Genomic DNA, 49566 nt, shown 5'->3' on the forward strand with positions numbered 1-49566 from the left:
GTGTCAGTCACTGGTATGTTTCTGACCCACCGCATTCGCGAGCAAGCCCGCTCCCACACAAGCCTTCTTACACAGAGGGGCCGGTGTCAGACGCCAAACTGCTCGCGGTACGCACGTACCGCCGGCAAATGCTGCTTGAGCTGCGGATCATCTTCCAGGAACTGCAACACCTGGTTCAACGACACGATGCTCACCACCGGAATGCCGAAATCACGCTCTACTTCCTGGATCGCCGACAATTCACCGTTGCCGCGCTCCTGGCGGTTCAGCGCGATCAGCACACCAGCCGCCTTGGCGCCATCCTGGGAAGCGATGATCTGCATCACTTCACGGATAGCCGTGCCAGCGGTGATCACGTCATCGATGATCAGCACATCGCCAGTCAGCGGCGCGCCCACGAGGCTACCGCCCTCACCATGAGCCTTGGCCTCTTTACGGTTGAAGCACCACGGCAGATCCTGCCCATGGTGTTCGGCCAACGCCACGGCCGTCGCGGCCGCCAGGGGAATGCCCTTGTAGGCCGGGCCGAACAGCACGTCGAAGGAAATGCCGCTTTCAACGATGGCCGCCGCATAGAAACGACCCAGTTGGGCCAGGGCCGAACCCGAGTTGAACAAGCCTGCATTGAAGAAGTACGGGCTGGTGCGCCCGGACTTGAGAGTGAACTCACCGAAGCGCAAAACGCCGCGATCGATGGCAAAACGAATGAAATCGCGTTGATACGCCTGCATGAAAAAAGCCTCAGATACCACGGATTTAGCTAATTAGGTGGACGGCGTGTATCATACACGCACGCGATTTTTGGGGCCATTTATGCGGATCATCAGTGTGAACGTTAATGGTATTCAGGCTGCAGTCGAGCGTGGTTTGCTCAGTTGGCTGCAAGCCCAGAATGCCGACGTCATCTGCCTGCAGGATACCCGCGCCTCCGCCTTTGAACTGGACGACCCAGCCTTCCAACTGGATGGCTACTTCCTTTATGCCTGCGATGCCGAAGTGCCCACCCAAGGTGGCGTGGCTTTGTATTCGCGGTTGCAACCCAAGGCGGTCATCAGCGGCCTCGGCTTCGAGACAGCCGACCGCTACGGGCGCTACCTGCAAGCCGATTTCGACAAGGTCAGCATCGCGACCTTGCTGCTCCCTTCGGGGCAGAACGGCGATGAAGACTTGAATCAGAAGTTCAAGCTAATGGACGATTTCGCCCGTTACCTGGATAAACAGCGACGCAAACGTCGCGAGTACATTTATTGTGGCTCGCTGTACGTGGCGCAACAGAAGCTGGATATCAAGAACTGGCGCGACAGCCAGCAATCCCCGGGCTTCCTGGCGCCGGAACGGGCCTGGATGGACGAGATTGTCGGCAACATGGGCTATGTGGATGCCCTGCGTGAAGTCAGCCGCGAAGGCGACCAGTACAGCTGGTGGCCGGACAACGAACAGGCCGAGATGCTCAACCTGGGTTGGCGTTTCGACTACCAGTTGCTGACCCCAGGTCTGCGCCGGTTCGTTCGCAGCGCTCGCTTGCCGCGCCAGCCGCGCTTCTCGCAGCACGCGCCGCTGATCGTGGACTACGACTGGACACTGACCATCTAAGGTCTTTTTCCAGGCACAAAAAAACCGACATCGCTGTCGGTTTTTTTGTGGGCGCTCATTATTTGACCAGTCGCCAGGTAAAGGGATAGCGATAGGCAACCCCCTTGTTGGCCTTGATGCCACCGATGATGGTCAGCACCAGGGTCGCGATCACCAGGGCGATCATCAGGAAAAACCCGATCACCGCAAAGGCCAGCACCATGCAAACAATCCAGGCGATGGCCACGGTGATCTGGAAGTTCAAGGCCTCTTTGCCCTGATCATCAATGAACGCGTCCTTTTCTTTCTTGAGCTGCCACAGGATCAGCGGCCCGATAACGCTGCCGAAGGGGAAGACAAACCCCAGAAACGCCGCAAAATGACACAACATCGCACCCTGGCGCGCCTCATAGGACGGTGAAGGCGCAGGCATTTGGCTGTCACTCATGGCGTTTCTCCTTGAAGCCGGTTCAGTCGGCCAGCGCGGCGTTCTGCAGTTCGAAGATCTCGGTCATGCCCTTCTGGGCCAGGGCCAGCATGGCGTTCAGCTCGGCAGGCTGGAAGGGCGCGCCTTCGGCGGTGCCCTGCACTTCGATGAAACCACCGGTGCTGGTCATCACCACGTTCAGGTCGGTCTCGGCGGCCGAGTCCTCCAGATAGTCCAGGTCCAGCACAGGCTCGCCCTGGTACATGCCCACCGATACGGCGGCGATCATTTGCTTGAGCGGGTCACCGCCTTTGAGCCCGCCACGCTTCTTGATCACTTTCAGCGCGTCAACCAGGGCCACCATGGCGCCGGTAATGGACGCGGTACGCGTACCGCCGTCGGCCTGGATCACGTCGCAGTCGACGTACAGGGTTACGTCGCCCAGCTTGGACATGTCCAGCGCGGCGCGCAGGGAACGACCGATCAAGCGCTGGATTTCCAGGGTGCGCCCGCCTTGCTTGCCACGGCTGGCTTCACGCTGGTTACGCTCGCCGGTGGCGCGCGGCAGCATGCCGTACTCGGCGGTCAACCAACCCTGGCCCTGGCCTTTAAGGAAACGCGGCACGCCGTTTTCGACGCTGACGGTGCAGATAACCTTGGTATCGCCAAACTCGACCAGTACAGAACCCTCGGCGTGTTTGGTGTAGTTGCGGGTGATGCGGATCGAGCGGAGCTGATCGGCAACGCGACCACTTGGACGTTTCATAGGGGATACCTGTACTGAGGACGAAAAACTGCCGAGCATTATAGAGCCGTGAGCCGATTCGGGGCACTTCTAAAAATCCGGTTACGAATGGCCAGCCTATCGCCCATTGTTTGGGCGCGTTCGCCCCACTGCGCTACAATCCTGCGCCTTCTTAACCATCAGCCCGTGTTTGCGGGACTGCAACGCGAGGTACCTCCATGGTGCACAGCATGACCGCCTTCGCCCGCGTCGAAAAAGCCGGCGCCCAAGGCACCCTGAGCTGGGAACTGCGCTCGGTCAACAGCCGCTACCTGGAACCGCACCTGCGCCTGCCGGAATCCTTCCGCGACCTCGAAGGTGCCGTACGTGAAGCGCTGCGCCAGGGTATCTCCCGTGGCAAGCTGGAATGCACCCTGCGCTTTACCGAGGAAACCACCGGCAAGGCCTTGCAGATTGACCGCGACCGCGCCGCGCAACTGGTCGCCGCCGCCGAGACCATCGCCGGCCTGATCAAGCAACCCGCCGCGCTGAACCCCCTGGAAGTGCTGGCCTGGCCCGGTGTGCTGGTGGCCGATGCCACTGACCCGCAAGCCCTCAACGCGGAAGCCCTCGCCCTGTTCAACCAGGGTTTGAAGGAGCTCAAGGCCGGCCGCGAGCGCGAAGGCGCCGAACTGGCTCGCTTGATCAACGAGCGCCTGACCTCCATCGAGGAAGATGTGGTCACCCTGCGTGAACTGGTGCCGCAAATGCTCGCCACCCAGCGCCAGAAGGTCCTCGACCGTTTCACCGATATGAAGGCCGACCTCGACCCGACGCGCCTGGAACAGGAAATGGTCCTGCTCGCGCAAAAGAGCGACGTCGCCGAAGAACTCGACCGCCTGAGCACCCACATCCTCGAAGTGCGCCGCGTGCTCAAGTCCGGCGGTGCCGCTGGTCGGCGCCTGGACTTCCTGATGCAGGAACTCAACCGCGAAGCCAATACACTGGGCTCCAAGGCGTTCGACCCGCGCAGCACCCAGGCGGCGGTCAACCTCAAGGTGTTGATCGAGCAGATGCGCGAACAAGTACAGAATATTGAGTAAGGCAACTTCCATGACCCACAGCACCGGCACCCTTTACATCATTTCCGCCCCCTCGGGCGCGGGCAAGAGCAGCCTGGTCAAGGCCCTGACCGACGCTGATGACCAGATTCGCATCTCGGTCTCCCACACCACCCGCGTCATGCGCCCGGGTGAGGTGAACGGCGTGCACTACCACTTCGTCGAGCGCACCGAGTTCGTCAAGATGATCGAACACGGCGACTTCCTGGAGCGCGCCGAAGTGTTCGGCAACCTCTATGGCACCTCGCAAAGCCACCTGCAGCAGACCCTGGACGAAGGCCACGACCTGATCCTGGAAATCGACTGGCAGGGCGCCGAGCAAGTGCGCCAGCTGATGCCCAAGGCGCGTTCGATCTTCATCCTGCCGCCCTCGCTGGAGGCGTTGCACCAGCGCCTGACCAACCGTGGCCAGGACAGCGACGAGATCATCGAAGGCCGCATGCGTGAAGCCGTCAGCGAAATGAGCCACTACGTCGACTACGACTACCTGATCATCAACGACGATTTTTCCCACGCGCTGGATGATTTGAAGGCGATTTTCCGCACCAATCAGCTCCAGCAAAAGCGTCAGCAACAGCGTTTTGGCAAATTGCTCGCCGAACTGCTGGGTTGATTGGCTCTTCCCAAAACCGCTGCAAGGGCTTTACATTGGCACTTGTAGCGGTTTTGCGAGGGCCTGCGAAAAATCAGCGCTTCCCTAAACGCTGGTGATTTTTTAAACTGTTTAGTCCGCTCGCCCAACCGGGCAGCGCGCATCTTGCATTCGCTCCGAGGAATACCATGGCCCGCGTAACCGTTGAAGACTGCCTAGAACACGTGGATAACCGCTTTGAGCTGGTCATGCTCTCTACCAAGCGTGCCCGTCAACTGGCCACTGGCGGCAAAGAGCCCCTGGTCCAGTGGGAAAACGACAAGCCTACCGTTGTCGCCCTGCGCGAAATCGCTGAAGGCCTGATGAGCTACGAGTTCATCGCCGAACAGGAAATCGTCCACGAAGACCCTGTCTTCGCAGCGTTCGAGGACGAGTCCAACGAGGCCGTCTAAGCCTATGCCTGGTCGACGTAGCACGGCGCGGGGTCACAGCCATCGGCAGGAGTTAACACTTTGCCGAGCATAGACGCCCTCGCCGATCGCTTATCGGCCTACCTCGGCCCAGACCAGGTCAACCTGGTCCGCCGAGCGTATTTCTACGCCGAACAAGCCCACGACGGCCAACGCCGCCGCAGCGGCGAGGCGTATGTCACCCATCCGCTTGCGGTGGCAAATATTCTTGCCGACATGCACATGGACCATCAGAGCCTGATGGCCGCGATGCTGCATGACGTGATCGAAGACACCGGCATCGCCAAGGAAGCGCTCAGCGCACAATTTGGCGAAACCGTGGCCGAACTGGTCGACGGGGTCAGCAAACTGACCCAGATGAACTTCGAGACCAAGGCCGAGGCCCAGGCCGAAAACTTCCAGAAGATGGCCATGGCCATGGCCCGGGATATCCGGGTGATCCTGGTCAAGCTGGCCGACCGGCTGCACAACATGCGCACGCTGGAAGTGCTGTCCGGCGAAAAACGCCGGCGCATCGCCAAGGAAACCCTGGAAATCTACGCGCCCATCGCCAACCGGCTGGGCATGCACGCCATTCGTATCGAGTTCGAAGACCTCGGCTTCAAGGCCATGCACCCGATGCGTTCGGCGCGCATCTACCAGGCGGTCAAGCGCGCCCGGGGCAACCGCAAGGAAATCGTCAACAAGATCGAAGAGTCCCTGAGCCATTGCCTGGCAATCGACGAGATCGAAGGCGAAGTCAGCGGCCGGCAGAAGCACATCTACGGCATCTACAAGAAAATGCGCGGCAAGCGTCGGGCCTTCAACGAGATCATGGACGTGTATGCGTTCCGGATCATCGTCGACAAGGTCGACACCTGCTACCGCGTGCTGGGTGCTGTACATAATTTGTACAAACCCTTGCCGGGCCGCTTCAAGGACTACATCGCCATTCCCAAGGCCAACGGCTATCAGTCGCTGCATACCACGCTGTTCGGAATGCACGGCGTGCCGATCGAGATCCAGATCCGCACCCGGGAAATGGAAGAGATGGCCAACAACGGCATCGCTGCCCATTGGCTGTACAAGTCCAGCGGCGACGAGCAGCCCAAAGGCACCCATGCCCGCGCCCGCCAATGGGTCAAGGGCGTGCTGGAAATGCAGCAACGTGCTGGCAACTCCCTCGAATTTATCGAAAGCGTGAAGATCGACCTGTTCCCGGACGAGGTCTACGTGTTCACGCCCAAAGGCCGGATCATGGAGCTGCCCAAAGGCTCCACGGCGGTCGACTTTGCCTACGCCGTGCACACCGACGTGGGCAATAGCTGCATCGCCTGTCGGATCAATCGTCGTCTCGCGCCGCTGTCCGAACCGCTGCAAAGCGGTTCCACGGTGGAGATCGTCAGCGCACCCGGCGCACGCCCGAACCCGGCGTGGCTCAACTTCGTGGTCACCGGCAAAGCGCGCACCCACATTCGTCACGCCCTGAAACTGCAGCGTCGCTCCGAGTCCATCAGCCTCGGCGAACGCCTGCTGAATAAAGTCCTCAACGGTTTCGACAGCGCCCTGGACAAGATCCCGGCCGAGCGCGTGCAAGCGATGCTCCACGAATACCGCCAGGACACCATCGAAGACCTGCTGGAAGATATCGGCCTGGGCAACCGCATGGCCTACGTGGTCGCCCGCCGCCTGCTGGGCGAAGGCGAACAGTTGCCAAGCCCCGAAGGCCCGCTGGCGATTCGCGGCACCGAGGGCCTGGTGCTGAGCTACGCCAAGTGCTGCACGCCGATTCCGGGCGACCCGATTGTCGGCCACTTGTCCGCCGGCAAAGGCATGGTCGTGCACCTGGACAACTGCCGCAATATCACCGAAATCCGCCACAACCCGGAAAAATGCATCCAGCTTTCCTGGGCCAAGGATGTCACCGGCGAATTCAACGTCGAGCTGCGCGTGGAGCTGGAACACCAGCGCGGCCTGATCGCCTTGCTGGCCAGCAGCGTCAACGCGGCTGACGGCAATATCGAGAAAATCAGCATGGACGAACGCGATGGTCGCATCAGCGTGGTCCAGTTGGTGGTCAGCGTGCACGACCGCGTGCACCTGGCCCGCGTGATCAAGAAGCTGCGCGCCTTGACTGGTGTGATCCGCATCACCCGAATGCGTGCATAACCGATCCATTACAAGGAGTCATTCATGTCCAAGACTGTTATCACCAGCGACAAGGCCCCGGCCGCCATCGGCACTTACTCCCAGGCGATCAAGGCGGGCAACACCGTCTACATGTCCGGCCAGATCCCGCTGGACCCGAAGACCATGGAACTGGTGGAAGGCTTCGAAGCGCAGACCGTACAGGTCTTCGAGAACCTCAAGTCCGTGGCCGAAGCCGCTGGCGGTTCGTTCAAGGACATCGTCAAGCTGAACATCTTCCTCACCGACCTGAGCCACTTCGCCAAGGTCAACGAGATCATGGGCAAGTACTTCGAACAGCCGTACCCAGCCCGCGCCGCCATCGGCGTGGCTGCCCTGCCAAAGGGTGCGCAGGTTGAGATGGACGCGATTCTGGTCATCGAGTAAAACACCCGGCGCAGTCCTCCACGGGCTGCGCCGACCCTGTTTCAGAAGGATTTCGTAATGCGCAAAGCGCTTGTAGCCTCATCGTTGCTCACCCTGCTGCTCGGCGGCTGCGCCAGCAACCCCGCGGACCTGGATGTGAGCGGCACCTGGATCAACCAGGTTGCCATCGATGCGGCTGCCAAGGGCGGCCCTTTGCGTGAAGCCTTGCAGAGCTTTGGCCCGAACCTCGAATGGGAGGTCAACACCAAGGCTTCGCAGGCGCGCTACTACAACGGTTTTGAAGTAGCGGAAGGCAAGTTGCTGGGCGAACAATCCGGCGCCTGGAGCGTGGATTTCTACGGCAGCTCCGCCACCGAACTCAAGCGCAAAGGCCAACAGCTGCTGCAAGTGGCCAACGACAACGAGCCCGAGCAACTGTTTGCGCGCCCCAAAGAGCCAGCACCGGAAGGCGCGCCACTGGGCGCCAACTTCGAGCGCGCACTTTATGCGGCCTATATGGGCGGCGACTGGAAGATCATCGACGGCTTCGGCAGCGGCGCCACCGTGCAGTTCCAGGCCAACGGCAAAGTCGCAGGCTTACCCAATGTCGATCAGTACTCGCTGTGCCTGGCGGGTGATTGCGCGTCCATGAGTGGCGGCTATGACAGCATCTGGCTGCAGTTGAATGGCCAGGGCAATCCTTGGATTTTTGTGCGCAAGGGTAAGCAGTTGGAGATCTTCCAGGCGATCAATACTGCGCAGGCGGATGAAGTGCCGCAATTCACCCCCGGCCCTCGTCAGTGGTTGCTTGAAAAGCAATAACCTGCCTCATGACGATCCAAATGCGGGAGGGGCGGTGCGACGATTCGACTTGCCCCCGATAGCAGAGTGTCAGTCACAGTTATTTGACTGATGCACCGCTATCGGGGGGCAAGCCCCCTCCCACAGTTTTACTGCATTCAACCTCGTAGAATTGCAGCGTAGCCTTCGCGGTAACTCGGATAGGTCGGCACCCAGCCCAACGCCTTAGCCCGCGCATTACTGCACTGCTTGCTCCCGGCCCGCCGCACGCTGGCGTCATCCGCCCATTCAGTCACACCCAGATACCCCCGCAACCAATCCACCACCTCAGCCAACGGCGCCGGCGCATCGTCGACGCCGATGTAGACCTTGTCCAACTTGCCGCCCTGCTCCACATGCCGCAGCAAAAACGCCAGCAACCCCGCCGCGTCATCCACGTGAATGCGGTTGCCATATAAAGGTGGGTCGATTGCCACACGGTAGCCCTGGCGAACCTGAGTCAGCAGCCACTCGCGACCAGGGCCGTAAATACCGGTGAGACGCACGATGCTCGCCGGAATGCCGCTATCGAGTGCCACTTGCTCGGCCTCCAGCATCACCTGCCCGGAATAACCTTTCGCTTGAGTTTCCGACGTTTCGTCGACCCACTCGCCATTCTGCTGCCCGTACACACTGCTGCTGGACACAAAAATCAGATGCTTGGGCTCCTGGCCGTAATCGCCCAGCCACTCCAGAACATGTTTCAGCCCTTGTACGTAAGCAGCGCGATACCCGGCCTCGTCGTGGTCGGTCGCGGCCGCGCAATACACCAGGTAATCCACCCCGCCGATCGGCCAGGTGTCGGGGCAATCCTTGTTGAACAGGTCGCCGGCAATGCCGATGACGCCCTCGGGAAGGCGCGAAATATCACGCCTCAGGCCGTGAACCTCCCATTCCGAGGCGAGCAACTGGCTAGCCAACCGACTACCCACATCGCCACAACCGGCAATCACAACAGAAGGCGCAGACATCACAAAACTCCGTACTGAAAGGTCAAGATTAGCCGTCGCAGCAGACCAGCGGCCAGAAAAAGCACAAATAAAGTTACTGTATTACTTCTGTTAACAAGAATTACTTGCAATAATAACCGCCCATTTGTCCTCGGCCCTCCCAGGGTCTGGAAGGACGATCACTCTTTTTTCCTCTCAGGTCCGGCCAGCATGACACGTAATACAACCCCCGCTTCGCCAACCACATCCCGCGCCTGGCGCGCGATTGCCGCACTGCTGTTCAGCGTCCTGCTGGCACCGACCGCCGCATTCGCGGATGCCACAGCGCCAGCCACCCCGCCGGCAGCCGAACAAAGCACCGCAGCCCCGGCAGCGCCAGCCGCTACCGACCCGGCCCTGGCTGCCGACCCGGCCTCCGCTGACGAAACCGGCGTAGTCCTGGAAGAAGACAACACCCTGGGCATGGCCCACGACCTGTCGCCATGGGGCATGTACCAGAACGCTGACGTGGTGGTGAAAGCCGTGATGATCGGCCTGGCCATCGCCTCGATCATCACCTGGACCATCTGGATCGCCAAAGGCTTCGAGCTGCTGGGCGCCAAGCGTCGCCTGCGCACCGAAATAGTCCACCTGAAAAAGGCCACCACCCTCAAGGAAGCGAGCGAAACCGCAACCAAGAAGGGCACCCTGGCCAATACCCTGGTGCACGACGCCCTGGAAGAAATGCGCCTGTCGGCCAACACCCGCGAAAAAGAAGGCATCAAGGAACGTGTGGCGTTCCGCCTGGAGCGCCTGGTTGCAGCCTGCGGCCGTAATATGAGCAGCGGCACCGGCGTACTGGCAACCATCGGTTCCACCGCACCGTTCGTCGGCCTGTTCGGTACCGTGTGGGGCATCATGAACAGCTTCATCGGCATCGCCAAAACCCAGACCACCAACCTCGCCGTCGTTGCCCCAGGCATCGCCGAAGCCCTGCTGGCAACCGCCCTGGGCCTGGTTGCCGCGATTCCTGCGGTGGTGATCTACAACGTCTTCGCCCGTTCGATTGCCGGCTACAAGGCCCAGGTATCGGATGCCTCGGCAGAAGTGTTGCTGCTGGTGAGCCGCGACCTCGATCACCTGCCTACCGAGCGCAGCTCGCAACCGCACATGGTGAAAGTGGGGTAATCGGCCATGGGCCTGCATTTGAATCAAGGCGACGACGAACTCGTCGAGAACCACGAAATCAACGTCACGCCGTTTATCGACGTGATGCTGGTGCTGCTGATCATCTTCATGGTGGCCGCACCGTTGGCAACCGTGGACATCAAGGTCGACCTGCCCGCCTCCAGCGCCAAGCCGGCGCCGCGGCCAGAGAAACCGGTGTTCCTCAGCGTCAAGGCGGACCAGCGTCTGTTCCTGGGCGAAGAAGAAGTCAAATCCGAAACCCTGGGCCAGGTGCTGGACGCCAAGACCCAAGGCAAGAAAGACACGACGATCTTCTTCCAGGCCGACAAGGGCGTGGACTACGGCGACCTGATGAGTGTGATGGATGCCCTGCGGGCAGCCGGCTACCTCAAGGTCGGCCTGGTCGGACTTGAGACGGCAGCCAAGAAATGATCACGACGCGCCACAAACTGACGCGTTATGGCACCAGCCTCGCCGTCGTGCTGGGCGTGCATGCCGTCGCGATCGCTATCGCGCTCCATTGGTCAGCGCCGCACACGGTGCAGTTGCCACCGGCCGCCATGGTCATTGACCTGGCGCCGATGCCAGCGCCACCGCCGCCGGCTCCGCCCAAGGTGATCACGCCGCCGCAACCACCGACGCCGGTCGAAGAGCTGCCCCTGCCGAAACTGGCCGAGGCACCCAAGCCGACGATCCAGGTGCCCAAGCCGGTCAAGCCAAAGCCCAAGCCTCAGCCGCCCAAGCCGGTGGAGAAGAAGATCGAGCCGCCCAAGGAGAAACCTTCCGAGGACCCGCCGAGCGACGCTCCACCGACCAACGCACCGGCTGAAAAGTCAGCCCAGCCCGTACCCGGCCCATCGCCACAGCAGATCGCGGCCAAGGCATCCTGGGAAGGCACGCTGCTGGCGCACTTGCAGAAGTACAAGAAGTACCCGCCGGGCGCCCAGGCTCGTGGCAAGGAAGGCCTGAACCGCCTGCGGTTCGTGGTCGATGCAGACGGTAATGTGCTGTCCTACGAGTTGGTGGGCCGCTCCGGCAACGCCGACCTGGACCGCGCCACCCTGGACATGATCCGTCGTGCCCAGCCGCTGCCCAAGCCGCCGGCCGACATGCTCAAGGGCGGCAGCATCGAGATCGTTGCACCGTTTGTGTACAACATCGAGAAGCGTCGCCGCTAGAAAAATGTGGGAGGGGGCTTGCCCCCGATAGCGATGCATCAGCCAACACAACTGTTGCTGACACACCGCTATCGGGGGCAAGCCCCCTCCCACATTTGATTTCATCGCCCGAAAGATCTCGTACATTCCCCGCTCAATCCCCAACAAACTTCTGATAACGTGCGTCTATCGATTGCAGCCGGTATGCTTGGCCCGCAACCTCATGGACGCCCGCTATGACTCTTACAGAATTACGCTACATCGTTACCCTCGCCCAAGAGCAGCACTTTGGCCATGCGGCCGAGCGTTGCCACGTCAGCCAGCCGACGTTGTCGGTCGGCGTGAAGAAGCTTGAAGACGAACTCGGTGTGCTGATTTTCGAGCGCAGCAAGAGCGCCGTGCGCCTCACCCCTGTGGGCGAAGGCATCGTTGCCCAGGCCCAGAAGGTGCTGGAACAAGCGCAAAGCATTCGCGAACTGGCCCAGGCCGGCAAGAACCAGCTGACCGCCCCGCTGAAAGTCGGCGCCATCTACACCGTCGGCCCGTACCTGTTCCCGCACCTGATCCCGCAACTGCACCGCGTCGCGCCACAGATGCCGCTGTATATCGAAGAAAACTTCACCCACGTGCTGCGCGACAAACTGCGCAACGGCGAGCTGGACGCGATCATCATCGCCCTCCCGTTCAACGAGGCGGATGTGTTGACCCTGCCGCTCTACGACGAGCCGTTCTACGTGTTGATGCCTGCGTCCCACCCGTGGACGCAAAAAGACACCATCGACGCCGGCCTGCTCAACGACAAGAGCCTGTTGTTGCTGGGCGAAGGCCACTGCTTCCGCGATCAGGTGCTCGAAGCCTGCCCGACCCTGACCAAGGGCAACGACGGCGCCAAGCACACCACCGTGGAATCCAGCTCCCTGGAAACCATCCGCCACATGGTCGCGTCCGGCCTGGGCATTTCGATCCTGCCGTTGTCGGCCGTGGACAGCCATCACTACGCCCCCGGCGTGATCGAAGTACGTCCGCTGACGCCGCCGGTGCCGTTCCGTACCGTGGCCATCGCCTGGCGTGCGAGTTTCCCACGGCCCAAAGCCATTGAGATCCTCGCCGACTCGATTCGCCTGTGTTCGGTGGCCAAGCCGCCCGCTGCGAGCTAAGTAGACGTATGACTGAGCTGTCACAGGTGTCGGTGACGGCACTCAAGGGTGTCGGTGAAGCCATGGCCGAGAAGTTGGCCAAGGTCGGCCTGGAGAATCTTCAGGACGTATTGTTCCACCTGCCCCTGCGCTACCAGGACCGCACCCGCGTGGTGCCCATCGGCCATTTGCGCCCTGGGCAGGACGCGGTGGTCGAAGGCACCGTCAGCGGCGCCGATGTGGTCATGGGCAAGCGCCGCAGCCTAGTGGTGCGCCTGCAAGATGGCACCGGCGGCCTGAGCCTGCGCTTCTACCATTTCAGCAATGCGCAGAAAGAAGGCCTCAAGCGTGGCACCCGCGTGCGCTGCTACGGCGAAGCACGCCCCGGTGCTTCAGGCCTGGAGATCTACCACCCGGAATACCGCGCCATCACGGGCGACGAGCCGCCGCCGGTCGATACCACCCTGACGCCGATCTACCCGCTCACCGAAGGCCTGACCCAACAGCGCCTGCGCCAGCTGTGCACCCAGACCCTGACCATGCTCGGCCCGAAAAGCCTGCCCGACTGGCTGCCGCTGGAGCTGGCCCGCGATTATCAACTGGCACCGCTGGACGATGCGATTCGCTACCTGCATCACCCACCCGCCGATGCCGATGTCGACGAACTGGCCTTGGGTCATCACTGGGCCCAACACCGCCTGGCCTTCGAAGAGCTGCTGACTCACCAACTGTCCCAACAGCGCCTGCGTGAAAGCATGCGCTCCCTGCGCGCGCCCGCGATGCCCAAGGCCACGCGGTTGCCGGCGCAGTACCTGGCCAACCTCGGCTTTGCGCCCACTGGCGCCCAGCAACGCGTGGGCAATGAAATCGCCTACGACCTCAGCCAGCAAGAACCCATGCTGCGTCTGATCCAGGGTGACGTAGGCGCCGGCAAGACCGTGGTCGCCGCCCTCGCCGCCCTGCAAGCGCTGGAAGCCGGCTACCAAGTGGCACTGATGGCGCCCACCGAGATCCTCGCCGAGCAACACTTCATCACCTTCAAGCGCTGGCTCGAGCCGCTGGGCCTGGAAGTGGCGTGGCTGGCGGGCAAGCTCAAGGGCAAGAACCGCGCCGCCGCGCTGGAGCAGATCGCTGGCGGCGCGCCGATGGTGGTCGGCACCCATGCGCTGTTCCAGGACGAAGTGCAGTTCAAGAACCTGGCCCTGGTGATCATCGACGAACAACACCGCTTCGGCGTACAACAACGCCTGGCCCTGCGCCAGAAAGGCGTGGGCGGGCGCATGAACCCGCACCAGTTGATCATGACCGCCACGCCGATCCCGCGCACCCTGGCCATGAGTGCCTACGCCGACCTCGACACCTCGATCCTCGACGAACTGCCCCCTGGACGGACCCCGGTCAATACCGTGCTGGTCACCGACACCCGCCGTGTCGAGGTGATCGAACGCGTACGCGGCGCCTGCGCCGAAGGCCGCCAGGCGTACTGGGTGTGCACGTTGATCGAAGAGTCCGAAGAGCTGACCTGCCAGGCCGCCGAGACCACCTATGAAGACCTCACCAGCGCCCTCGGCGAGCTGAAAGTCGGCCTGATTCACGGCCGCATGAAGCCCGCAGAAAAAGCCGCAGTGATGGCCGAGTTCAAGGCCGGCAACCTGCAACTGCTAGTGGCGACCACGGTGATCGAAGTTGGCGTGGACGTGCCCAACGCCAGCCTGATGATCATCGAAAACCCCGAACGCCTGGGCCTGGCCCAACTGCACCAATTGCGTGGCCGCGTTGGCCGAGGCAGTGCCGCCAGCCACTGCGTGCTGCTGTATCACCCGCCGCTGTCACAAATCGGTCGCCAGCGCCTGGGCATCATGCGCGAAACCAACGACGGTTTTGTCATTGCCGAAAAGGACCTGGAACTGCGCGGCCCCGGCGAAATGCTCGGCACGCGCCAGACCGGCTTGCTGCAATTCAAGGTCGCCGATTTGATGCGTGATGCCGACTTGCTCCCCGCCGTCCGTGATGCGGCGCAAGCGCTGCTGGAGCGCTGGCCGGAGCATGTCAGCCCGTTGCTGGATCGTTGGCTCAGGCACGGGCAGCAATACGGCCAAGTGTGACGCCTGACTCACTTAGACGACCTACAGATGTATCAAGCTGGTTATACTTCGGTGATTGTAAGAAATTGGATCAGGCCATGTCAGAAGTAGCCCTCGCCACAGCCCCACTGACCGCCCCGCCGGTTATTCGGGCTCTGCTCGCCAAGCTCGCCATCAGCTACACGGAAGTCGTCGATCAACCTGGCCTGAATCCCGCGCAAAAAGTGCAGGCCGTGTTGCTGGAAGATGCGGTAGGCGCCCTGATGGTGCTGTTCCCACAGAACCAACTGCTCGACCTCAATCGCCTCGCCGAACTCACCGGCCGCCGCCTCACGGCCGTGTCGCCGGATCGCGTAGCGCGCATGCTCGGCAAACATGACCTGAGCCTGCTGCCGGGCCTGCCGCCGCTGACCAGCTCGCCATGCCTGTACGAAGGTCGTTTGCTCGATGAGCCCAGCGTACTGGTGCACTCGGGCGAAGCCGGGCTGCTGCTGGAGATTTCCAGTGACGCCTTCAAGGGCCTGCTCAACAAAGCCAGCGCCGGTCACTTTGGCGAGCCACTGAGCAATATCCGCCCCAACCTCGACCGCCCGAATGATGACCGTGAGGAAATCACTCAGGCGATGCAGGCGTTCACCGCCCGCCGCATCCAGCAACGCCTGGAAGCGACCATCGAGATCCCGCCACTGGCCGACACCGCCCAGAAGATCATCAAGCTGCGGGTCGATCCCAACGCCACCATTGATGACATCACCGGCGTAGTGGAAACCGACCCGGCCCTGGCCGCCCAAGTGGTGAGTTGGGCCGCGTCGCCGTACTACGCCTCGCCGGGCAAGATTCGCTCCGTGGAAGACGCCATCGTCCGTGTGCTGGGCTTTGATCTGGTGATCAACCTGGCCCTCGGCCTGGCCCTGGGCAAAACCTTGAGCCTGCCCAAGGACCACCCACACCAGGCCACGCCGTACTGGCACCAGTCGATCTACACCGCCGCCGTGATCGAAGGCCTGACCCGCGCCATGCCCCGCGCCCAGCGCCCGGAAGCCGGCCTGACTTACCTCGCCGGCCTGCTGCACAACTTTGGCTACCTGTTGCTGGCGCACGTGTTCCCGCCACACTTCTCGCTGATCTGCCGTCACCTGGAGGTCAACCCGCACCTGTGCCACAGCTATGTGGAACAGCACCTGCTGGGCATCAGCCGCGAGCAGATTGGTGCGTGGTTGATGCGCTATTGGGACATGCCGGACGAGTTGTCCACGGCCCTGCGTTTCCAGCATGACCCGACCTACGACGGTCAGTACGCTGAATACCCGAACCTGGTGTGTCTGGCGGTGCGTCTGTTGCGCAGCCGCGGTATTGGCTCCGGGCCGGACGAAGCGATTCCGGATGCGCTGCTGGAGCGCCTGGGGTTGAGTCGGGACAAGGCTGAGGACGTGGTGGGCAAGGTGTTGGATGCCGAGGTGTTGCTGCGGGAATTGGCCTCTCAGTTCAGCCAGAACTGAATCTGTAGACCTTTAGATTGCTATCGGGGGCAAGCCCCCTCCCACAGTTTGATGTGCGAACACAGGCAAATGTGGGAGGGGGCTTGCCCCCGATGAATCCACCTCGGTCTACCTGAAAGCCCTACTTCTTTTTCTTCGGCTTCAAATACTTGGTCAACCCCTGGAACCAGATCACCAGCGCCGGGTTGCCCTTGATCTGGATCGATTTATCCTGAATCCCCGTCATGAATGCCAGTTGCTTGTTCTTCGCTTGCATGGTGGCGAAGCCGTACGCGGCATCCTTGAACGCAATCGCAAACGCCGGCGACGGGTGCAGGCCCGAGCGGCTAGTGATGCGCTGGTCTTTGACGATGAAATGACGGGCAACCTTGCCGTCGAGGGTCTGCAACTGGAACGCCAGGTCTTTATCGCCCAACTGTTGCTGGAAGGCAGGATTGGTGCGGCTGGCTTTGCCCATCATCAGGCCCAGCACCCAGAGGAGAAGACGAAATTTCATGCACACGGCCTCGGTGTAATTATTGAGTGGCCGCAGCAGTGTAACGATTTGCAAAAAGAACGCCACCGATCTTGCGCATTAGCGGAAGATCGGCTGGCGTTTGACGCTTATAGCGGCATGTTGCTTAAACGTTAGGGCAAGGCACCGGCGCCCAGTCCGCCAGGTTCGGATCGCGGCAGGTGCCTTCGATCTGGGTTTTACCGGCGCTGGCGACCTGCTTGCTTTCAGCTTGCTTGGCCTGCACGGTCTGGATGCTCTTCTCGGTGGTCACCGCTTCTTTCGGCACGGTTGGCAGCACGGGTTTCTTCGCCGGTTTCACGGCTTTCTTGCCTTTCGCCGGGGCCGCCACAGGGGTGGTATCGGCGGTGGCCACGGTGACCACATCGGCACGCTGCACACCCACTTGTTGCAGGTCTTTTTCGTACGCTTGGGTGTAGTTGTTCAGGTCTTCGCTGGCCTTGCCGTTGACCGCGACGATCAGGTCATTGGATTCCTTGAGGCCCGAGACGATTTCCGCCAGGCGCTTGCGGCCTTCGGTGTCGTTGACGGTCTTGGCCTTGCGGTCAGCCACCAGCTTGGTGAATGCGCTCTGGTAGCACTGCTGCGACGCCTTGGCGTAGGCGGTGCTGCGGTCGATGTCCGAGGCGCTTTTGTTGAAGTCGGTGGAGTACGACGCGATGCGCTGGTTGTCATCGCTGATCTGCTTCTGGCGCTCGGTGTAGTAACCCGCCGCGCCGCCGGCCAGGGCGCCGCCCGCTGCACCGATGGCAGCGTTGCGGCCACGTTTGTCGGAGTCGCCGGTCAGGGCGCCCAGCAGTGCACCACCGGCCGCACCGAGGGCGGCACCGGTCACCACGGATTTGGTCATGTCCGAATCAGTCGCTCGCAGGTGTTGCACCGGCTCGTAGCAGTTCGGGTAGTACTCGACCTTGGTGCTCGACGCGACCTTGGAGGCCGGCGACGTAGCGCAACCGGTCAGCACGGTGCTGAAACCAGCCGCGATCAGCAACAAGTGACGCTTGGAAACCGCCTTACGGGAAAAAAGCATAGATGTGTTCTCTTTTAAGTTTGACTTGCCCAGCACGGCCCACCGCCGCCTGAGTCCCTTCCAAGCTCGCCGTACAGCCAGCGTTCATCGCTGACCGCTCGCTGCGAGCAATTCCTTCAAGATCGTCGCCGGGTCGGCCCGCTGTTGTTTGCGGTAGTTGCCGACATGGCGGACGAACAGTGTCGCGCGCGTCACCAGGCTCTTGCCGAGCACGGGCTTGCGATCCAACTCTTCCTTGATCCGTTGAAACTGCGCCTGGATCACCGCGTCGGTGTAGCGCGTGCCGGTGGCCAGGTTGTCGATGTAAATGGCCACCGCGCCGTCGAGGGCGCTGCGACCATTGGTGATGGCCATGTCGAACAGTTGCGCGCTGGCCTCGTCCTTGTTGTCCTTGGCCTGCTGGCGACTCTTCTGCAAGTTGGCCAGGCGGATGTTGTAGTTGGCGATGGTCTCGGCCACCAACGCGGCCGACTGGATCAGGTTGCCCGCCGCCTCTTCGCGTTGCTGGGCGATCAGCGAGACGTTGCGCTTGAGCTCTTCATTGACCAACCCCAGTTCGGCTTGCAGCTTGGGGTCGACGCTGGCGGCGATGATGCTGTCCAGGCGCTTGGTCGGGTCCTGGGCGTCGTCGATGGCGTCGGTCAGCGCAGCCAGGCGGCCTTCTTTCTGCCACTGGGCGAACAGTTCCTTGTAGCGCGAACGCGGCGCCGACAGCGCACCTATCGCCACGCGAAAACCGGTGGTCTCGTTGCTTTGCTCGGTGCCATCGGCGGCGAACAACGGGTACTCGCGGCGCATGCCGGTGAACAGTGTGCCCTCGCCTTCCAGGTAATTGCCGCCCTTGGCGACGAAGCCACCGTAGGTGCCCTGGCGACGTCCGGCGTGCACCAGCTGGAAGGATTCCTGGACCATTTCCGCCGCGTTGCCGATCACGTCGAACATCCCGATCGGGTTGGGCAACCTGGTGCCGATGGGCATCAAGCGCGCCGCTTGGCCGGTGCCGCCGGCGACCTGGTTGAACACCGCGTAATCCCCCAACGGGCCATCGCTGTCGCTGCCTTCGGCACGGCGTGGGAAGAGTCGCCCTTCCAGATCCTGACGGCTCACAGCCTGACCGCCGCGCGCGGCGAACTCCCATTCCACTTCGGTGGGCAGGCGTACAAAGCCCACACCGCCATCATCTGCCGAAGAACCTCGCCCACTCACCGGCAGCAACTCGCGGTGATATTTCATCAGCCAGGCGCTGTACACCGCCGAGAAACGCTCCGCTTCAAAACGTGACAGCTTCACCTTGGGCAACCGCGCGGCCATGCCCGTCGGCACATCGCATGCCGGTGCCGGTTCGCCGCTGGCCAGCGACTGCGCCTGGGACATCACCTGGGCGTACTGGCGGGCGGTCACTTCGTACTTGCCGATGAAGTACAGCATGGGCTTGAGCGGGGTCTTGGCGTCGGTCTTCGGCATCAAGGGCGCGATGACTTTGTTCCAGTCCTTGGGCAAGTCCTTGAGGGTGAACTGGCCGTTGATAAAGTCGCGGCGGTAACCCGAGATAAACGACTGCTGATAACCCGCCTCGCCTTCGGCAAAGGGGTAGCCGAGGCTGATCTCGCGGTCATCCAGGGTGCCCTGGGCCAACACATAGACGTAGCGGAACAGCATGTTGCCGTCGCACGGCAACGGCAGGCTGACGTCACCGTCCAAGGGTTTTGGATTATCGAGCTTATCGCTCGTCTCATCCGCCCACGCCATCGAGGCCAGGCTCAGCGCCACACAGGCGCCCAGTAACTTATACATCTCTGATTCCTTCAGAAGCCTGGATCCGCGCCACTCGCCAACCACCACAACCCGCCGCCACGGCGCTGACGCCCATGACGGCAACCAGGGCCAGGCCGTAATGACGCGCCAGCAGGTGACTGGCGTATTCGCCCGGCACCTGCACGAATAATGTGTTCAACGCAGTCTCGGCCACGCCATACAGGCCGGCACTGAGTACGGCGGCAAACCCTGCGCTGTACAGCGCCTGCATCACCACAAACAGCAACAGCCCCGCGGTGGAAAACCCCAGCAGGCGCAACACCGATAATTCCCGGCGCTTACGCGCCACGGCAGCCAACGCCCCGGCGAAGATCGCCGCAAACGCCCCGGCCAACGCCAACCCGGCAATTACCCAGAACACAATCGACAGGTTGCGGCTCAACGACTGCACCTGGGCGATGGCTGACGCCTGGGTCGACACCAACAGATTCTGCCCGGCGAAAAACACCCGCAGCGGTTCCACGTCCGTGAGGCTGCGAGCGTACAGGCGAAACGCCGGGTAGATCCGCTGCTCGCTTGTTGCTTCACCGTCCCAGCCCAATGCCGCCACTGCGCGACCGTCGCGATAATCCTCCGCCGCTTCCAGCAAGCTCAGGTCGGCGAACAAACCGTCACGCGCAAAGGCCTCCAGCGGCAACACCGCCAGCACCTGCACCCGCGTGCGCTGAGCCTCGACGCGCCCCGCCACTTGCCGGGCAAAACTGATCTCCAACCCATCACCCGGCCGGGCCGCGAGCTTTTCGGCGGCGGTGTGGCTCAGCACAATCTGGTCCAGACCTTTAGGCATCGGCAGGCCGCTTAACAACGGGTCGCTTGATGCCGTGGGCAGCATTTCCAGGGTCAGCGTGCCGACCTGCGCCGTCGCCGCAATCTGCCGTGTGCGGGGCAGCGCAAACGCCACGTCCTCGCGCTCGCCCAACTGCTCGATAAATGCGCTGCTGAATCGACCACCCCCCAGCGGAATAATTTCACGGGTGGCGGGGTCGTTTTCCAAACGTTCGGTCAAACTGCCAACCAGTCCAAATTTCAGGCCGAAAAGCACCAGCAGCGGCGCAATCACCGCCACCAGCGCCAGCACCGAACAGGCCGACAGCCACGCGTCGTTGCGATAGTCCTGCCAGGCCAGCGAAGCCACCAGACCGAGGCGCATCAGCACGCCTCCCCGAGGGTGGCCGTGACGCCGCCGTCGGTGTCGCGACGGCAACTGATGCGTCGCACCTGCAAGCCACTGGCGCGGGCCAGGGGTTCGTCATGGGTGGCGATCACGCAGGCCGCTCGGCTGTCGCGCGCCTGGGCCAACAGCGCCTGCATCACACGCTCGGCATTCAACGGGTCGAGGGATGCGGTCGGCTCATCCGCCAGCACCAATTGCGGTGCGTGGGCCAGGGCGCGGGCACAACTGACGCGCTGACGCTGGCCGACAGATAACGCGGCGGGTTTCTTGGCCAACTGATCGCTGATCTCCAGTTGTTCAGCCAACCGCGCCACGCTGCCATCGTCTTTCAAACCCAGCAGTTGCCGGGACAGCGCGATATTGCCGCGCACATCGAGAAAGCCCAGCAACCCGCCGGTTTGCAGCACATAGCCCAAATGTTGGCTGCGCAACTGCGCCAACGCGGACTGCTGATCGCCGCGCCACAGCCCTGCAATGTCCTGCTGATGGAATTCAAATTGCCCGACCTGATCCGGCGCCAACACCAGTGCCAGCAGGTCAAGCAGGGTGCTCTTGCCGCAGCCACTGGGCCCGACAATCGCCAATTGCTCACCCGCACGTAGCGCCAGCGCCGGAATCACCAGGCTGTAGCGCTGGCTGCCGATGCCCCGGCTTTTGTGCACCGCGCTCAGGTTCAGCATCACGGCAGCGTCGACAACGGCACGCGGTACAACGCATCGCCCGGCTCGGCATCGCCGAAACGGACCCAGTTGGCCACATCGTTGTGGAAGGTTTCGTAGAGGCGGATTTTCGAATCCAGCTCGTCGATAAAGTCTTCCTGCTCGGCCACGCTCAACGACAACCACAAATCCTGGGTCATGTTCAGTGACTTGCTGCGGTACGGCAGGCCTTCCAGGTATTCGCCAAGGATGCCGCCGTCGGCCAGGTTGCCACCCTTGCGCAGGGCCTGCGGGTCGCGGCTCATATAGGCCGAGGCGCTGGCGATTTCCTGGAAGAAGTCCTTGGGCGAGGTCTGGGTTTTGCGCGCCGCGTCGACGATCAGTTTCAGCGACTGTTGCAAGTCGTTGAGCTGCAATTTGGTCAGCATCACGCACACCTGGAACGCCGGCAGCGCCGGGTTGGTGAGGTCGCGGTCGGCAGTCCAGGCGCTGACCAGTTGCGGCGCCTGGCTGGCGGTTTTACGCCCGAGGAAATCCATGTGCATCGCGTAGCCCACCGCGGCGGATTTGTCCGCCAGGCTCGGTGCGCTGCTCAGCAACGGCACCGGTTGTGGCGTGTTGCTGCGCACCTGATGCACGAGGTTGGCGAACACGCTACCGATCTCGTCCACGCGCTCACCCAGCTTATGCACATCACCACCTGGCACCGCCGTGTACAGGTCGCCAATCTGCGGGTTGGCGTCGGCGGTGAGGATGCGGTATTGGCTCTCGGCACCGGCATGGGTTTTCTTGCCGGCATCGGTACGCAGGTGCAAGGCGTAGATCTTGATCTGCTTGCCCAGCGCCGCCTGGCGCACTTCGGCTTCGTTCATCTGGGTGGCGGCGAACGGGTCATTCTTGCGCAGGGCCCCGGCATCGGTGACCAGCAGGATGATGCGCCCGCCGTAGCCGGACCAGTCCATGCCATCCACTGCCTGCATTACGCCGGCAAACGCATCTTCATTGAACGAATGACTCGACACGGTGGACGCCTTGACCTGCCGCGCCATGTCGAGGAAGCGTTGCGGGTCGCGGCCTTGGTCCAAGGTGATCAGGGTCTTGGACACGTACTCCAGGCCCGGCGTCTTCTTCACGCTGCTGCGAAAACCGACCATGCCAAAACTGACGCTGTCCAACTCGCCACGCTCGGCGATGCGGGTTTGCAGTTCGTGCACCACGTCGCGAATCTGGTCGATATAGGGCTGCATCGACACGGTGGTGTCCACCACCAGCACCACGGCTGTGCGGAAGGCATCAGCGTTGGCATTGATCACCGGCGTCGCAGGTTTCACCACGGCGCTGGTGCCTGGATCGATGGAGGCCACGTTGAGCAACTGCACGGGCGTGCCGTTGTCGTCGAAGCTCTCTTTGGCATCGAAGATCGGCAACAGGTAGAACTGGTTCTGCGGCACGGCGCTGGCCGTCGGTTCCAGGGCCAGGACCTGGCTGTTGTCCTCACTGTTTTTCTGCGCCTTGGCCAGTGCGCTTTTGGCAGCGGCGGGATCAGCCAGCAGTTTTTCCACCTCAGCGGACTGACGCAGGAACATCACCGGCGCCCGCCCCGAACGCTCAGTGAATTTCAGCACCAGGCTTTGCTTCCAGTCGCTGACCTGGGACGCCGGTAGCCAACCGTCGCTGCGTCCATCGGTGGCAGCGCCGACGCGCACCCAGGGGCTGCCGTCGATGTCCTTGCGCTGGTAAACGTAGAGCACCGAAAACGCCGGCAGCGCTTTGCCCGGCGCACTGCCGGCCTGCGCTGAAAGCTTGGCGCCCGGCTTGCTGAGCACGCGCTGGAACAGGGTTTTCTTGCCAGCCATCAGCAACGGGCGCTGGCCGCCATCGACTTCAGCCACTGGCGGCGGCGCAATAGGTACGACGGCGGCTGGCGGTTTGGCGTCCGGCTCATCGCTCCCGCTCAACCACCAATAACTGGCTCCGCCAATGGCCAAGGCAACCGCCACCGCAACGCCCGCCAGCGCCAACACCGGACCGCGACGTTGTTCGCTGTGTTGGCTTTGCGGCACTACCGGTTGGCGCACCGGCTGCGGTTTATCGGTGGGAATCTCGATGGACTCCGGGGTGATGCCGCCCAGGTCAAAACTCACCGGGATCGGCAACGGCCGCACCAACGTGGCTTCCGGCGAATCCATCGGCAACTCGTCCAATGCCCGCAACAGCGCCGCTGCATCCGGGTAGCGCTCGGCCGGGTCCTTGGCCAACAGCTTGCGCAGTACCTCCTGATAACGCCCGTGATGCACCGGCAGTTCCGGCAGCGGTTCGGTCAGGTGGGCCAGCGCCGTGGACAGCGCATCGGTGCCGCTGTAGGGCAGCTTGCCGACGAGGATTTCATAGAGCACCACGCCCAACGCATACAGATCAGCGCGGCCATCGATCTCCTGGCCTCGCGCCTGTTCCGGGCTCATATAGCTCGGGGTGCCCACGGCAAAACCGGCCTGGGTGAACTGAGTGCGATCGTCCAGCGACTTGGCAATGCCGAAGTCCGACAGCACCGCCGTACCATCGGCACGAAACAGAATGTTCGCCGGCTTCACGTCGCGGTGCACCAGGCCTTGGGCATGGGCATAACCCAGCGCCGAGGCAATCTGGCGGATCAGCGTCACGCCCTGCTCAGGGGTCATGCCGGCGGCGATGCGCTCCTTGAGCGTGCCGTTGGGCAGGTATTCCATGGCCATGTAATACAGCTCACCGACATTGCCGATGTCATGGATGGTCACCGTGTGCGGGTGCGACAGCCGCGCCAACGTCTTGCCCTCACGCAGGAAGCGCTCGCAGAACGTTGGGTCAGCCGCCAGCGCCGCCGCCATCACCTTCAACGCCACCTTGCGCTCCAATGAGCGCTGGGTCGCCAGGTACACGCTGGCCATGGCGCCTTCGCCGATCTCGCCTTCGATGTCATAGCCAGGGATCAGGATGTTCATGGGCAGACCTTCACGACGAGGGTGGTGATGTTGTCCGGTGCGCCCCGATTGAGCCCCAGGTGCACCAGGCTGCGCACGATTTCGTCCGGCGTGTCGTGGCTGAGTACCTCGCGGATTTCCTGGTCCTCAACGGTTTTGTTGAGGCCATCGCTGCACAGCAGGTAGCTGTCGCCGGGGGCGATCAGCAGGTCGACGGCGGACAGCTCCAACTGCGCCTCCACACCAATGGCGCGGGTGACGATGTTCGCGCGCGGGTGGTTGCGGGCGTCGGCTTCGCTGAGCAGGCCGCTGTCTTGCAGGTCTTGCACGTAGCTGTGGTCGCGGGAGATGCGTTCCAGCACGCCGTCGCGCAGGCGGTACAGGCGACTGTCGCCCGCCCACAGGCACACGCCCCGCAAGCCACGTGCGGCCAACAGCACCACGGTGCTACCCATCAGAGATACGCCGCGGTTGGCGGTTTCTTCACGCACGGCGGCGTTGATACGGATCAGGTCATTGCGCAGCGCCGCCGAATATTCCTCCAGCGAGCGCCCCACCGGCACGCTTCGCAGGCTGTCGACGATCAGGCTACTGACATAGTCCCCCGCCGCATGCCCGCCCATGCCGTCGGCCACCACCCACAGGCGGTTTTCCGGCAGGTCCAGGCACGCGTCCTCATTGACCTGGCGCACCATGCCCACATGGCTTTTGCTCGCGGATTTGTACGTCGCCCCCATCTACACCACACCTTCTTGTCCGAGCAAAAACTGCGCAAAATCGTCGGCGGCAGGCAGGCCCTGGCACCGTGACAAACCCGGCGGAATCCGTTCCGAACCCCGCCCCCACCACAGGCTGGCGCCCACACAGGCCTGTGCGGCCAGGGCATTCATTCGGCCCAAGGGCTCCGTGGCAGCCACCGCTGGCTCACTCGGCGGAACCCCCAGCGCGTCGACGCCCGCGTTAAAGCCTTCAAAGGTCGCGCCCGCGTCCAGCGTGCTGAGCAACAGCGCTTCGGCCTGTTCAAACCAGGCGTCCGGACCGCCCACCAGCGAAGCCGGATTGCTGTCGTGATCCAGCAGCGCCACCACCGCCAGCGGAAAGTAGCGCCCGACCCGATCAATGCTCGGCATCACCACCCCCACCGCCGCCTCCGGCCCGCACACACCCGGCGCCAGCACAAAGCGCCACAACGGGCTGACCAGGTACGCATTGAGCCATTCACCACCCAGGCGGTTCTGGGTGGCGAGCAAACCTGCCGCCAGCCAACTGTCCCACGGGCCGATAAAACTCTGGGGCAAGCCACGGCTGACAAAGTCCCCGCGGCTGGCCAACTTGCCGTAAAAACCCAACGTCGTCATAGCCGCTCCGGCAGGCTGAACCCGCTGAGCACGCGACTCTTGAACGGGTTGAACGCACTGTTGGCGCGCAGCTCGTAAGCGATGCTCGCGCCGTCGACCCGCAGGCGCAGGTTGAATCGGTCCGGCGAATTGCCGGCCGTCAGGTCCGATTGCTCCAGCAGGCGAAACCAGGCCCACGGCCCGTCCAGGGTCACACCGGAACGGCCACTGGCGGCAGGCGGCATGATGGATATACGCACCACACCGATGCTGCCGGGGTTCGGCCATTGCATCGCCACCGGGCGGCTGGGGCCGTGGTCGTAGCTCAGTTGCTGGCCGTCGAGGTCGAGCAGGAACTGGGTAATGGTCGGGTCCATCGATACCGGCTTGAGCTCAAAACGCACGATGGGCTGCGTGCCGCCGGCGCGGAAAAACGCGTCACGAATCGTCGCCGCCCGCTGGAAGGTTTGCAGCACACCCGGCGAGATCCCCAGTTTCTGTGCCGCGCCCGGCTGCCAGCGCCAGGTCTGCGCGGACGTGTCCACGTAAGGTTGCAGGTATTTGCGGAAGTAGTTGTCCATCACCCCGCCCACGCCGAAGAACTGGCCGAAGTCATCCAGGGTGGCGTCCCGCGCACTGCCCGGTGCCAGCGGGTAACGGCCGGCCAACGACTGGCGATACACGTTGACCACTTCACTCATCCAGGCCGCGTTCAGTTGGTTACGCACCCCGCCCATCATGCTGTTGGTGGTGGAGTTGACTACCGACTTGACCATGCCCTGCACCAGCGGCGGCTGGCGTTCGGCGTTCAGGCTGACCCGCGTGGCCGCCGCTGCCGCCTGGTTCTTCGCCTCACCGAGCAACGCATCGCCGCTGGCGCCGACCATGGCGCTGACCTGCACATACAGCGCGTTCATGTCCGACAGCAGGCCGTCGATAGCCGCCGGTTCACCTTCGTTTTTGCTGACGATGCTGTTGAGTTCGGCAAAGTGCGCGGTCACCGGATCATCCGCGGCCTGCGGCGCGTTGGCCGTCGGTTGCTCCTGGCCGAGCAGGCTGCCGAGGCGCTCCTTGAGCTTGTCGACACCGCCTTCGACCGGCACGCCTTTGGCCGCCAACTGGCGCTCTTCGGCTTGCAGATCGGTTTCCTTGGCCACCGCCACCAGCAGTTTTTTCAACGGCGAGGTCGGCCCGGAAATCACCCGCAGTACATCGGCGGCCTGGGCCACGCTGGTGATCGGCACGAAGTCGATATCCGCCAGCAAGGCATCCCATTGGCGCTGGTAATCCTGGAAGTACAGGCGGCGCACATCCCCGGCCAGGCTGACCACATTCTGTTGATCGGCCTGCTCATGGCCCAACACCCATTGCTCTTCAGCGAGGGTGCCGGTCTGGTTCAGGCTGCTCAGCAGGAACGCCTGGCGATAACCCTTGGCGGTGAAGAACCCGCTCAGCGGCTCGCCCAACGGCTTGCCGCTCTTGCGGCTGAACACCAACGCAGCGTCACGGCCAGCGGCTTCATTGAGACGGAAATCCGGGATGCCGTCGGGCAGCTTCTGGCGCTTGACCCGGTCGTACACACGCTGAGCCACCGGCAGCTGTTGCAACTGGCGGCGCAGGTCATCGATCAGTCGTGGGTCAAGGCGCGCATTCGGCGGGTGACGCTCGAACAGCGCCTGCAAGTGCCCAGCCAACGCCTGGCGCTGATCGGCCGGCAGGTCGCGGGGCAGGTTGCGGTCCCAGTCGAGGGCGATCCAGGCCTTGATGAAGTCCGGGTCGTAATGCTCGGCATCGGCGAGCATCAAGTACGCCTTGAGGCCTTCGTAGAGGAAGTCGGAGTTGCCGCCGCCGTGCAGTTGTTCTTCGATACGCGTCACCAAACGCGGCGCGAATACCGCAATCAACAACTTGCGGTAGACGCTGGCGGACTCGGCTTCGAGCATATCGCCCTGGTACAGACCAAGGCCCTCGGACCAGCTCGGCGAATCCCCCGCCAGGTTCTTCACCGCATTGAGCAACGGCAGCACAGCAAGGACTTCACGCTGCGCCGGGCTCAGGCTCTGCACGGCCTGGCCCAGCGGCGCGACCTTCTGGTCGACCTGGGCGATATACGCCTGGTTGGCGCGATAACTCACCCACCACAAGCCACTGACCACCACCACCAACGCCACGGTGGCGGCGAGCACGCCGCGTGCGATCCATTTGCGGCGACGCTCGACCTTGGGATTCACCCCGACCAAACCACGCTCGGCAAACGCCACCGCAGTGAACAGTTTTTCGATGAAGTAGCTGCGCCCGGTGCCGCTCTGGCGTGCCAGGTGCTGGCGGTCCAGGTTCATGCTCTGGGCCATGGCGCCGATCAGTCGATCAATCGGGCTGCCTTCCTGGGTGCCGCTGGTGAAGTACACGCCGCGCAGCAATACGCGCTCTTCGAAGGCATTGGGTTTGAACACACCTTCAAGGAAGCTTTGCAGGCAGTCCTTCAGCGCGCCGAACTGTTGCGGGAAGCCGTAGATCAGGTCGCGCCGCGCCGGGTCACGCTCCTGTTGCAGACGCTCCACCAAACGTTCGTTGAGGCGTTGCTCCAGCCCGGCGAATTCGCTTTGCAGGTGGGCCAGTGGACTGTCGCTGTTTTTGCCGTCGTCGAGGGCAAAGGTCATGCCCCACACCTGGGCGCGGTCTTCCTTGCTCAGGTTGTCGAAAAACTCCATAAAGCCCGGCACCAGGTCGAGCTTGGTCAGCATCAGGTAGATCGGGAAACGCACGCCCAACTGGGTGTACAGCTCCTGGATACGCAGGCGAATCGCGGCGGCGTGGGCGGCGCGTTCGGCGTCGGTGCCCAGCAGCAAATCCGAGAGGCTGATGGCAATGAACGCACCGTCGATGGGACGGCGCGAGCGTTGCTTTTTCAGCAGGTCGAGAAAGCCCAGCCACGCGGCTTTGTCCACCGTGGAGTTGCTGTCCTGGGTGGTGTAGCGGCCAGCGGTGTCGAGCAACACGGCTTGATCGGTAAACCACCAATCGCAGTTGCGCGTACCGCCGACGCCCCGCACGGCACCCGCGCCCAATTGCGCGGCCAACGGAAAGTGCAGGCCGGAATTGACCAACGCGGTGGTCTTGCCCGAACCCGGCGGGCCGATGATCACGTACCACGGCAGCTCATACAGATTGCGGCGTTCATCGCCGCCGAGCTTGGCCTTTTTCAGCAACGCCAACGCTTCGTCCATGCGCTGACGCAGGGTGGTGAGTTCTTCGGCGGTGGCCACGCTATTGGGATCGGCCGGGGTTTCGGCGGCCAGGCTGCGCATCACTTCGGCGGCTTGGCGCCGCGCCTGAATGAGGCGGAACACGCGGTAGGCGAGCCACACCGCGAACACCAGGATGATCAGCGCCCAGCGGCGCCCTTCCGGCACCAATACGTCAAGCAACGGCCCGACAAACCAGATGATCAGGCTCAGGGCGATCAGCCCCAGCACGGGGATCACCCAGCGAATCATAAAACTGAAAAACGCCTTCACTCGACGCCCTCCGCCAATACGGTGATTTCAACCCGACGATTGCGGGCGCGGCCTTCGGCTGTGCTGTTAGTGGCCACCGGCTCCGTGTCGCTGCGCCCTTCGGCGCTGAAACGATCGGCCTGGCCAGTCTTGGCTGCGAGCATTTCCAGCACCGACTTGGCCCGCGCTTCCGACAACGCCCAGTTGGACGGAAAGCGCAGGGTGGCAATCGGGCGGTTATCGCTATGCCCGGTGACGCGTACCTGGCCCTTCACCTTGCGAATGGCATCGGCGATGCGCAGCATCAGCGGCTGGTAGTCATCGACAATGCTGGAGCTGGCAGAGGCGAATAGCTCGTCGCCACGGATGGTGACCACGGAGCGGTCCACTGCATCTTCCACGGCCACGCGACCGGCCTTGATATCTTCGACGAGGAAGCCCGCCAGACGCGGGCGCTCGACCACCTTGGGCTGCGCCACCGGACGGTCAATGGCCTGCACCGGGATCTCGCCCAGGGCGTGAATGCTCTTGAACACCGGCTCCGCATCCGACGCCAGCTTGAGACGCAAGCCAAACAACAGCGCCAGCAACAGCGCCACGCCAATCGCCACGGCGATCCACGGCGGCATGAATTGCGCCAGGCGGTCCCGCGCTACGGTCACGCCGCGCCAGTGGGGCGACAACTCGCGTTCGTGTTCGCCACGGGCGCTGCGAATCGCCGCAGCGGTGCGCTCACGCAGCGCTTCCAATTGGCTGCGGCCGTCGTTCATCACACGGTAGCGGCCTTCGAACCCCAGGCACATGCACAGGTACAACAGTTCCAGCAGGTACAGGCGTTCCCGTGGACTTTGCAGGCAGTGGTCGAGCAACTGGAAGACTTTTTCGCCGCCCCAGGCTTCGTTGTGCACGGTGATCAGCAGGCTCTGCTTGCCCCAGTCACTGGTGCTGCCCCATGGCGTGCTCAGTACCGCTTCATCGAGGGCGGTGCACAGCGCGTAGCGGGCCAACAGCACCTCATTGCGCGCCACACCGGCGGCTTCGGCGCGTTCTTCGAACTGGCGCAGGTACGCCAGCAATTGCGCACGCAGGCTGGCCGGCGCCGGGTGGGCGATGGTGTTGCGCAGGCGGGTCAGCAACGCCAGCAATGGGCCGGCGGCGCTTTCCAGCGGGTTGAGGCCCTGGCCCTTGCCGGTGAGCATCGGCGCGGCCGGCATCGACAAAGGCGCAGGCTCGGCACGCGCAGGTTCCGGCGCACGGCCACCGGGGCGCGGCATGAACTGGGTGCGGTCGTCATCATTGGGGTGCATCGCGGATTATCCTCGGATCGCCCAGAAGGCCAGGTTCAAGCCCGGGAATTGCCCGGCGATATGGAAGGCAAAACCACCGGAGTTGCCCAGCTGTTGCCAGGCCTCGCTGCCACGATCCAGCTCGTAGTAGGTGGAACCGGCGTGATACGGCAGTTGGCGCGGCGCCACCGGCAGCGGCAATAGGCTGATGCCCGGCAGTTGCAGGTTGACCAGGTCGCGGATGTGCTCCACCGAGCCGACTTTGCTCTGCTGGCCGAAGCGTGCGCGCAGGGTTTCGCCGGGCACATCGGCCCGCACCACCAGGATGAAACTGGCGCTGTCGAGCAGGGTCTTGTCGGCCAGCATCGCCACGTGCACGCCGTAGGCTTTCTCCACAATCGGGATCGGCGTGGCCTTGCTGTCGATCAGCATCGACAGCGCTTCGCGCAACGCCGCCATCACCGGGGCGAAGCTCAGGGCCAGATCGTCGTGTTGGTACTGGGGGTATTCCTGCGGGCGGCGGCCCGAAGTGGAGAAGGTGGAGAACTCACCGGCCAGGCTTACCAGTTCGCTGAAAAACCGCTCCGGATGCAGCGGGCTCAATTGGCTCAGGTGCTGGATCAGCGGCTGCGCACGGTTGACCAGTTGCAGCAGCATGAAGTCGGCAATCTCCGAAGCGCCGCCAGCGCCGGATGCCACCACGCGCCCGGCCAGGGCTTCGCCACGCTGGTGCAGCAGGCCCAGCAGTTCGCTGCGAAACGCCGTCAGCGGTTTGCTCGCGGCCACGTCCAGAACGGGCGGGATGTACGTGTCGTCGAGGACCAAGGCACGGTCGGCGCGTTTTTCCTTGATGCGCACCAGGCCGATGGCGGCATAGTCGCTGACGCCGTCCTGGGCCGTCAGCAGGCGCAGGGCACGGAAGCCGACGGCCACCGGTGCACGGTTCTCGAACGGCGCGTTGTCGTCACGCACTTCGCGTACCTGGCTGACATAGCGTGCGGCTTCCAACGCTTCGCCCTCGTCCACGGTGTCGCGGGCGCCGGCACGCTTGAGCGGCAGGGCCAGGTACACCAGGCCATCGCGCAGGTTGTCGTCAATATTCAGCGGGCTGGGCGCCAGGTCATCCTGGGGGATATTGAACGGGGTGCCATCGGGCAACAGGCCGCGCGCCGAGACAATCGCCAACTTGCCCTGGGCCAGCAAGCCCTGGTCGATCAGCAATTCGGAAAAGCCCCAACTGCCGGCGGACAACGGACGGCTGCGGGCGTCGATCAGGTTTTCCAGGTAACGGTCATGCTGCTGGAAGTGCTGCGTTCCGATGAACATGCCTTCCGACCAGACCACGCGATTGTTCCAGGACATGGGGGCTCCGATTGCTTCTTAGTGGGCAGGGCTGGATGGGGGAACCACGACGTCGGCGCGCACCGCACGCACATCGAGGCTGATCTGGTATTCGGTGTATTGGCGCGGCGGTACGCTGACCACCGTGCGCCACTGGGCGCGGTCCAGCTCGCGATAGCCCACCAACAAACCGATCTGGCGGGTGGACGGGTCGAGGTCGCGCTGAATGCTCAATTGCTGGCCGGGTTGCACCACCACTTCGTCCTGGTCCAGCAGGTCCAGGCCCAGGGTGGATTGCGCACGGTCAGCCAGGGAGAAGTAATCGGAACGAGCGAAGGTGGCGGCGTTTTTCAGTTCGAAGATGCGCACCCGCACCGGCGCGGGCTGGCCGCTGGCACCGGGGTTGAGCCCGTCGATGGCGTGAAAGTGCAGCTCAATGGCGGCAGTGTCCGCATCGGCCTCGGCAGCCGCGTCGGGTTTGGCGGCATCGTTGGCACACGCCGTCAGCAGAAGCAGTGTGGCGACTGCGAGTAAAAACCTGGGAATCATCCTTCGTCCTCAATGACGTACTTGGCTATCCGTTGAATCCATGTGTTGCGGGTCAGCGCCGCTGCCGGGCGCTGTGTTCTTCGTAGGCTCGGCTGAATTCGCGGCCGAACAGGTCCTGGAAATCTTCCTGGGCCTCGCGGGAAATATTGCTGTAGAGCTCGGTGAACTGCTGCCAGTACTGGGCCTGGCGCGAGCCGTTGAAAATGCTCGACAGCCCGCCCGGCTTGCCCATGCGCTCTTCCAGCTGCGCCGGTTCGAAACGTGTGAGCAGGTGCTTGATCGCGGCCTCCACCCCAGCCATCACCGCCAACTGGTGGGCGCGCAAATCGTTGAAACTGTCGCGCACGGCGGCATCGGGCGCCATAAACGCCTGGTTGCCGTGACGTAGCAACAGCAGTAACGCTTCCTCGGCATTCGGGGCGAATTTCAACGGATTGTTTTCAGCAGGCTGGATCATCGTCTGCTGCATGCGGAACTCGCCCTTGAGGCTGGCGCGGGCGCGCAGCACGTCGATCAAGCCTTCGACCATCAGGCGGTAGCTGCGGCCGATGTTTTCCATTTGCGCTTCGGCCTGAACGGCGTCCAGGCGCAGGTGGTCAAGGCCGGCACCACGCAGGAAGGCTTGCAGGAGGTCGGGTTGCGCCTGGGCTTCAGCCACCGGCGACGGTTGCACGACCGGTGCTGGAGGGGGCGGCGGTGCGGGCACAGGGACGGCGGGTGCGTCGCCGAACAGGTCCCAGTCTTCGGGAATCACCGACGCCGACGCCACGGGTTTCTCCACCACAACCGGGGTCGGCGGACGGAAATCGTGCTGCTCAGGCGGCACATGATCGGCCACGGTCGCCGGCGGCACGGCAGTGGGGCTGAGGAAGTCGAACAGGTCCGGCAGGGTGTCCATCGACGAGGCGCCCTGGAACTGCGGCGCGATCACCGGCTGTGGCGGTGGCGGACTGGCCACGGCGCCCATCAGCGCCTCGAAGCTGTTCGGCGAATCGCCGGCAAACGCCTGGCTGTCGACGGCCTGCACGTTGAAGTCGATACGCGCCTGGATCTCGTAGTCGCCGATGCGGATCAACTCGCCATTTTGCAACAGCTCGCTATTCCCCCGGCGCATGCGAATACCGGCGTTTACCAACTCCACACCATTTGTACTGTTATCGGTTAAATAATAACGGCCATCTTTGTATTGAATAACGCAATGTTGCGAGGAGACCAGCCGCTCTGGATCAGGCAATACCCAGTCATTATCGGAACTGCGGCCAATAGCCATCGAGCCCTGATTCATGGACTTCTCGGGGCATTGCCCAGGGGTAATCTTGTGATAACTAGTGATAGTCAAACACAGCGACATCTTGCCTCCTTGCTGATACTTCGCGCGCGGTCGATTTCCGGGACGATGGTTCCAGAAAGGTCCTCGTCACGCCCTGCAATCGACCCTCTACAAACCCGTCAATGCCAGCATGATCGCTGATCTTAACCGGGCTCTATGACAAAAATCCTGTCCCGGTGCGCCGTTCGACCCACCAGTCGTGCAGGTTGTTAAATACCGCACATCTGTCACAAAGGGCGAATAGCTTACCTTGACAAGGCGTAAGTACTACACCAAAAATGCACAACTTCTCAGATACCAGTGATGGCACACTAGTGGCATCTTGCTTATATGACTGAGAAAACATGCAAAGTTCCTCGCGCAACTAATGCATGAATTGTCCGCGCTCTAGCGGGCTGATAAGGAGATCAATTTCAGTGGATGTGCCGTTGCTGCTCGCCGCCGTTTCTGCGACTTCGCCCTGTGGTGAAGACATGGAATATGACGCGGACTTTCTTCAACTTGAGCGTGCCGCCAAGGGCCAGCCCGAACGCAGCATGGGCGACTCGATCCTGCCTGCCGAGCCACCGGAATGGCGCAGCATCCAGCAGCAAAGTCTCGATTTGTTGCAGCGCAGCAAAGACCTGCGCATCACCCATTTCCTGCTGCAAAGCTCGCTTGCCCTACAGGGTGTGGCGGGACTTGCCGACGTCCTTTCGTTGATCAACGCGCTGCTGCGCGACTACTGGGCCGACCTGCATCCGCGCCTGGATGCCGACGACGATAACGACCCCACCGTGCGTATCAACGCCCTCACCGGCCTGACCTGCGACACGAACATTCGCCTGCTGCGCGAAAGCATCCTCACCCGCTCGCGCACCTTCGGCCCCGTCAGCCTGCGCGCCGCGCTCAACGCCAGCGGCCTGTTGAGTTTTCCTGACGAACAACTCGGCGCCCAGCAGCTCAACGCGGCGTTTCTCGACAGCGACCCCGAGCAATTGCAAGCCACCCGCGACGCCTTGAGCGCTGCGCGTGCCGCCTGCGAGGCCATCGAAGAACAGGTCAACGATCAAGTCGGTTCCGCCCAGGGTGTGGACCTCAGCGCCTTGAAGCAACCGCTCAAGCAGGCGCTGCAACTTCTCAATCAAGCAGTGCCCGGCAGTAGCGTTCCCGAGGTTGTCAGTGAAGACAGTGCCCCCTCGGTCGAATACGCCGCAGCACCCGCAGCACCGCGCCCGGTCGGCGATATCGCCAGCCGTGACGATGTGCTGCGCAGCCTCGACAAGATCCTTGCGTACTACACCCGGCACGAGCCTTCGAGCCCGCTGCCGGTGCTGTTGAACCGGGCGAAGAATCTGGTGCACGCCGACTTCGCGGCCATCGTGCGCAATCTGATTCCCGACGGCATGTCTCAATTTGAAAACCTGCGCGGCCCGGACGACGAGTAAACCGCCGGGCAGTCCAGTAACAACACCGTCGCTCAAGCGACCAGGAGCAGCAACGTGGCGAAGCAAAGTTCTCAGAAATTCATCGCGCGCAACCGTGCGCCTCGAGTGCAGATCGAGTACGACGTCGAGCTCTACGGCGCCGAGAAAAAGGTCCAGCTGCCCTTCGTGATGGGCGTGATGGCCGACCTCGCCGGCAAGCCCGCCGAGCCTTTGGCGCCAGTGGCTGACCGCAAGTTCCTTGAAGTGGACGTCGACAATTTCGACTCGCGCCTCAAGGCCATGCAGCCACGCGTGGCGTTCCACGTACCCAACGAGCTGACCGGCGAAGGCAACCTGAGCCTGGACATCACCTTCGAAAGCATGGACGACTTCAGCCCCGCCGCCGTGGCGCGCAAGGTCGATTCGCTGAACCAACTGCTCGAAGCCCGCACCCAACTGGCCAACCTGCTGACCTACATGGACGGCAAGACCGGCGCTGAAGAAATCATCATGAAGGCGATCAAGGACCCGGCACTGCTGCAAGCACTTGCCAGCGCGCCCAAGCCTGCAGGGGAGCAGTAATCATGACGGACAATACCGCCCGCGAAGGCGCCCAGATCCTGGGCACCCAGACCGAAGAAGCCAGCGAGTTCGCCAACCTGCTGCTGCAAGAATTCAAGCCCAAGACCGAGCGTGCCCGCGAAGCCGTGGAAACCGCCGTGCGCACCCTGGCCGAGCAGGCGTTGGCCCAGACTGACCTGGTGTCCAACGACGCGATCAAGTCGATTGAATCGATCATCGCCGCCATCGACGCCAAGCTCACCGCCCAGGTCAACCAGATCATCCATCACCAGGATTTCCAGCAGTTGGAAAGCGCCTGGCGTGGCCTGCACTACCTGGTCAACAACACCGAGAGCGATGAGCAGCTCAAGATCCGCGTGCTCAACATCTCCAAGCCGGACCTGCACAAGACCCTGAAGAAATTCAAGGGCACGGCGTGGGACCAGAGCCCGATCTTCAAGAAGATGTACGAAGAAGAATACGGCCAGTTCGGCGGCGAACCGTACGGCTGCCTGGTGGGTGACTACTACTTCGACCAGTCGCCACCGGATGTGGAACTGCTGGGCGAGCTGTCCAAAGTCTGCGCCGCCATGCACTCCCCGTTCATCGCTGCGGCCTCGCCGACCGTGATGGGCATGGGCTCGTGGCAAGAGCTGTCGAACCCGCGCGACCTGACCAAGATCTTCACCACCCCGGAATACGCCGGCTGGCGCTCGCTGCGTGAATCGGAAGATGCGCGCTACATCGGTCTGACCATGCCGCGCTTCCTGGCGCGCCTGCCGTACGGCGCCAAGACCGACCCGGTGGAAGCCTTCGCCTTCGAAGAAAACACCGACGGCGCCGACAGCTCCAAGTACACCTGGGCCAACGCCGCCTACGCGATGGCGGTGAACATCAACCGTTCGTTCAAGCACTACGGCTGGTGCTCGCGCATCCGTGGCGTGGAGTCCGGCGGTGAAGTGGAAAACCTGCCAGCCCACACCTTCCCCACCGATGACGGCGGCGTGGACATGAAGTGCCCGACCGAAATCGCCATCAGCGACCGCCGCGAAGCGGAACTGGCGAAGAACGGTTTCATGCCACTGCTGCACAAAAAGAACACCGACTTTGCCGCGTTCATTGGTGCGCAGTCGTTGCAGAAACCGGCCGAATACGATGACCCGGACGCCACCGCCAACGCCAACCTGGCCGCGCGCCTGCCGTACCTGTTCGCCACGTGCCGTTTCGCTCACTACTTGAAGTGCATCGTGCGCGACAAGATCGGTTCCTTCAAAGAGAAGGACGAGATGCAGCGCTGGTTGCAGGACTGGATCCTCAACTACGTGGACGGTGACCCGGCCCACTCCACCGAAACCACCAAGGCCCAGCATCCGTTGGCAGCGGCCGAAGTGATCGTGGAAGAAGTCGAAGGCAACCCGGGGTACTACAACTCCAAGTTCTACCTGCGCCCGCACTACCAGCTGGAAGGGCTGACCGTGTCGTTGCGTTTGGTATCGAAGCTGCCTTCGGCCAAAAGCGCATAGCTAACAGCGAACTCGCTCTACTGTGGGAGGGGGCTTGCCCCCGATGGCGGTGGTTCAGTCACTGATAGGTTGATTGACACACCGCTATCGGGGGCAAGCCCCCTCCCACAGGAAAGCAAAGCCCCCCATTGGGCTTAATCAAATTCAGTGGCCCACGCCACACAGGGAGAAATCATGGCTGTTGATATTTTCATCAAGATCGGCGACATCAAGGGCGAGTCCATGGACAAGGCCCACAAGGACGAAATCGACGTATTGAACTGGAGCTGGGGCATGGCCCAGTCCGGCAACATGCACGTGGGCGGTGGCGGCGGTGCGGGCAAGGTGAATATCCAGGACCTGTCGCTGACCAAGTACGTCGACAAGGCCTCGCCGAACCTGATGATGCACTGCGCCAGCGGCAAGCACATCGACAAGGTCAAGCTCACCGTGCGCAAGGCCGGTGGTGAAAGCCAGGTCGAGTACATGGTGATCAACCTGGAAGAAGTGCTGGTCACGTCCCTGAGCACCGGCGGTTCGGGTTCCGATGATCGCCTGACCGAGAACGTCACCCTGAACTTCGCCCAAGTGATGGTCGACTACCAGCCGCAGAAAGCCGACGGCACCAAAGACGGCGGCGCGATCAAGTTTGGCTGGAATATCCGTTCCAACACCAAGCGCTGATAGCCCCGGTGGCCGTGGCTTCGCGTCACGGCCCTTCTGTTCCTCCAACCCGTCCGTGGAGCTGCTTGGGTGGTCACTGAAATCGCTTCCCGCGACCGTCTGCAACCGTCCCTGCTGGACCGGTTGACCGATGACGATCCCACCAATCCCAAGGAAAGCGCCGACAAACGCGTGCTGTCCCTGACCCAATTGAAAGCCTCGGTGTTGCGCGACCTGGCGTGGCTGCTCAACACCACGTCGTTGCTGGATGCCGACGCGACGCTGCACACCCCGGCCGGCACTTCGGTGGTCAATTACGGCCTGCCGGCGCTGGCGGGCAACAGTGTGTCCAGCGTGGACATCAAGGCATTGGAAGCGCTGATTTACCAGGCGATCGCCACCTTTGAACCACGCATTTTGCGCCATACCCTGCGGGTCAAGGCCCGCGTTGGCCATGGCGAGATGAACCATAACGCGCTGAGTTTCGAGATCGAAGGCGACCTGTGGGCACAGCCGGTGCCGTTACGCCTGTTGCTGCAAACCGACCTGGACCTGGAGTCCGGCCACGTGCGCGTGGTGAATGCCGACCAGCGGAGACGCCCATGAACCCGCGCCTGCTGGAGCTGTACAACCAGGAACTGCACCACGTGCGCGAAAGCGCCGCCGAGTTCGCCAAGGAATACCCGAAGATCGCCAGTCGGCTGACCCTGTCCGGCATGGACTGCGCCGACCCGTATGTCGAACGTTTGCTCGAAGGATTTGCCTACCTCACCGCCCGCGTGCAGCTCAAGCTGGACGCCGAGTACCCGACCTTCACCCATAACCTGCTGGAAATCGCCTACCCCCATTACCTGGCACCCACGCCATCGATGACCGTGGTGCAATTGCAGACCGACCCGGACGAAGGTTCCCTGGCCGGCGGTTTCCCCCTGCCCCGCGACACGGTATTGCGCGCCGCATTGGGCCGTGAAACCCAGACCTGCTGCGAGTACCGCACCGCCCAGCCGGTGACGTTGTGGCCGTTGCAGGTCAGCAATGCCGAGTATTTCGGCAACCCCGCTGCGGTGTTGGGCCGCCTGGCCGCCAGCGAGCCAAAAGCCAAGGCCGGCCTGCGCCTGACCCTGCGCACCGGCGCCGAACTGCCCTTCAACAGCCTCGATCTGGACAGCCTGCCGCTGTACCTCAGCGGCGCCGATGAGCAGCCGTTCCGCCTCTACGAGCAACTGCTGGGCAATGCCTGCGCGGTGTTTGCACGCAAACCTGGAGGCGATTGGGTCGAGCGCCTGCCGCAAGAGGCCTTGCGCTCCCGTGGTTTTGACGATGCCGACGCGGCCATGCCGGTGGTGGCGCGGGCGTTCCAGGGCTATCGACTGTTGCAGGAATACTTCGCCCTGCCCCACCGCTTCCTGTTCGTCGAATTCGCCGAATTGAGCCGCGCGGTCAAGCGCTGCGACGGCCAGGAACTGGAACTGATCGTGCTGTTCGACCGTCACGAACCGAGCCTGGAAGGCAGCGTCGGCGCGGCGCAGTTTTTGCCGTTCTGCACGCCGGCGATCAACCTGTTTCCCAAACGCGTGGACCGTATCCACTTGTCTGACCGGGTCAACGAACACCATGTGATCGCCGACCGCACGCGGCCGATGGATTTCGAGATTCATTCCCTGAGCGGCCTCACCGGCCATGGCACGGGACCGGAGCAGCCGTTTTTGCCGTTCTACGCGGTGCGCGATCCATCCCGCTATGGCCGCGACCAGGCCTACTACACGGTGCGCCGTGAGCCCCGGGTGTTGTCCAGCGACCAGCGTCGCAACGGCCCGCGCTCGACCTATGTGGGCAGCGAAACCTTTGTGAGCCTGGTGGACAGTCGCCAGGCCCCCTACGGCCACGACCTGCGCCAGCTCGGCGTGACCGCGCTGTGCACCAACCGCGACCTGCCGCTGTTCATGAGCGTGGGCAACGGCAAGACCGACTTCACCCTGGCCGACAGCGCGCCGGTGTTGTCCGTGCGTTGCGTGGCCGGCCCCAGTCGCCCGCGCGCCAGCCATGCCCATGACGCCAAGGCCTGGCGCCTGATCAGCCAGCTGTCGCTGAACTACCTGTCGTTGAGCGAGCAAGGCCAGGGCGCCGGCGCCTTGCGTGAACTGCTGCGCCTGTATGGCGACAGCAATGACGCCGCCCTGCAACTGCAGATCGAAGGCCTGCGCGAGGTCAGCAGCAAAGCCGTGACCCGCCGCCTGCCGATGCCCGGCCCGATAGTGTTTGGGCGTGGTTTGGAGATCACCCTGGAGTTCGATGAAAACGCGTTTCGCGGCACCGGCGTGTTCCTGCTGGGTGCGGTGCTGGAACGTTTCCTGGCGCGCTACGTGTCGATCAACAGCTTTACCGAGACGGTGATCCGTACCACCGAACGCGGCGAGATCATGCGATGGAAAGCCAAGCCCGGACGGCGTCCGACCCTGTGAGTACCCTGGATGCGATGCATCAGGAGCCCTGGGAATACGATTTCTTCCAGGCGCTGCGGCGTATCGAGTGCGAATCGCCGGAGCTGCCGCGCCTGGGCCATTCCCTGCGCCTGGCGGACGACCCGCTGCGCCTCGGGCAACAGGCCGACTGCACCTTCGCACCAGCCACCCTGGCCTCGGCCGATCCCGGTGGTGACGGCAAACCGGCGCGGCTGGAGCAGTTCTTCTTCGGCCTCGGCGGCCCCAACGGCCCGCTGCCGCTGCATATCACCGAGTACGTGCGCGAGCGTCAGCGCAACAACGCCGACAGCACCAGCAAACAGTTTTTGGACGTGTTCCACCATCGCCTGCTCAGCCTGTTTTACCGGGCCTGGGCCGAGGCGCGGCCAACGGTCAGCCATGACCGCCCAGACGATGACTACTGGTCCGCACGCCTCGCCGCCCTGAGTGGACGCGGCATGCCGAGCCTGCTCAACCAGGGCCTGATCCCGGATACCGCAAAGCTGCACTACAGCGGCCACCTGTCAGCGCAAACCCGTTACCCGGACGGTTTGAAGGCGATCCTCGGCGAGTACTTCGGCCTGCCGGTGGAGATCGAGGAATACATCGGCCAATGGCTGGAACTGCCCGAACGCAGCCGCGTGGGCGTCAGCGCCAACCAGTTGGGCGTGGATTTTTGCCTGGGCAGCCATGTGTGGGACCGCCAGCATAAATTCCGCATCCGCCTGGGCCCGCTCAGCCTCGATGACTACATGAGCCTGCTGCCCGGCCAACCGCCGTTCAACGAACTGGTGGCGTGGGTGGCCGAGTACCTGGGCCATGAATTGGACTGGGATTTGAACCTGGTTTTGCAACAACCCGAAGTCCCGGCGCTGCAACTCAACGGCCAGTTCCGCCTGGGCTTCAACACCTGGCTCGGCCAACCCGAGCGAGACGCCAACGACCTAATCCTGGCCCGGCACTACGCCGATCACGCCACCACCTCAAGGAATCCAGAGCATGGGTGAAATCAGTCGCGCCGCACTGTTCGGCAAACTCAACAGCGTGGCCTACAAGGCCATCGAAGCCGCCACGGTGTTCTGCAAATTGCGCGGTAACCCGTATGTGGAATTGGCCCACTGGTTTCACCAGTTGCTGCAACTGCAGGACTCGGACCTGCACCGCCTCATCCGCCAGTTCAACGTAGAACCAGCGCGCCTGGCCCGCGACCTCACCGAGGCCCTGGATCGCCTGCCCCGTGGCTCGACCTCGATCACCGACCTGTCCTCCCACGTGGAAGAAGCCGTGGAGCGCGGCTGGGTGTACGGCAGCCTGATGTTCGGTGAAAGCCAGGTGCGCACCGGTTATCTGGTGCTGGGCATCTTGAAGACGCCGAGCCTGCGCCATGCGCTGCTGGGGTTGTCCTCGGAGTTCGACAAGATCAAGGCCGAAACCCTGAGCGAGCGCTTCGACGAATACGTCGGTGATTCGCCGGAAAATGCCCTGAGCGCCAGCGACGGTTTTAATGCCGGGGTTCCCGGTGAAGCCAGCGGCGCCATGGCGCCAAGCGCGATGGGTAAACAGGAAGCCCTCAAACGCTTCACCGTGGACCTGACCGAACAGGCGCGCAGCGGCAAGCTCGACCCTATCGTCGGGCGCGATGAAGAGATCCGCCAACTGGTGGATATCCTTATGCGCCGGCGCCAGAACAACCCGATCCTCACCGGCGAAGCGGGTGTGGGCAAGACCGCCGTGGTCGAAGGTTTCGCCCTGCGTATCGTCGCCGGTGACGTGCCTCCCGCACTTAAGGATGTGGAACTGCGCAGCCTCGACGTGGGCCTGCTGCAAGCCGGCGCGAGCATGAAAGGCGAGTTCGAACAGCGCCTGCGCCAAGTGATCGAAGATGTGCAGGCCTCGCCCAAGCCGATCATTTTGTTTATCGACGAAGCCCACACCCTGGTGGGTGCCGGTGGCGCTGCCGGCACCGGTGATGCCGCCAACCTGCTCAAGCCCGCGCTCGCCCGTGGCACCTTGCGTACCGTGGCCGCCACCACGTGGGCCGAGTACAAGAAACACATCGAGAAAGACCCGGCCCTGACCCGACGCTTCCAGGTGGTGCAAGTCGCCGAGCCTTCGGAAGACAAGGCGCTGCTGATGATGCGCGGCGTGGCCTCGACCATGGAGCAACACCATCAGGTGCAGATCCTCGATGAAGCCCTGGAAGCGTCGGTGAAGCTGTCGCACCGCTATATCCCGGCGCGTCAGTTGCCGGACAAATCCGTGAGCCTGCTGGACACCGCCTGCGCCCGCGTCGCCATCAGCCTGCATGCAGTGCCGGCGGAAGTGGACGACAGCCGCCGTCGCATCGAGGCGCTGGAAACCGAGTTGCAGATCATCGCCCGTGAGCATGCCATCGGCATTGCGATTGGTGCGCGGCAAACCAACACCGAGGCGCTGTTGAGCGCGGAGCGTGAGCGTCTTGCCACCTTGGAAAGCCGTTGGGCGGAAGAGAAAGCGCTGGTGGATGAACTGCTCGCCACCCGTGCGACCCTGCGCGAAACCGTTGGCGTGGTCGACAGCGGCAACGACGCATTACGCGCCCAACTGGTCGACCTGCAACAGCGCCTCAGCGCCCTGCAAGGCGAGACCCCGCTGATCCTGCCGACCGTGGATTACCAGGCCGTGGCCTCGGTGGTCGCCGATTGGACCGGCATCCCGGTGGGCCGCATGGCCCGCAACGAATTGGAGACGGTGCTCAACCTCGACCAGCACCTGAAAAAACGCATCATCGGCCAGGACCATGCCTTGCAGATGATCGCCAAGCGCATCCAGACCTCCCGCGCCGGCCTCGACAACCCGAGCAAGCCGATTGGCGTGTTCATGCTCGCCGGCACCTCCGGCGTGGGCAAGACCGAAACCGCCCTGGCCCTGGCCGAAGCCATGTACGGCGGCGAGCAGAACGTGATCACCATCAACATGAGCGAGTTCCAGGAAGCCCACACGGTGTCCACCCTCAAGGGCGCGCCACCGGGCTATATCGGCTACGGCGAAGGCGGTGTGCTGACCGAAGCGGTGCGGCGCAAACCCTACAGCGTGGTGCTGCTGGACGAGGTGGAAAAAGCCCACCCGGACGTGCACGAGATCTTCTTCCAGGTGTTCGACAAGGGCGTGATGGAAGACGGCGAAGGCCGGGTGATCGACTTCAAGAACACCCTGATCCTGCTGACCACCAACGCCGGTACCGAGCTGATTGCCCAGGTGTGCAAAGACCCGGCGAACGTGCCGCAGCCGGAAGAGATCGCCAAAGCCCTGCGCCAGCCGCTGCTGGAGATATTCCCGCCGGCGCTGTTGGGCCGTTTGGTGACCATTCCGTACTACCCGCTGAGCGACGAGATGCTCAAGGCGATCACTCGCCTGCAACTGGGCCGCATCAAGAAGCGCGTGGAAAGTACCCACAAGGTGGCGTTCGACTTTGACGACGCGGTGGTGGATTTGATCGTGTCGCGCTGCACCGAAACCGAAAGCGGTGGGCGGATGATCGATACCATTCTGACCAACAGTTTGCTGCCGGACATGAGCCGTGAGTTCCTCACGCGCATGTTGGAGGGCAAGGCGTTGGCGGGGGTGCGGATTAGCAGTCGGGATAATGAATTGCACTATGCCTTCAGCGACGCCGATTGAACTGAAGGAATGCAATTCAAATGTGGGAGGGGGCTTGCCCCCGATGAGGGTGTATCAGTTGATACATCGGGTGACTGATCCACCGCCATCGGGGGCAAGCCCCCTCCCACATTTGCTCCAGTTTCTTCAGTTAATACGCAATTTATGGGACAACCGATGCTTTTCAACCAAGCCTCACGCCTGGCCAAGATCACCAGCCCCCTCGGGCCGGATGTGCTGCTGCTCAATCAAATGGGCGGCGGTGAAGAGCTTGGGCGGCTGTTCAGCTATGAGCTGCAACTGACGTCCCTGGACGCCAACATCGACCTCAACCAATTGCTCGGCAAACCCATGAGCGTGGGCGTGCAGCTGGCGGACGGTGGCGAGCGGCACTTCCATGGCCTCGTCGCCAGTTGCAGCCAGAACATCGACCAGGGTCAGTTCGCCAGTTACCAGGTGACCTTGCGCCCGTGGCTGTGGCTGCTCAGCCGCACCTCCGATTGCCGGATTTTCCAGCACCTGAGCATCCCGCAGATCATCAAGCAGGTGTTTCGCGACTTGGGCTTTTCCGACTTCGAAGACGCCCTGAGCCGGCCGTACCGCGAGTGGGAATACTGCGTGCAGTACCGCGAGACCAGCTTCGAATTCGTCAGCCGCTTGATGGAACAGGAAGGCATCTACTACTTCTTCCGCCATGAACCCGACCGCCATGTGCTGGTGCTGGCCGACGCCTACGGCGCCCACACCACGGTGCCGGGCTACGCGTCGATCCCGTATTACCCCAAGGACGAGCAGCAGCGCGAACGCGACCATATGCATGACTGGCATTTGAGTCGCAAGGTACAGCCCGGCTCCCTGGAGCTTAACGACTACGACTTCCAGCGCCCCAGCGCCCGCATCGATGTGCGCTCGGCCATGCCTCGCGAGCACGCCGCTGGCGACTATCCGCTGTACGACTACCCCGGCACCTACGTGCAAAGCGAAGACGGCGAACACTACGCCCGCACCCGCATCGAAGCGCTGCACACCCAGCACGAGCAGATCGAGTTCAGCGGCAATGCACGGGGTTTGGGTTCAGGGCATCTGTTCAGCCTCACCGGTTTCAGTCGCCAGGACCAGAACCGCGAATACCTGATCGTCGGCACCCGCTACTACATCACCCAGGAAAGCCTGGAAAGCGGCAGCGGCTCGGGTTCAGCGCAGTTTGAAAGTTCCCTTGCCTGCATCCCCGCACAGCAAAGCTACCGCGCCTTGCAGAGCACCCACCGGCCCAAGGTCGAAGGCCCGCAGACGGCTCTGGTGGTCGGCCCCAAGGGCGAAGAAATCTGGACCGACCAATACGGCCGCGTGAAGGTGCACTTCCACTGGGACCGTCACGACCAGTCCAACGAAAACAGCTCGTGCTGGATTCGCGTGTCGCAAGCCTGGGCCGGCAAGAACTGGGGCTCGATGCAGATTCCACGGATCGGCCAGGAAGTGATTGTGAGCTTTCTGGAAGGCGACCCCGACCGGCCGATCATCACCGGGCGGGTGTACAACGCCGAGCAGACGGTGCCTTACGACCTGCCGGAAAATGCCACCCAAAGCGGCATGAAAAGCCGTTCGAGCAAGGGCGGTACGCCGGCCAACTTCAATGAAATCCGCATGGAGGACAAGAAGGGGTTGGAGCAGTTGTATATCCACGCCGAGCGTAATCAGGACATCGTGGTCGAGGTGGATGAGAGCCATTCGGTGGGGCATGACCGTAACAAAAGCATTGGGCATAACGAGACGGTGACGATTGGCAGCAACCGCCTGCGCGTAGTGCGCAACAACGACACGGTGTTGGTGGGCGGGGCCAAGTCCGACAGCGCGGCCACCCACTACACCATCGAGGCGGGCGACAGCCTTCGGCTGGTGTGCGGCGACAGTGTGATCGAGCTCAAGGCGGGCGGCGATATCAACCTGACCTGTGGCTCGTTCAACCTGTTCTCCTCTGGCAGCAGCAAGATCCAGACAAAGGGCAAACTGGATATCAACCTGGGCAGCGACAAGGGCACCTCCCCCGGCGCCCAAGGCGTGCAGGACACCATCAAGTCCGCCGTCGAATCAAAATTCCCGGCCAAGCCCGACGCGGGTCAATAACGAGATTTTCTTGCGATGAATTACCTGATTAACGAAGCCCAATTCACCCTGCCCGATGCAGAGGTACAGGACTCTTCGATCAATATCCTCAAGTTCGCCAAGTTGGGCACTACGCTGGTGGTCAGCCGTAGCCCGCTGGCCGATGGCGAGACCTTGCAGAACAACTTCGAAGGCCAGCTTAAAAAGCTCGAACAGCAGGTGAAGGACCTTCGTTATTCGCCGGCCCAAGCCGTCAAGATCGGGCCGGCCCAGGATATCGATGCCTTTGAGGTACAGAACCGTTTCAACAAAGGCGCCGACAACATCTACCAGTATCAACTGGCGATGCAGATACCCGGCACGCGCAACCTGATCGCCTTGAGCTACGTAAAGACCCAACCCCTGGGACCTGCCGAGGCGGCGCACTGGGCCACGCTCAAAAGCACGCTCAACTTCCTCGCCAAAGCCTGAGCCGAGCCAGAGCAATGAGTGATGATCTGTGGGCTGCCCGCGAGGGCGACGGGCTGCTGCACACCTCGGTGTGGGCGGACGTGCTCGGCGGCGTGCTGGAAGTGGCGGCCTATGCGGCGATCACCTACGTAGGCTGCCTGGCGGCGGCTGCGGCGGTGGCCGTGGTGACCGGCGCAACCATCGCCACCGGCGGGGTAGCCCTGGTGCTGGTGGTCGGTGCTGTCGTGGGGATTACCGCCGGGCTCACGGGGGCGGATCTAAAGATATCCAGTTGGTGTGAGACCGCCGCCAACTGGGTGTTTCCGCCGGTGATCGATGCCTTCATCACCAGCGGCTCGGACAACGTATTCATCAACGGCAAAAAGGCCGCCCGTGCCGCCGGCAAGATGACCGCCGTGCCGGTCGAGCCCAGCGAACCGCCGGCCGCCAGTTTCCTGGACATGGCAGGTGAGTTTTTCTCGCAGATGTGGCGCCCGACCGTCGCCAGCCCCGCCCCCGGCACCGAGCCTTGCCAGTTGGATACCGTGGCGTGCAACAAGCACCCGCCCATGCCCCTGCAATTTATCGCCGAAGGTTCCAGCTCGGTGTTCATCAACGGCCAACCGGCGGCGCGTGCCGGCGACCGCAGTACCTGCGATGCCAAGATCGGCACGGCCGAGGGCCTGATCTCGCCGAATGTGCGCATCGGTGGCGAGACCATCGTGGTGCAGGAGATTCGCAGCGGCAAGACGCCCGGCGTGGGTCTGGCGATCACCGCGCTGCTGATGCTGCGCGGCAATGTGCGCTGCTTCTGGACCAAACTTCCCTGCCTGCTCGGCAGCGTGGTGGTAGGCGGCGCCGTGTCCTATGCCACCAGCAAGATTACCTCTGCACTCAAGAGCGCCAACACCGGCTCGCCGAACCCGGTGCACAGCGCCACGGGTGCCAAGATCCTCGGTGATGACGACGAGCTGGACTTCGTGTTGCCGGGCTTGCTGCCCATCCCTTGGCAGCGTTTCTACAGCAGCCTCGATACGCGCCAGGATGGCCTGTTCGGTGCGGGCTGGAGCGTGCCCTATGAAGTCATGATCGAAGTCGACGCCGACGAAAACCTGTTCTACACCGATGAGCTGGGTCGCCGTCTGGAGATCGGCTACGTGCCCTTGTCCGGCGGCGCTTACGACCCGGGCCAAGGCTTGGCGGTAAGACGCAGTGCCGACGGCGCGGTATTGATCGAGAGCGTCGACGGCCTGTATCGACTGTTCGAACCCGACCCGCTCAAACCCTCACGCATGCGCCTGCAACTGCTGGGTGATCGCAATGAAGGGCGGATCTTCCTCGACTACGACACCCAAGGACGCCTGTGCCGCCTGCGTGACAGCCATGAGCTGATGCACGTCGACCTGAGTTACAGCGCAGACCATCCACGGCGCGTCAGCCATATCGAGCGGCGCTTCCTGCGCCATGAGCATTTTGAGGGGCGCAGCGATGTGCTCGTGCGCTATCGCTATGACGCCAACGGCGACCTGGCCGACGTCATCGACGCCCAGGGCACCACCCAGCGCCGCTTCGCCTACGACAGCGACCGACGCATGGCCGAACACCAATTGCCGGGGGGCTTGCGTTGCTTCTACCAATGGGCCGCCGTGCAAGGCCCCGACGGTGAAGAATGGCGCGTCAGTCGGCATTGGACAGACGCAGGCGATGAGTACCACTTCGACTACGACCTAGCGGCGGGCATCACCCGTGTCACCGACGGCCTGCAGCGGGTCAGCACGCGCCATTGGAATGCGCAGTATCAGATCACGCGCTACGTCGACAATCTGGGCCACACCTGGCAGTTCGACTGGAACACGGACCGCCAACTGCTCGGCGCGGTTGATCCGCAAGGCGGCCAATGGCAATTCAGTTATGACGAGGCCGGCAACCTCAGTGCCGTCACCGACCCACTGGCCCGCACCAGCGGCACACAGTGGCTGGCGCACTGGGCGTTGCCCGAAGTGGAAACCGACCCGGCGGGCAACAGTTGGCGTTACCGCTACGACCAACACGGCAACTGCATCGAAGAGATCGACCCGCTGGGCAACCGTACGCGTTTTGTCTATGACGCCTTCGGCCAACCGATACGCATCATCGACGCCACGGAAAAAACCCGCACGCTGCATTGGAACGAATGGAGCCAATTGATCGAAGAGGTCGACTGTTCGGGTTACCCGACCCGTTATCAGTACGACGCCTTGGGCAATCTGGTGGTGCAGACGGATGCCGAGGGTGAATCGGTGCGTTATCAGTACAACGCCCAAGGCTTGCTACTGGAGTGCCAACTGCCGGATGGCCGCCTTGAACATTTCCAGCGCAGCGCCGGTGGCTACCTGACCGCCTACATCGACCCCGCTGGCAACACCTCGCGCTATGCCTATGACCTGCGCGGCCAGGTGCGCCAGCGGTGGGATGCACACAACCGCTGCGTCACCTTCGATCACGACGCCTACGGGCGATTGTTGAAGCTGACCAATGAAAACGGCGAAAGCTATCGCTTCGAATGGGATGCTGCGGACCGCCTGGTGCAGCAGCAAGACCTCGACCAGAGCCGCCGCCAGTACCGCTACGATGCCCTGGACAATGTGGTGGTGGTCGATCATCTGCCGGGCAACGAAGGCGAGCCGGTGGCGCCGCTGTCCCATCAGTTCCGGCGGGACCCGGTGGGGCGCCTGGTCAGTAAAGTCACCGCAGACGGCACCACGGCGTATGAGCATGACCCCAACGATCAATTGATCGGCGTGACCTTCACCGACCTTGAGGGCCGCCAGCAAGCCGTGGGCTTTCGCTATGACGCCCTGGGCCAACTGCTCGAAGAACAGAGCGCGGCGGGCTCGCTTGAACATCATTACGACGAACTGGGCAACCTGATCCAAACCTGCCTGCCCGACGGTCGCTGGCTGAACCGCCTCTACTACGGCAGCGGCCACCTGCATCAGCTGAACCTCGACGGGCACGTGATCAGCGACTTCGAGCGCGAT

At 62.8% G+C, this 49566-nt stretch carries 41 protein-coding genes; 24 read left to right on the forward strand and 17 right to left on the reverse strand.

Annotation, left to right across the window (positions count from 1 at the left end; all coding sequences use genetic code 11):
- Window positions 1–86: 86 nt before the first annotated feature.
- Window positions 87–731 (reverse strand): orotate phosphoribosyltransferase, encoded by a 645-nt coding sequence (gene pyrE / locus DYL61_RS23125; protein ID WP_003195489.1) that lies wholly within the window; start codon window positions 729–731, stop codon window positions 87–89.
- An 82-nt stretch (window positions 732–813) separates the two neighbouring features.
- Here pyrE and DYL61_RS23130 point away from each other — a divergent pair, with 82 nt between their 5' ends.
- Window positions 814–1593 carry an exodeoxyribonuclease III gene (locus DYL61_RS23130; RefSeq protein ID WP_003195493.1) on the forward strand — a complete coding sequence of 260 codons (780 nt, stop codon included), beginning with the start codon at window positions 814–816 and terminating at the stop codon, window positions 1591–1593.
- A gap of 58 nt (window positions 1594–1651) precedes the next feature.
- On the opposite strand, the gene DYL61_RS23135 is transcribed toward DYL61_RS23130, so the two are convergent.
- Both DYL61_RS23135 and rph read right to left on the reverse strand, forming a co-directional pair.
- On the reverse strand, window positions 1652–2020 hold the full coding sequence (locus tag DYL61_RS23135) for a DUF4870 domain-containing protein (protein WP_135310254.1): 369 nt from the start codon (window positions 2018–2020) through the stop codon (window positions 1652–1654).
- Window positions 2021–2042: 22 nt separating this feature from the next.
- Window positions 2043–2765 carry a ribonuclease PH gene (rph, locus tag DYL61_RS23140; protein ID WP_017735760.1) on the reverse strand — a complete coding sequence of 241 codons (723 nt, stop codon included), beginning with the start codon at window positions 2763–2765 and terminating at the stop codon, window positions 2043–2045.
- Window positions 2766–2962: 197 nt separating this feature from the next.
- Here rph and DYL61_RS23145 point away from each other — a divergent pair, with 197 nt between their 5' ends.
- From DYL61_RS23145 to DYL61_RS23170, 6 genes are all read left to right on the forward strand, one after another.
- Window positions 2963–3826, forward strand: a complete 864-nt coding sequence (locus DYL61_RS23145; protein WP_135310255.1) for a YicC/YloC family endoribonuclease — start codon at window positions 2963–2965, stop codon at window positions 3824–3826.
- Between the two features lie 10 nt (window positions 3827–3836).
- Window positions 3837–4457 carry a guanylate kinase gene (gene gmk / locus DYL61_RS23150; protein ID WP_135310256.1) on the forward strand — a complete coding sequence of 207 codons (621 nt, stop codon included), beginning with the start codon at window positions 3837–3839 and terminating at the stop codon, window positions 4455–4457.
- Window positions 4458–4624: 167 nt separating this feature from the next.
- On the forward strand, window positions 4625–4888 hold the full coding sequence (rpoZ, locus tag DYL61_RS23155; RefSeq protein ID WP_122594506.1) for a DNA-directed RNA polymerase subunit omega: 264 nt from the start codon (window positions 4625–4627) through the stop codon (window positions 4886–4888).
- A gap of 60 nt (window positions 4889–4948) precedes the next feature.
- A complete protein-coding gene (gene spoT / locus DYL61_RS23160) occupies window positions 4949–7054 on the forward strand; it encodes a bifunctional GTP diphosphokinase/guanosine-3',5'-bis pyrophosphate 3'-pyrophosphohydrolase (protein ID WP_135310257.1) in 2106 nt (701 codons plus the stop codon).
- Window positions 7055–7078: 24 nt separating this feature from the next.
- Window positions 7079–7459: a RidA family protein gene (locus tag DYL61_RS23165; protein WP_105695964.1), complete on the forward strand. Its 381-nt coding sequence runs from the start codon at window positions 7079–7081 to the stop codon at window positions 7457–7459.
- 57 nt (window positions 7460–7516) lie between these two features.
- Window positions 7517–8260, forward strand: coding sequence for a hypothetical protein (locus DYL61_RS23170; RefSeq protein WP_135310258.1), 744 nt, complete (start codon window positions 7517–7519; stop codon window positions 8258–8260).
- Between the two features lie 137 nt (window positions 8261–8397).
- On the opposite strand, the gene DYL61_RS23175 is transcribed toward DYL61_RS23170, so the two are convergent.
- Window positions 8398–9249 carry an SDR family oxidoreductase gene (locus tag DYL61_RS23175; RefSeq protein ID WP_135310259.1) on the reverse strand — a complete coding sequence of 284 codons (852 nt, stop codon included), beginning with the start codon at window positions 9247–9249 and terminating at the stop codon, window positions 8398–8400.
- 189 nt (window positions 9250–9438) lie between these two features.
- Between DYL61_RS23175 and exbB the strand changes: the two genes are divergently transcribed.
- From exbB to DYL61_RS23205, 6 genes are all read left to right on the forward strand, one after another.
- Window positions 9439–10395 carry a tonB-system energizer ExbB gene (gene exbB / locus DYL61_RS23180; protein WP_105695961.1) on the forward strand — a complete coding sequence of 319 codons (957 nt, stop codon included), beginning with the start codon at window positions 9439–9441 and terminating at the stop codon, window positions 10393–10395.
- A 6-nt stretch (window positions 10396–10401) separates the two neighbouring features.
- A complete protein-coding gene (exbD, locus tag DYL61_RS23185; protein ID WP_017735752.1) occupies window positions 10402–10827 on the forward strand; it encodes a TonB system transport protein ExbD in 426 nt (141 codons plus the stop codon).
- A complete protein-coding gene (locus DYL61_RS23190; protein ID WP_105695960.1) occupies window positions 10824–11573 on the forward strand; it encodes a TonB family protein in 750 nt (249 codons plus the stop codon). The genes exbD and DYL61_RS23190 overlap by 4 nt, the downstream gene beginning before the upstream one ends.
- A 215-nt stretch (window positions 11574–11788) precedes the next feature.
- Window positions 11789–12709 carry a hydrogen peroxide-inducible genes activator gene (locus DYL61_RS23195; protein ID WP_015886540.1) on the forward strand — a complete coding sequence of 307 codons (921 nt, stop codon included), beginning with the start codon at window positions 11789–11791 and terminating at the stop codon, window positions 12707–12709.
- A gap of 8 nt (window positions 12710–12717) precedes the next feature.
- Complete coding sequence (gene recG, locus DYL61_RS23200) at window positions 12718–14793, forward strand: ATP-dependent DNA helicase RecG (RefSeq protein ID WP_135310260.1); 2076 nt, start codon at window positions 12718–12720, stop codon at window positions 14791–14793.
- 77 nt (window positions 14794–14870) lie between these two features.
- Complete coding sequence (locus tag DYL61_RS23205) at window positions 14871–16271, forward strand: aminoacyl-tRNA deacylase and HDOD domain-containing protein (protein WP_135310261.1); 1401 nt, start codon at window positions 14871–14873, stop codon at window positions 16269–16271.
- Between the two features lie 121 nt (window positions 16272–16392).
- Here the strand turns inward: DYL61_RS23205 and DYL61_RS23210 are convergent, their stop codons facing one another.
- The 13 genes from DYL61_RS23210 to tagH form a co-directional block, all read right to left on the reverse strand.
- A complete protein-coding gene (locus DYL61_RS23210) occupies window positions 16393–16767 on the reverse strand; it encodes a helicase (RefSeq protein WP_135310262.1) in 375 nt (124 codons plus the stop codon).
- Between the two features lie 124 nt (window positions 16768–16891).
- Window positions 16892–17815, reverse strand: a complete 924-nt coding sequence (gene tagQ / locus DYL61_RS23215; RefSeq protein WP_135310263.1) for a type VI secretion system-associated lipoprotein TagQ — start codon at window positions 17813–17815, stop codon at window positions 16892–16894.
- Window positions 17816–17899: 84 nt separating this feature from the next.
- On the reverse strand, window positions 17900–19609 hold the full coding sequence (locus tag DYL61_RS23220; RefSeq protein ID WP_135310264.1) for a formylglycine-generating enzyme family protein: 1710 nt from the start codon (window positions 19607–19609) through the stop codon (window positions 17900–17902).
- A complete protein-coding gene (locus DYL61_RS23225) occupies window positions 19602–20780 on the reverse strand; it encodes an ABC transporter permease family protein (protein WP_135310265.1) in 1179 nt (392 codons plus the stop codon). The genes DYL61_RS23220 and DYL61_RS23225 overlap by 8 nt, the downstream gene beginning before the upstream one ends.
- A complete protein-coding gene (locus DYL61_RS23230; protein WP_135310266.1) occupies window positions 20780–21484 on the reverse strand; it encodes an ABC transporter ATP-binding protein in 705 nt (234 codons plus the stop codon). The genes DYL61_RS23225 and DYL61_RS23230 overlap by 1 nt, the downstream gene beginning before the upstream one ends.
- The gene (locus DYL61_RS23235) at window positions 21484–24441 is read right to left on the reverse strand and encodes a serine/threonine-protein kinase (RefSeq protein ID WP_135310267.1); all 2958 of its coding nucleotides are present in this window, start codon (window positions 24439–24441) and stop codon (window positions 21484–21486) included. Before DYL61_RS23235 ends, DYL61_RS23230 begins: the two co-directional genes overlap by 1 nt.
- Window positions 24438–25157, reverse strand: coding sequence for a PP2C family protein-serine/threonine phosphatase (locus DYL61_RS23240; RefSeq protein WP_135310268.1), 720 nt, complete (start codon window positions 25155–25157; stop codon window positions 24438–24440). Before DYL61_RS23240 ends, DYL61_RS23235 begins: the two co-directional genes overlap by 4 nt.
- Window positions 25158–25778, reverse strand: a complete 621-nt coding sequence (tagF, locus tag DYL61_RS23245; RefSeq protein WP_135310269.1) for a type VI secretion system-associated protein TagF — start codon at window positions 25776–25778, stop codon at window positions 25158–25160.
- Window positions 25775–29275 (reverse strand): type VI secretion system membrane subunit TssM, encoded by a 3501-nt coding sequence (tssM, locus tag DYL61_RS23250; RefSeq protein WP_135310270.1) that lies wholly within the window; start codon window positions 29273–29275, stop codon window positions 25775–25777. The genes tagF and tssM overlap by 4 nt, the downstream gene beginning before the upstream one ends.
- Window positions 29272–30561 (reverse strand): DotU family type VI secretion system protein, encoded by a 1290-nt coding sequence (locus DYL61_RS23255; protein ID WP_135310271.1) that lies wholly within the window; start codon window positions 30559–30561, stop codon window positions 29272–29274. Before DYL61_RS23255 ends, tssM begins: the two co-directional genes overlap by 4 nt.
- A gap of 6 nt (window positions 30562–30567) precedes the next feature.
- Window positions 30568–31902, reverse strand: coding sequence for a type VI secretion system baseplate subunit TssK (tssK, locus tag DYL61_RS23260; RefSeq protein WP_135310272.1), 1335 nt, complete (start codon window positions 31900–31902; stop codon window positions 30568–30570).
- 18 nt (window positions 31903–31920) lie between these two features.
- Window positions 31921–32430, reverse strand: a complete 510-nt coding sequence (gene tssJ / locus DYL61_RS23265; protein ID WP_135310273.1) for a type VI secretion system lipoprotein TssJ — start codon at window positions 32428–32430, stop codon at window positions 31921–31923.
- Window positions 32431–32482: 52 nt separating this feature from the next.
- Window positions 32483–33781, reverse strand: a complete 1299-nt coding sequence (gene tagH / locus DYL61_RS23270; RefSeq protein ID WP_135310274.1) for a type VI secretion system-associated FHA domain protein TagH — start codon at window positions 33779–33781, stop codon at window positions 32483–32485.
- A gap of 395 nt (window positions 33782–34176) precedes the next feature.
- Between tagH and tssA the strand changes: the two genes are divergently transcribed.
- The 11 genes from tssA to DYL61_RS23325 form a co-directional block, all read left to right on the forward strand.
- Complete coding sequence (gene tssA, locus DYL61_RS23275; RefSeq protein ID WP_135310275.1) at window positions 34177–35187, forward strand: type VI secretion system protein TssA; 1011 nt, start codon at window positions 34177–34179, stop codon at window positions 35185–35187.
- 54 nt (window positions 35188–35241) lie between these two features.
- A complete protein-coding gene (tssB, locus tag DYL61_RS23280; protein ID WP_003195557.1) occupies window positions 35242–35748 on the forward strand; it encodes a type VI secretion system contractile sheath small subunit in 507 nt (168 codons plus the stop codon).
- 2 nt (window positions 35749–35750) lie between these two features.
- Window positions 35751–37250 carry a type VI secretion system contractile sheath large subunit gene (gene tssC, locus DYL61_RS23285; RefSeq protein WP_105695942.1) on the forward strand — a complete coding sequence of 500 codons (1500 nt, stop codon included), beginning with the start codon at window positions 35751–35753 and terminating at the stop codon, window positions 37248–37250.
- A 174-nt stretch (window positions 37251–37424) separates the two neighbouring features.
- Window positions 37425–37913 carry an Hcp family type VI secretion system effector gene (locus DYL61_RS23290; protein ID WP_017735732.1) on the forward strand — a complete coding sequence of 163 codons (489 nt, stop codon included), beginning with the start codon at window positions 37425–37427 and terminating at the stop codon, window positions 37911–37913.
- A gap of 69 nt (window positions 37914–37982) precedes the next feature.
- Entirely contained in the window at window positions 37983–38498 is a 516-nt protein-coding gene (tssE, locus tag DYL61_RS23295) for a type VI secretion system baseplate subunit TssE (RefSeq protein WP_005792513.1), read from the forward strand.
- Window positions 38495–40354, forward strand: a complete 1860-nt coding sequence (gene tssF / locus DYL61_RS23300) for a type VI secretion system baseplate subunit TssF (protein ID WP_135310276.1) — start codon at window positions 38495–38497, stop codon at window positions 40352–40354. The genes tssE and tssF overlap by 4 nt, the downstream gene beginning before the upstream one ends.
- Window positions 40318–41361 carry a type VI secretion system baseplate subunit TssG gene (tssG, locus tag DYL61_RS23305; protein ID WP_135310277.1) on the forward strand — a complete coding sequence of 348 codons (1044 nt, stop codon included), beginning with the start codon at window positions 40318–40320 and terminating at the stop codon, window positions 41359–41361. Before tssF ends, tssG begins: the two co-directional genes overlap by 37 nt.
- Complete coding sequence (gene tssH, locus DYL61_RS23310) at window positions 41354–44014, forward strand: type VI secretion system ATPase TssH (RefSeq protein ID WP_135310278.1); 2661 nt, start codon at window positions 41354–41356, stop codon at window positions 44012–44014. Before tssG ends, tssH begins: the two co-directional genes overlap by 8 nt.
- A 156-nt stretch (window positions 44015–44170) precedes the next feature.
- Window positions 44171–46117: a type VI secretion system Vgr family protein gene (locus DYL61_RS23315; RefSeq protein WP_135310279.1), complete on the forward strand. Its 1947-nt coding sequence runs from the start codon at window positions 44171–44173 to the stop codon at window positions 46115–46117.
- A 15-nt stretch (window positions 46118–46132) separates the two neighbouring features.
- Window positions 46133–46567 carry a DcrB-related protein gene (locus DYL61_RS23320; RefSeq protein ID WP_135310280.1) on the forward strand — a complete coding sequence of 145 codons (435 nt, stop codon included), beginning with the start codon at window positions 46133–46135 and terminating at the stop codon, window positions 46565–46567.
- 14 nt (window positions 46568–46581) lie between these two features.
- Window positions 46582–49566, forward strand: a 2985-nt coding sequence (locus DYL61_RS23325; RefSeq protein ID WP_135310281.1) for a DUF6531 domain-containing protein, incomplete at its 3' end; no start/stop codon positions are given.

It is taken from the genome of Pseudomonas nabeulensis (genome assembly GCF_004682045.1).
GTDB lineage: Bacteria > Pseudomonadota > Gammaproteobacteria > Pseudomonadales > Pseudomonadaceae > Aquipseudomonas > Aquipseudomonas nabeulensis.

Coding starts and splice junctions, on each gene's coding strand:
- tagQ (WP_135310263.1), bottom strand. CDS start 17,815: ATGCTTTTTTCCCGTAAGGCGGTTTCCAAGCGTCACTTGTTGCTGATC.
- DYL61_RS23230 (WP_135310266.1), bottom strand. CDS start 21,484: ATGCTGAACCTGAGCGCGGTGCACAAAAGCCGGGGCATCGGCAGCCAG.
- tagH (WP_135310274.1), bottom strand. CDS start 33,781: ATGTCGCTGTGTTTGACTATCACTAGTTATCACAAGATTACCCCTGGG.
- tssF (WP_135310276.1), top strand. CDS start 38,495: ATGAACCCGCGCCTGCTGGAGCTGTACAACCAGGAACTGCACCACGTG.
- gmk (WP_135310256.1), top strand. CDS start 3,837: ATGACCCACAGCACCGGCACCCTTTACATCATTTCCGCCCCCTCGGGC.
- DYL61_RS23210 (WP_135310262.1), bottom strand. CDS start 16,767: ATGAAATTTCGTCTTCTCCTCTGGGTGCTGGGCCTGATGATGGGCAAA.
- DYL61_RS23165 (WP_105695964.1), top strand. CDS start 7,079: ATGTCCAAGACTGTTATCACCAGCGACAAGGCCCCGGCCGCCATCGGC.
- tssC (WP_105695942.1), top strand. CDS start 35,751: ATGACGGACAATACCGCCCGCGAAGGCGCCCAGATCCTGGGCACCCAG.
- DYL61_RS23175 (WP_135310259.1), bottom strand. CDS start 9,249: ATGTCTGCGCCTTCTGTTGTGATTGCCGGTTGTGGCGATGTGGGTAGT.
- tagF (WP_135310269.1), bottom strand. CDS start 25,778: ATGACGACGTTGGGTTTTTACGGCAAGTTGGCCAGCCGCGGGGACTTT.
- DYL61_RS23170 (WP_135310258.1), top strand. CDS start 7,517: ATGCGCAAAGCGCTTGTAGCCTCATCGTTGCTCACCCTGCTGCTCGGC.
- DYL61_RS23205 (WP_135310261.1), top strand. CDS start 14,871: ATGTCAGAAGTAGCCCTCGCCACAGCCCCACTGACCGCCCCGCCGGTT.
- rpoZ (WP_122594506.1), top strand. CDS start 4,625: ATGGCCCGCGTAACCGTTGAAGACTGCCTAGAACACGTGGATAACCGC.
- DYL61_RS23290 (WP_017735732.1), top strand. CDS start 37,425: ATGGCTGTTGATATTTTCATCAAGATCGGCGACATCAAGGGCGAGTCC.
- tssH (WP_135310278.1), top strand. CDS start 41,354: ATGGGTGAAATCAGTCGCGCCGCACTGTTCGGCAAACTCAACAGCGTG.
- pyrE (WP_003195489.1), bottom strand. CDS start 731: ATGCAGGCGTATCAACGCGATTTCATTCGTTTTGCCATCGATCGCGGC.
- DYL61_RS23255 (WP_135310271.1), bottom strand. CDS start 30,561: ATGCACCCCAATGATGACGACCGCACCCAGTTCATGCCGCGCCCCGGT.
- DYL61_RS23220 (WP_135310264.1), bottom strand. CDS start 19,609: ATGTATAAGTTACTGGGCGCCTGTGTGGCGCTGAGCCTGGCCTCGATG.
- DYL61_RS23135 (WP_135310254.1), bottom strand. CDS start 2,020: ATGAGTGACAGCCAAATGCCTGCGCCTTCACCGTCCTATGAGGCGCGC.
- DYL61_RS23190 (WP_105695960.1), top strand. CDS start 10,824: ATGATCACGACGCGCCACAAACTGACGCGTTATGGCACCAGCCTCGCC.
- exbD (WP_017735752.1), top strand. CDS start 10,402: ATGGGCCTGCATTTGAATCAAGGCGACGACGAACTCGTCGAGAACCAC.
- DYL61_RS23235 (WP_135310267.1), bottom strand. CDS start 24,441: ATGAACATCCTGATCCCTGGCTATGACATCGAAGGCGAGATCGGCGAA.
- DYL61_RS23315 (WP_135310279.1), top strand. CDS start 44,171: ATGCTTTTCAACCAAGCCTCACGCCTGGCCAAGATCACCAGCCCCCTC.
- DYL61_RS23145 (WP_135310255.1), top strand. CDS start 2,963: ATGGTGCACAGCATGACCGCCTTCGCCCGCGTCGAAAAAGCCGGCGCC.
- tssG (WP_135310277.1), top strand. CDS start 40,318: ATGGAAAGCCAAGCCCGGACGGCGTCCGACCCTGTGAGTACCCTGGAT.
- DYL61_RS23130 (WP_003195493.1), top strand. CDS start 814: ATGCGGATCATCAGTGTGAACGTTAATGGTATTCAGGCTGCAGTCGAG.
- exbB (WP_105695961.1), top strand. CDS start 9,439: ATGACACGTAATACAACCCCCGCTTCGCCAACCACATCCCGCGCCTGG.
- tssJ (WP_135310273.1), bottom strand. CDS start 32,430: ATGATTCCCAGGTTTTTACTCGCAGTCGCCACACTGCTTCTGCTGACG.
- DYL61_RS23240 (WP_135310268.1), bottom strand. CDS start 25,157: ATGGGGGCGACGTACAAATCCGCGAGCAAAAGCCATGTGGGCATGGTG.
- DYL61_RS23225 (WP_135310265.1), bottom strand. CDS start 20,780: ATGCGCCTCGGTCTGGTGGCTTCGCTGGCCTGGCAGGACTATCGCAAC.
- rph (WP_017735760.1), bottom strand. CDS start 2,765: ATGAAACGTCCAAGTGGTCGCGTTGCCGATCAGCTCCGCTCGATCCGC.
- DYL61_RS23320 (WP_135310280.1), top strand. CDS start 46,133: ATGAATTACCTGATTAACGAAGCCCAATTCACCCTGCCCGATGCAGAG.
- tssK (WP_135310272.1), bottom strand. CDS start 31,902: ATGTCCTGGAACAATCGCGTGGTCTGGTCGGAAGGCATGTTCATCGGA.
- recG (WP_135310260.1), top strand. CDS start 12,718: ATGACTGAGCTGTCACAGGTGTCGGTGACGGCACTCAAGGGTGTCGGT.
- DYL61_RS23195 (WP_015886540.1), top strand. CDS start 11,789: ATGACTCTTACAGAATTACGCTACATCGTTACCCTCGCCCAAGAGCAG.